This is a genomic window from Actinoplanes sp. NPDC026670 (assembly GCF_040638175.1).
In the GTDB taxonomy this organism is placed as follows: domain Bacteria; phylum Actinomycetota; class Actinomycetes; order Mycobacteriales; family Micromonosporaceae; genus Actinoplanes.
Map to the genome: position 1 here is coordinate 1 of NZ_JBEZXU010000015.1, position 57671 is coordinate 57671.

Consider the following 57671-nt stretch of genomic DNA (forward strand, 5'->3'; position numbering starts at 1 on the left):
CTACCCCTCCCTTTATTTATCCCGTGTCCCCCCGGGGGGGCCTTTTAACGGGCCGTCAATCTGCCGGCGGGGCGCCCGGCGCGCCCCCCCGCCTCGTGATGATCAGTTGCCGATGTTCGCCTGCGGGCCGGCGTAGGTGGCCAGCAGCGCCGGGACGTCGGACGCCGCGTCCAGGGTGTACGAGTAGAAGCTCGCCGGGTCGAAGGCCGAGCCGTTGGTCTGCTGCTTGCCCGACGAGTTCTTGACGATGCTGCCGCTCTGCTTGAGCTGGGCGGCCGACGTGTCGTTGTAGAACGGGTTCACGACGTTGTCGAAGTAGCTGTTCTCCAGAACCATCTTCGTGCTGCCGCGCGACAGGTTGCCGTACGACGTGATGTTCTGCAGGTAGTTGTTGTAGAGGTGGGCGTAGGCCACGTTGTCGGTGCTCGGGTTCCGCTGCACGGTGTTCTTGATCCAGTTGTGGTGGATCGTCATGCGCGAGGTGACGTTCTCGGTCCAGCCGATGCCGAACGCCTTGTTCCCGGTGTCCAGCACGTTCCAGGACACGGTCAGGTACGTGGTGTCCTTACGGCTGTCGATCATGCCGTCGTTCATCCGGGTGATCTTGTTGTGGTCGATCCAGATGTGGTCGGCGGTGTCCATCTGGATGCCGTCGTAGTCGTACGTCTTGTCGTCCGGGTCGTCCTCGGTCATCTGCGTGTCGCGGATGGTGAGGTTGCGGATGATGACGTTCTTGACGCCGGCGCCGAGGAAGAATCCACCGCCGACGATCTCGCCCGAGGTGCCGACGCCGACGATGGTCTTGTTGGACTGCACCTTGAGCTCGGTGCCCTTCGGCGTGATCGTGATGGCCTTGGCCACCTTGATCACGTAGGGCTCGGTCGCGGTGACGTACTTGGTCAGGTCGGCCAGCGTGGACACGGTGACCGTGGCGCCGGCCGCGCCACCTGTGGTGCCGCCGCCGGTCGAGGCGAAGCCGTCCGGGGTGGACGCCCAGGAGCGACCCGACACCGGGGTGAACGCCCACTGCTTGTTGCTGTTGGCGGTGCACGTCTCCTGGATGATCGCCGCGCCGTTCGCGGTCGAGGCGCCCTGGTCGGAGATGCACAGCCCGTTGCCGGCGTTGATGATCTGGAACGTGTCGGTGCCCGACGCCGCGAGCCGCCACTGCTGGTTGGTCTGCGAACCGACACAGGTGTACTGCTGCAACTGCGTGCCCGAGGTCGTCGACGCCGACGGCACGTCGATGCACTTGCCGCTGTTGACGTTCTGGATCAGGAAGTTGCTACCCGACGCGACCAGCTTGAACTGCTGCCACGTCGAATTCGCGGTACAACCCCACTGCTGAAGCAACGCGCTGTTCGCCGTCGACGCCGACGGCACATCGATGCACTTGCCGCTCTTCTTCACGACCAGCTGGTAGGTGGTGCCCACGGTGGGGGCGGTCGCCGCATTCGACGGCATGATCGACCAGCCGACGAACGCGGTCGGGACAGCCAGGATCGCGGCGGCCAGCAGGATGCGCTTCTTCTTCATGATCAACCCACCGGGTTCCAGGAGTCGGTGCCCGCGAGATACTTCTGCGGGGTGTAGTTCGCGGCCTGCGAGTCGCTCAGCTGCGGCCGGTTGCTGTTGGTGGTCGCGCCCGACCCGGTGTTCTTGTATTCCAGGAAACGCGCGTTCTGCCAGACATTCCCCGACATGTCGGTCCAGGGCTGCGCGGTCTTGATGGTCGCGCTCAGACTCGACTCGCGGAACAGCACCTGCGCATTCGGGCCCCACGGCCGGCCGAGCTGGGTGGTGTTGTTCGTCGCGCCGGTGATGGTGCTCTTGTAGATCAGGAAGCCGTAGGCGTTCGCCGCGTCGGTCCGGGCCGCCGTGATCGGGCCACCCGTGCTGCGCTTCTGGTAGATCTTGGTGCCGTTGAAGACCGCCGTGCCGGAGCCGAAGATGAAGTCGACGGTCCCCTCCACGTAACCGCCCTTGACGTAGGCCCGGCCGCTGTTGACCAGCAGGGTGTCCTGCGCGCCGAGGAACCGGACGTTGTCGAAGACCAGCCGGTCGGCGTTCAGGTTCGCGGCGACCGCCTGCGACCCTTCGCCGTAGTCGTTGGAGATCGTCAGGTTGACCGCGTTGAACTCCTTGCCGTTGGCGAAGAGCGTGGCGCTGCCCGAGGTGCCGTAACCGCCGGCGTTGCTGCGGTTGTTGACGATCACCACGTCGTCGTTGGAGTCACCGCCACCCTGGAGCGTGATGAACGGCTTGGTCGACGGGATCGTCACGATCTCCCGGTAGGTGCCGGGCTTGATGGTGATCGTCTTCTGGCTGGTGTTGCCGGTGCCGACCGCATCGATCGCGGCCTGCACGGTCTGGTAGGTCCCGGTGCCGTCGGCGGCCACGGTGAACGTGCCGGTCACGACCGCCGTGAACGCCCACTGCTTGTTCGAGTTGGCGGTACAGGTCTCCTGGATGATCGCCGCGCCGTTCGCGGTCGAGGCGCCCTGGTCGGAGATGCACAACCCGTTGCCCACGTTGATGATCTGGAACGTGTCGGTGCCCGACGCCGCGAGCTTCCACTGCTGGTTGGTCTGCGAACCGACACACGTGTACTGCTGCAACTGCGTGCCCGAGGTCGTCGACGCCGACGGCACGTCGATGCACTTGCCGCTGTTCACGTTCTGGATCAGGAAGTTGCTACCCGACGCCACCAGCTTGAACTGCTGCCACGTCGAATTCGCGGTACAACCCCACTGCTGAAGCAACGCGCTGTTCGCGGTCGACGCCGACGGCACATCGATGCACTTGCCACTCTTCTTCACGACCAGCTGATACGCCACGCCGGCGGTCGGAGTGGTCGCCGCATTCGACGGCATGATCGACCAGCCGATCAGGCCGGCCGGCACGATCATGGCGGCCGCGAGGCCGAACACCACCGATTTCTTCTTTGCCACTGCGGTCTTCCTCACGTGCGGGGATGACGGCCGCGGGGGACGGCCGGTGTTCCTGTGCACGTAGATGCCGCTTCAAGGCGAAGACAACAAGAAAATCAAAAAGATCTGGATGGGGTACGGCTAGGCGCTCTCACCCACGAGAGAGGCATCCACCCGGTCCCGCCTGTCACGAACAGCTCACCGCTGTCTCGAGCGCTCCGAGACAGCGGTGAGAGCCGGCCGTGGTTCAGCCCCGGGCCGCGGCGTACTGCTCGCGGATCGACGGGACGGCGTCCGCCTCGTACACCTCGGGGGTCTCGGCGGACCAGGTCGGCGGGACGTCGCCGCCCGCGGTGACCCACGCGGCCTGGCGGGCGGCGCCGTCGGCGACGTATTCACCGGGCGGCGGGACGACCACCGGCTTGCCGAAGAGCGCCGGCGCGATGCGGCGGACCGCCTCACTCCGTGCCCCACCACCGACCAGCACGATCCGGTCGGCGACCGCCCCGGACGCGGTGAGCGCGTCCAGCCCGTCGGCGAGCGCGCACAGCATGCCCTCGACGGCGGCCCGGGCCAGGTGCGCCGGGGTCGACGTGCGGAGGGTGAGCCCGTGGATCGAGCCGGTGGCGTCCGGCCGGTTCGGGGTCCGCTCCCCCTCCAGATACGGCACCAGAACCAGACCGTCGGCGCCGGCCTCCGTGCTGAGGGCCAGCTTCGACAACTCGTCGTGGCCGACGTTCAGCAGTTTCGCCGCCGCGTCGAGGACCCGGGCCGCGTTGAGCGTCACCACGATCGGCAGGAACCGGCCGGTGGTGTCGGCGAACCCGGCGACCGTGCCCGAGGGGTCGTTCGGCGAGACCTCCGACGAGGCGAACACCGTGCCGGACGTGCCGATCGAGACGATCACGTCACCCGGAACCGCGCCGGTGCCGAGAGCGGCCGCCGCGTTGTCCCCGGCGCCCGGGCCCAGCGGAGCACCGTTGCGAAGGTGACCGGCGATCCCGGTCGGGCCGAGCACCTCGGGCACGATCAGTGACCGGCCAAACCCGAGCTCCAGCAGATCGTGACGGTACTCGTTGGTCCTGGCCGACCAGTAGAGCGTGCCGCTGGCGTCGCTGCGGTCGGTCTTCAGATCGCTGAGCGACGTCGATCCGGACAGCTTCCAGGTCAGCCAGTCGTGTGGCAGGCAGACCGCGGCCACCTTCGCCGCGTTCTCCGGCTCGTGGCGGGCCAGCCAGCGCAGCTTGGTCAGGGTGAAGCTGGCGACCGGCACGATGCCGACCGCGTCCGCCCACGCCGCGCCGCCGCCCAGTTCGGCGATCAGGTCGGCGGCCGCGCCGGCGCTGCGGGTGTCGTTCCACAGCAGCGCCGGGCGGACCACCTCGCCGTTCTCGTCGAGCGCGACCATGCCGTGCTGCTGCCCGGCGATCGAGGCGGCGGCCACGTCGTCCAGGCCGCCGGCCTCCTCGATCGCCTGCTGGAGCGCGGCCCACCAGGCGTCCGGGTGGACCTCGGTGCCGTCCGGGTGGGCGGCCCGGCCCTGCCGGACCAGCTTCCCGGTCTCGGCATCGCGGATCACGACCTTGCACGACTGCGTCGAGCTGTCGATCCCGGCGACGAGCGCCATGATTACCGGGCCCCGATGAGGTGCTCGATGGCGAGCTGGTTGAGCTTGACGAAGTGGTAGCCCTGCGCGCCCGCGGCGTCGGCGTCGAAGTCCTCGAACGCGCTGCGGTCGGCGAGCAGGTCGCTGTAGCTCTCGCCCGGGTTCAGGGTGGGCACGCCCAGCTCGGCGACCTTCGCGGCGGCCAGCGCGGCCTGCACCTCGGGGTCGGCGCGGAACGCCTTGGCCCGCTCCTTGAGCAGCAGGTACATCTTGATGTTGGCGCGGGCCGACTCCCAGACGCCGTCGAAGTCCTCGGTACGCGACGGCTTGTAGTCGAAGTGCCGCGGGCCCTCGTAGGCCGGGGCGCCGTCGACGCCGCCGTTCTCCAGCAGGTCGACCAGGGAGAACGCGCTGAGCAGGTCACCGTGGCCGAAGACCAGGTCCTGGTCGTACTTCGGGCCGTGCTGGCCGTTCAGGTCGATGTGGAACAGCTTGCCGTGCCACAGCGCCTGGGCGATGCCCTGGGTGAAGTTGAGCCCGGCCATCTGCTCGTGACCGACCTCCGGGTTGATGCCGAACAGCTCGGGACGGTCGAGTTCCTGGGTGAACGCGATGGCGTGGCCGGCGGTCGGGAGCAGGATGTCGCCGCGGGGCTCGTTCGGCTTCGGCTCGATGGCGAAGCGGAAGCCGTAACCACGGTCCTCGGAGTACTGCGCGAGCAGGTTGAGGGCCTCCCGGTAGCGGTCGAGGGCGGCCTGCACGTCCTTGGCCGAGTCGTACTCGGCGCCCTCCCGGCCACCCCAGAGGACCAGGGTCTTGGCGCCCAGCTCGGCGCCGAGGTCCATCTGGCGCAGCACCTTGCGCAGCGCGTAGCGGCGGACGTTGCGGTCGTTGCTGGTGAAGCCGCCGTCCTTGAACACCGGGTGGGTGAACAGGTTGGTGGTCACCATCGGCACGATCAGGCCGGTCTCGTCGAGCGCCTTCTTGAAGCCGGCGACGATGCCGTCCCGGGTCTGCGCGTCGGTGCCGAACGGGACCAGGTCGTCGTCGTGGAACGTGATGCCGTAGGCGCCGACCTCGGCGAGCTTGTGGACGGCCTCGACCGGGTCGAGGGCCGGGCGGGTGGCGTCACCGAACGGGTCGCGGGCCTGCCAGCCGACGGTCCAGAGACCGAAGGAGAACTTGTCGTCGCGTGTGGGCTGGACGGACACGGGTAACCTCCCGGAAATTGTTTAGTGGTTGAATTATTTGACCGCGGTATGGCACTGTCAAGGGCGTGTTGGCCGCCTCCACAACTCCGGTGCGCCAGGCAAGCGTGCGCGCCCATAATCTCGCGCTGGTCCTGCACACCGCGGCAAACAGCACATATCCGCCCTCCCGCGCAGCCGTCGCGGCGGCCACCGGACTGACCCGCGCGACCGTTTCCGCCCTTGTCGACGACCTAGTGGCCGGCGGGCTGCTCGTCGAGGTCGATCCGCCGCCACGCACCGGCGCCGGGCGGCCCGCGGCAGGGCTCGCGCTCACCTCGGCCGGGCCGGCCGGGCTCGGCCTGGAGATCAACGTCGACTATCTGGCCGCGTGCGTCGTCGACCTGACCGGCGCCGTCCGCCACCGCCAGGTCGAACACGCCGACCAGCGGCCGGTCGAGCAGGCTCAGGCGCTCGCCACGCTCGGGCGGCTCGCCGCGGCCGCCCGGCTCGCCGCCGAGGCCGACGGGCTGATCGTCGCCGGCGCCACGCTGGCGGTGCCCGGCCTGGTCGCCGACGGCCTGGTCCGGGTGGCCCCCAACCTGGGCTGGCAGGACGTGGACGCGGCCGCCGCCCTGCTCGCCGTCCCGGAGCTGGCCGACCTCCCGATCACCGTCGACAACGAGGCGAACCTGGCCGCCCTCGGCGAACTCCGCGCCTCCTTCTCGCCTGGCGACGGGGCCCGGCATTCGTTTCTGTACGTCTCCGGGGAGATCGGCATCGGCGCGGGGCTGGTGATCGACGGCGAGCTCTACCGCGGCGTGCGGGGCTGGAGCGGCGAGATCGGGCACGTCACCGTCTATCCCGACGGGCGGCCGTGCCGGTGCGGCGCCCGGGGGTGCCTGGAGCAGTACGCCGGGCAGGAGGCGCTGGCCCGCGACGAACAACTGGCCGCCGCCGCACTCGGGATCGCACTGTCGGCTGTGGTCAACCTGCTCGACGTGCCGGTCATCGTGCTCGGTGGCGCCTACGCCCCGATCTTCGGCACGCTGCGCGAGGGCATCGAGGCGGAGCTACGGCGACGGGTCCTGACCGCGGGCCTCGCGCCGGTCGCGTTGCGCCCGGCGGCACTCGGGCCGGACGCGGCGATGCGGGGCGCGGCCGACACGATCATCCAGGCGGTACGCGACGACCCGGCCGCCTGGCTACGCCGCTTCACCTGACGTGGAGACGGACTGCTCGATCCGCGCCGCGGCTGGAACCGGCACGCGTGGTGACCTGTGGCTCGATCCGCGCCACGGATCGCCACGCTGAGGTTGGGCGGGCGGGTCGGCGTACCGCTGCGGGGTTTGAAAAACGGCGACCGCCGGCCCTCGGTGAGAGGGACGACGGCCGCCTTGGGTGTTGCTCCTGCCTAGATGACGCCCGTTCGCGAGCCGATGGCCTGCGCGAAGATGCTGGTGATCTTCGTGGGGTCGGGGGCCAGGAAGACACCGCTGTTGCTGTTCGGGAGGGCGTCCCGCAGCATCTTCAGCTCGTCCACGCTGACCTTGTCGCCTATGCCGATGAGCACGAGGCGGATCGGCCTCTTCGGGTCCTGGGCCTTCTTGAGCGCGGCGACGACCTGCTCCTTGGTGAGGCCGTCAGCGTTCTCGTTGGCGCCGTCGGTGAAGAGGATCACCGAGTTGATCTTCTGCGACGAGTAGTTCTTCTTCACGTGGTTGTACGCGTCGAGAACCGTGTCGTAGAGGCCGGTGCCGCCGTTCTGCTTCGGGTCGAGCTGCGCGATCGAGTTCTGCAGCTTCTCCCGGCCGGTGGTCAGCGAGGTGATCCCGACCAGCTGCCGCCAGGGCTTCGTGCCGTTCTCGTCGGTGGAGAACCGCCACACGCCGACCGACCACTTGTTACTGAAGAGAGAGAGGCCCACGCTGGCGGCCGCCTGGGTCACCTGCGCCCGGGTCTTGCCACCGGCGGTCGGCACCGTCTCGGCCATCGAGCCGGACGTGTCGAACACGGTGAGTGCCTGACCCGGCTTGGTGGTCGCGATCCAGCCACCGACCACCGCGCTCAGGTCGGCGCCGGTGAGAGCGGCCGACGCCGCGGTGCCCTCGGCCGACTTGGTGGCGGCGGGGGTGACCGCCGGGGACGCCTTGGGCGCGCCCATCGGGGCCGGGAAGTTCGCGCCGTAGCTGCCGTCGGGCGCCCGCAGACCGGCCGCGGCCAGCGCGTTCTTGGCGACGACGGACTGCAGCTGCTCGAGCAGGTCCTCGGCGGCGTTCTTCTTCTGCTCGTCCACCACCTGCGGCATGATCGTGTACGGGTAGTCCAGCGGCGCCGGGCTCGGCTCCATGTAGATGGCGCTGAGCGGGATGGCCGGGCGCTCGGCGTTGTAGGCGACCACGTCCTCCTCGGACAGTGGCGCCGCGCTCACCGTGTTGCTGCTGCCGATGTCGGCTTCCGACTTGGGGAACTTCGCGACCAGCTCCTCGCGCAGCACGGCCTTGTTGGTGTCCAGCGCGGTGAGCGCCCGCGACTTGGCCTTGAGGGCCTCGATCGGGTCGCCGCCGACAGCGCCGGAGGCCTGGCTGAGCGCCAGCAGGCTGGTCAGGCCGGACGCGTCCTGCGTCGGGTCCATGATGCCGACCTGGAGCGGCTCGGCGGTGGAGAAGTTCGTCAGCAGGTCGCCCCAGCCGATCGACTTCTTCGGCCAGCCGAAGGTCTTCGCGATCGGCTCCGGCATCGCCAGCACGAGCGGGCTCTGCGCGACCGACGTGGCGGTCCGCGGCAGGAAGCCGGCGGCTTCGGTCTGGATGCGGAGCAGCCAGGTGGAGGAGTCCGGAACCCACACGTCCGGAACCTGCTTGGCGTCGGGGGCCGGGTTGAGGCCGATGAGGGCGACCGAGTGGTCGCGGGTGACCGCGCTCGCGATCGTCGCCGGGAGTTCGTCGGTGACGTCGACCGCGATGCAGGTGCCGTCGACTGCGGCACCCGCCTTGGTCCACTGATCGGCGACCGACTTGATGGCGGGCACGATCTCGGGAGCTGCGGCTACGTTCAGTCGCACGGATCCGGAGCATCCGGAGGCGGCGAACTGCTGATAGCCCAGGTACGTCCCCGCAATTACGACGACTATCGCCATCGCACCTCCGACGACGCCCGCTCCCTTTGAGTTGAAGTTTCTACGATGGCGGCCAGACACGCGCTCTATAGTGCGCATGTCCGAAGCTGAATGCCATATACGTTCGGACGAAAATTACTCAGATTGGCGCTTCCCGATCTAGAAAACACCCACCGTGATGACGCCGTCTCGATGTGTATCAACTTTGACCTGCGACATGCCGGTTTTGAAGTATTTTCGCAACCGACACGCCGCAATGTCCGAACTTCCCTATGACCTGATCATCGGCGGATTCCACCGGAGCAGGCAGGTCGGAGTCGGTTCACCAGTCGGTTCACCTTGGAGTCCCGGAATTCCGGTCTCCGGGTCGATGCGGAAAACGGTCACGTTGTGTGAACGTTGATTGGTCACGTAGAGGTGATCGCCGAGCAGGACCATGTGCCTCGGCCACACCCCGCTCACCGGCACCTCGGCGATCAACGTGACGTCGTCACCGTCCCAGGCGAAGGTCGAGACGGTGTCCGGTCCACGGTTCGCCACATAGACGAACCGGCCGTCCCGGCCCATCGTGATCTCCGACGGATAGACCGGCCCGGCCGAGGTGCTGGTGGCGATCTCGCCGCGCGGCTCCAGCACCGGAGCGCCGGCCGGGCGGTGCCAGCTGAGCGTGCCGGTCAGCTCGCCGACCACCAGCAGTGCCCCGTCAGCCGACCGCACCAGGTGCCGGGGGCCGGTGCCCGGCTTCGCCTCCACCGCGGTCTCCGGCAGGCCCAGACGGCCCGTGTTCGAGTCCAGGCGGGCCCGCCACACCCGGTCCGACCCCAGGTCCGAGATCAGCACGTCGGCGCCGTCCGGGACCACCTGGTGCGCGTGCGGGCCGGTCTGACGTTCCGCGTCGGGGCCGGCGCCGGTCAGCGTCAGCGAGTCGCTGCGCTCCCCCGGCACACCGTCGCCGTCGAGCGGGTGCACCGACACCGAGCCGCTCGCGTAGTTGGCCACCACCAGATGCCGCCCGTCGCCGGTGACCGCCAGGTGGCACGGATCCGAGCCGCCGGTCGGCCGCGTCGTCAACGGGACCAGCGAGCAGTCCGGCCCCACCGCGAAGGCCGAGACCGTGCCCTGATCCAGCTCGTTCACCGCGTACAGGACGGGGAGGGTCGGGTGCTGCGCCAGGAAGGACGGCGAAGGGGTACGGGCGGCCAGCCCGAGCCGGGTCAGGTCCCCGGTCACCGGATCACGCCGCAACAGCGTGATGCCGTCCCCCTCACCTCCCTTGTCACCGGTGTAGCAGCCGACGAAGACGTACTCATGGCTCGAACCCATGCGTCGATCCCACCACAGAACGCCGGGAACGCACGGCAGGACACCGCCGCCGGCGGCGCGGACCCCCGTTGATCGCCCGCGCTGCCGGCAGCGGCGCCGCCGGTGCTCCCCGATCAGCCGTTCAGCAACTCGTAGGCGTCCGCCGTCGCGGCGACCGCGTCGGCGGGGGCCTGGATCGGGGACGCCTTGCCGTACTGGTCGTAGACGACCTCGTAGGTGACCGCCTTCGCCTTGCCGGCCGCCGGGATCTTCACGACGGCCCGGGTGACCCGGCCCGCACCGTCGAGGGTCACCTCCAGCGGTACGGCCTTCGCCTTCTCGCCGAGCGCCTTGAGAGTGTCCGCGTCGACGATCTCGGCCTCGGTCGACTTGGTCAGGTCGGTGGTGCCGGCGTACGTGCCCGTACCGGTCTCCTTGAGATCGGCGGCGGCGGTCAGCAGCGTGCTCACGTAACCCGGGTCGGTCTCACCGGCGTAGGTGAGGTCCTCGGCCGAGTCCTTGGAGAGCTTGCCCTGGTCGAGTTTCATCCACTTCTTCGGGAACTTCGGCAGCCCGGCGCCGGCCGGCGCGTTGTCGAAGGCGATCTTCGCCCACGCCTGCTTCTCGATGACCAGGAACTTCATCGTCAGGGTCATCTCGGAGTCCGGGATCTTCTCGAAGAAGTCACTGGTGACCGACTTGTGCGGGGCGTCCAGCACGCCGCTGAACGACTGCTGCCCGCCCTTGACCGAGTAGTGGAACGCCGGAGTGGTGCGGCCCGGCACGCCCTTCGCCAGGGTGGTGGCGGCCGAGACCTGCTCGACCGTCTCCTCGACTGTGTCCGCCACGCCGCACGCGCTCAACCCGGCGCCGGCGATCAGCAGGGCGCCGGCCAGTGCCAGGCGCTTGGTGAGAACGTTCATCGTCTTGTCTTTCCTCACGGGGTTCTCGGTGCGTTGATGGACACAGGCTCCTGGAGACGACTGCCGATGCGCTGCGGCTATGCTGCTGCCGGCTGCCGTTCCGCTGCCGTCGATGGAAACCGCAGGTCAGACAGGGGGTGCCGGTGACCGACCAGCCCGTGTCCGGCCCGCTGCGGTTCGAGGTGCTGGGTCCCGTCCGGGCCCTGCGGGACGGACTGCCGATCGACCTCGGCCCGGCGAAACAGCGTGCCGTCCTCGCCGTGCTCCTGCTGAGCCCCGGCCGGCCCGTGCCGACCCACCGCATCGTGGACGCCGTGTGGGGTGACGAGCCCCCGGAGAACGGCACCAACGTCGTCCAGAAGTACGTGGCCGGCCTACGGCGCGCGCTCGATCCCGACCGGTCCCCGCGCACCCCCGGCGAGCTGCTGACGCTGACCGACGGCGGCTACGTGCTCCAGGCCGGCGCCCTCGACGCCGAGGATTTCCGCAACCGGCTGGCCCGCGCCGACGCCGAACGCCGCGCCGGCCGTCTGGAGGAGGCGTCCCGGATCGCCCGCGGCGCCCTCGACCTGTGGCACGGCGAGGCCCTCGGCGGGCTGACCGGCCCGATCTTCGACTCCGCCCGGACCCGGCTGGTCGAGGAACGGGCCAGCGCCTGCGAGTTGTGGGCGGACATCGAGCTGTCCCGCGGCGGCTTCGCCGGACTCGTGTCTGAACTGTCCAGACTGGTGCAGGAGTTCCCGTTACGCGAAGGGTTGCGGGCGCAGCTGATGATCGCGCTGCACCGCAGTGGACGACAGGGCGAGGCGCTGGCCGTCTTCCGCGACGCCCGTGAGTACCTTCTGGACGAGCTCGGCGTCGAACCCGGCGAACGGCTCCAGGAGACGCACCGGCGGATCCTGCGCAACGAGCCGATCCCGGCCGCCGTGGTCCCGCCGCCGCGCCCGCCACTGCCTCAGGAGAGCACGGCGCTCGTCGCTCCGTACTCGCCGGCGCCCCCGCCGTACTCCCCGTTGCCGCACGCGATGATGCCCGGGCTGCCGTTCATGCCGCGCCGGTCGGGCATCCTGTGGGCCGAGGTGATCCTCGCCGCGGTGCTGCCGCTGGTGACCTGCTCGTTCGGCAGCTGGCTCTACTTCGCGTACGCGGCGGTCCAACGGCGGGCGGTCATCCACGTGCTCGTCGCCGCCGGTTACCTCGCGGCGGTCTTCGGGGTGCTCTTCCTGCAGTTCGTCGACCCGAGCGCGCCGGAAGCCGAGATGATCTCCGACGCCGAGGCGGGCGCCATCCTGCTGGCGCTCCTGGTCATCGCCGTCGCCTCGTTCCACGGCGCGGTCCTCGCCTGCTACCCGGGCGACACCCGGCGGGCCCGCCGGCAACGAGACCTGGCCCGGCAGTACGCGGCGTTCCACCCGGCCGCGGCCCGGCAGGCCGGCATCGGGCGGCCCGACCTGCTGCGGTCCTTCGACGACGGCGGGCTGGTGGACGTCAACCACGCGCCGGTGCAGGAGATCGCCCGGGTGCACGGGATCAACCCGATCGAGGCGCATCGGATCGCCGTCGACAGGTTCGAGAACGGGCCCTACCGCGACCCGGCCGAGCTGGTACAACGTGGCCTGTTGCGGCCGAAGACGCTGCGACGCGTCGCACCGTGGCTGATCTGCGTGCCGCCCGTGACCCCGGTCCGGGCCGACACGCCGGATCTGCCCTAGCGAGCCGCGGCGGCGGCCATCTGGCGGCGCGCCACGTACTCCACCAGCTCGATCAGCACGTTGCGGGCGGCGCCCTGGTCACGCGCGTCGAACAGCACGACCGGGACACCCGGGTCCAGGTCGAGCGCGCGGGCCACCGCCTCCGGCGCGTACTGGTGCTGGGTGTCGAAGCAGTTCACCGCCACCACGAAGGGCGTGCCGCGCTGCTCGAAGTAGTCGATCGATGGGAAACAGTCGGCGAGCCGGCGGGTGTCGGCCAGCACCACCGCGCCGAGCGCGCCCTGCGACAGCTCGTCCCACAGGAACCAGAACCGGTCCTGCCCCGGGGTGCCGAACAGGTAGAGCTGGAGATCCTCGGTGATGGTGATCCGGCCGAAGTCCATCGTCACCGTGGTGGTGGTCTTCGCCTCCACGCCGGAGACGTCATCGGCGCCCTCGGCTCCGGTGAGGATCTCCTCGGTCTGGAGCGGCCGGATCTCACTGACCGATCCGACCATCGTGGTCTTACCCGCCCCGAAACCGCCCGCGATGAGGATCTTGAGGGCGACGGGAATGCGCGACGATCCGCCGTTGCGGTCAGAGCGCACGGAGTCCATTGACAACCGCCTTGAGTACGTCGACGTCATGCGGCTGCGAGGCAGCCGGGGGTTCGTACAGCGAGATCAAACCCGCTGAGCGTAGATCACCGAGGAACACCCGGACCACGCCGACCGCCAGGTCGAGCTGAGAGGCCAGCTCGACCACGGAGATCGGCTCCCAGGCCGCTGCCACGATGGCGTGGTGCTCCGGCTGCAACTGCTGGCCGGAGGTGAGGTCGGGCACCGTCGCCACGACGAACGCGACCAGGTCGAAGTCGCAGTCCGCCGGCGCGACACGTCCCCCGGTCATCGCGTAGGGACGCACCACCGGGCCCGCGTCGTTGTCCAGCCAGTCGTGAGTCACACGCGGCTGCTCAGTAGACGTCGGACGGTGTGAGCACCGTACGCTCGGGGGCGGCCATGGTCTGGCCGACCCGGGTGACCAGCATCGCCATCTCGTAGGCGATCAGGCCCAGGTCGGCGTCGGCGGAGGCGAGCACGGCCAGGCACGCGCCCTGCCCGGCGGCCGTGACGAAGAGGAAGGCCTCCTCCATCTCCACCACCGTCTGACGGACCGGCCCGGCCTCGAAGTGCCGGCTCGCCCCCTTGGCCAGGCTCTGGAAACCGGCCGCCATCGCCGACAGGTGCTCCGCGTCCTCCTGGTTCATCGCCGCCGACGCGCCCAGCATCAGGCCGTCGGCCGAGAGCACCACCGCCTGCTGCGCGGTTGGCACCCGCTCGACCAGGTCGTCGAGGAGCCAGGTGAGATTCGCGCTCTGCTTCGTCTGTGCCACTTATGCGTCCTTCTCCAGCATGAGGTTCTCCCCGGGACCATCGGCGTGATCGCCGTTCACGCCGGCCTCCGGCCCGGATGGTGCTTTCTCCCCGGCTGCCGCGTGATCCGCGAGAGCCGGGAAACTGACGGTAGCCGCATCGGTGATCGTCACGTCGTCGGACTGCGCGGCGTGTTCATCGACCGTCGGCGGTTCGGTACGCGCCGCATCGGCGCGGCCACGTTTGGTGCCGGTCTGCAGGGCGCTCATCCGTGAACGTGCCTGCTCGGGGCTGACGGCCGGGCCGGTCGCCTCCGGCTCGACGACAGGCTTGCGCAGCTGCGGGGCCAGGTTCGCCTGCCGGACCCGGCGGGGCAGCCCGTCCTCGCCGATGATCTCCCCGGTGGTCTCGCCGGGAATCTCGGCGGTCTTCTCCTCGGCCGCCTTCTCTTCAGTGGCTTTCTCCTCGACGGCCGGTTCGAAAGCCGGCGCCGATCCGCGCGGCACCGCGCGGGGTGCCACCGGCAGGCCCGCGGCCAGCTCGTCGAGCACCGACAGGTCGATCGTCTTGTCCGCGTCGGCGGAACCGTTCACCGCCGGCGTCGGCAGCGTCGGCTTACGGGTCCGGCGGCGCTGCACCAGGCCCTCCGCGCTCAGCTCGGCCGCGACCGTGCTCGGCGCCGGGCCGGTGATCTCCGGGGCGGTCCGGTGGTGGCCGTTCAGCGACGGCGCCTCGACAGCCGGGGCGCCGGCGATGACCGGAACGTCGTCGGGTGCGGTCGAGCGTCCGCCGGTGATCTGCTGGAGCTCGCCGCCGCCGGGCCACTCCGGCAGCGACGGCACGTCACCGGACGGCACCTCGGCCGAGCCGCCGTAACCGGCCACCAGCTCGCTCGGGACCAGGACCACCGCGGTGACGCCGCCGTACGCCGAAGCGCGCAGCGAGACCCGGATGTTGTGCCGCTGGGCGAGCTGGGCGACCACGAACAGGCCGAGCCGGGCGCTGTCGGCCGGGTCGAAGTCGGGCGGTTCGACCAGGCGGCGGTTCGCCTCGAGGATCGCCTCCGGGGTCATACCCAGGCCACGGTCCTCGATCTCGACGGCGTAGCCGTTCGGCAGGACCTGGCCGGTCACCTGGACCCGGGTGTGTGGTGGGGAGTACGACGCGGCGTTCTCGATCAGCTCGGCGAGCAGGTGGATCACGTCACCGACGGACCGGCCGACCAGGGCGGAGGAGGCGATCGTACGGATGTCGACCCGCTTGTAGTCCTCCACCTCACTGATCGCGCCACGGACCACGTCGATCACCGGGACCGGGTTGCGCCAGCCCCGGCCGGGCGCGGCGCCGGCCAGGATGACCAGGTCCTCGGCGTGCCGCCGCATCCGGGTGGCGAGGTGGTCGACCCGGTACAGGTCCTCCAGCTCGCGCGGGTCGGTCTCCCGGCGCTCCATCTTGTCCAGCAGGGACAGCTGGCGGTGCAGCAGCGTCTGGCTGCGCCGGGCGATGTTGAGGAAGACCTCGTTGATGCCGCGCCGGACGTTCGCCTCCTCGACCGCGGACTGCACGGCGGTCCGCTGCACGTCGTTGAACGCGCGACCGAGCTGGCCGATCTCGTCCTGGCCGTACAGCAGCGGCGGCGTCTCGCCGTCGACGTCGACCATCTCGCCGCGCTGCAGGCGCCGCACCACCGAGGGCAGCCGCTCGGAGGCCAGCTCGATCGCGTCCCGCCGCAACCGGATCAGACGGCCGACCAGCGAACGGCCGAGCCGGACCGAGACGTAGACCGAAAGACCCAGGGCGACCAGGCCGAGCAGCGCGGCCAGGCCCAGCTTGCCGAGGATGTCGATGGCGAACGGGGTGGCGTCCTTGGCGACCTGCGAGATCGTGCGCTCGCCGAAGAGCCGCAGTTCCTGGGCGGCGTAGTCGTACGCGTGCTGCCAGTCGGTGCCGGTGACCGGCGGCGGGCCGCCCGCGTAGTTCTGCGCCAGCAGACTGTTCTGCAGGATGTCGAGGTCGATGAAGGTCGGGTGGATGATCAGCCGGGCGTAGTCGTCCTGCGAGCTCTCCGGCAGGTCGGCCACACCCGCGCTGAGCAGGTACCGCTCGACGCCGATGTACTCGATCAGGGTCTCGCGCGTCTTGTTGTCGATCCGGCCGCCCGCGTTGGCGCCGGCCAGCAGCGCGTCGATGCGGCTCAGATACTCCAGGCCACGGAAGGTGGCGATGACGCCACGGACCTCCCGGTCGACCCGCTCATGGAAGAACACCGCGGCGGTACGGGAGACGTCGAACCCGAGCGCGATGATCGAGTCGTACTTCTGCGCCAGGTAGAGGAAGCTGGTCTTCCGCTCGTCGACCTCCTGCCGGAGCGGGCCCAGCTCATCGATCTTGACGAGGAACTCGTCCACCTCGACCCGCAGGTCGTCGGTCATGTCGGTGTCGGCGGCGGCCAGCCGGAACTCGTCGATGATCTGGTCGGTGGTGTCGCGCTCGCGGCCCAGCTCGGTCTTGGCCGGCCGGGTGGTGGCCTGGTAGATGGCCGAGAAATGCCGTTCCCGCTGCAACTGGGCGATCAACCGCAGGCCGGGATCACCCAGTTTCTGCACCGCGTCACGTGCGTTGAGCAGCGTGAAGGCCGGGCCGGCAGTGACCACGGTCGCGAAGATCCAAATCGCGAGCAACGCGGACAGCGGCACCGCGACCATCGCGATGATCTTCGAACGGATCGACCAGTTGCGGCTTCTCATCAAGCTCCGCCAGAGGGGTTCGGCAGGGAACGATCAGCGGACCGCCCCGTGGCACCGGCCGTCGAGAACGGGGGGAACGTCCGGTACGCCCGTGGCGAGCGCTGGCAAAGAATACGTAATGACGTCCGTCTCAGCTAGCTCCCGACCCCGGCGGATCCCCGTCCTCTCTCCTGTTTGTCCAGCCAGAACGGCACGCGATCTTTTTCTCACCGATCGTCGGTCTTACGACACTGTGTGCCCGCGCACTGCCCGATTACGACCCTGGTGCGCGTTATTCGCGCGGACGGGATTGGCGCGTGGTGCCGGATGGGAATACAGGGGCGGAAGAAGGAGGAACCTGATGTCCGCCACCGCCACCATCGTCCTGATCGTCGTCGTCCTACTGGTGCTGGCCGCGATCGTGGTCGGTGTCCAGGCCGCACGCCGTCGCCGGCTCCGGCAGACCTTCGGCCCCGAGTACGACCGTGTGGTCGCCGACACCGGCAACCGCAGCGAAGCGGAGAAGGAGCTGCTCGAGCGCACCAAGCGGCACGCGCAGCTCGAGCTCAAGCCCCTCTCACCCGAGTCCCGCACGCGTTACTCGGCGGCCTGGGAAGAGGTCCAGATCCGGTTCGTCGACGACCCGCAGGAGGCGGTCTCGACCGCCGACGAGCTGGTCACCCGGCTGATCGCCGAGCGGGGATACCCGACCGGCGACTACGACGAGCGGCTCGCCGACCTGTCCGTGGAGCACGCCGCCACCCTGGAGCACTACCGCTCGGCGCACGACATCAGCCGGCGCAGCCGGGACGGCCAGGCCGAGACCGAGGACCTGCGCCAGGCGCTCGTGCACTACCGCGCCCTCTTCGCCGATCTGCTCGGCGAGAACCCGGTCGCGCACACCACCCCGGCGCCGCGGCCGGCCGCCGAGGACACCACCACCCGCCCCGACACCACCACCGAACCCAGCCGCTGAGGAGGCACCGACGATGCGCTTCTTCTCCAACGAGGCCCAGGACAACGTCGACGACAAGAAGGACCACCACGACGACCCCGACGCCACCGCGCCGGTCCCGCAGCAGCGGCCCGGTTCGCCCTGGCAGCACGACACCGCGACGAGCGCGTCCGCGGACGACCCGGACCGGACCGTGGCGTTCAGCGACGGCACCGACCCGGCGCCGAAGCACTCGCTGCCCGACGACACCGCCCCGAAGCACAAGCTCCCGGACTCCGACGACAAGATCAACTTCAAGGAGACCGACGATGGAGTACGGCCGGACGACGCCACAGTCGACTCGACGCCGGACGACCGCGACACCGTCGACGACCCGCACCTGAAGGACGCCGACCTCGACTCCAAGCTCGACTCCAAGAAGGACTCCGACTCCACGGAGGACGTGGAGTTCAAGGACGCCGACCCGGACACCGATGCCGATTTCAAGAAGACCGGCTCGGACCTGACGGACTCCGGCGCGGGCTTCGACCCGGCCGAGCCGGAGCCGGTGAAGGACAAGGCGGACACGATCGACGAGACCGACCCGACGCCGGATCCCGTGGTGGCATCGGCGGCCGAGCCCGCGGCGACGCCCGTGGTGGCGCCCGCAGAGACGCCGGCCGCGTCCGGCCCGCTGCCGTTCTTCCCGGCCGCCGACACCCAGCCGCTGCGCGACCGCTGGCGTGACGTGCAGCTCCGTTTCGTCGACGACCCGAAGGGCGCGACCGCCGACGCGGCCGGCCTGGTCGACGAGGCGGTGGACAAGCTGTCCTCCGCCGTGCGCGACCACAAGGGCTCGTTCGCGAAGGGCACCGACGACACCGAGGCCCTGCGGGTCGAGCTGCGCAGCTACCGCGACATCCTGGACCGCCTGCTCGGTCTCTGACGATCAGTGGCGAAGGGGGAGCCGGCGGCTCCCCCTTCGGTCATCCGCGATCCGGATCCGGGGCCACGGCCGACGCCGAGACCGACCCGCTGGGCTGCGCGGACGGCGACGCCGAGTCGCTCGTGGACGGTGAGCCGGACGGCTTCGCCGACGTCGAGGGCGAAGCCGACGGTGACGACGGGCGCGGCGGCGACGGCGGCACGGGCAGGACGGAGACGCTGGTGGCCACCGGCGACGGCTTGGCCGCGGACGGCGAGACGGCCGAGGTCAACGGGGTGTACGTGTACGTGTTCAGCGGCTCGTCGTCAGGCATCTCGCCCGCGCCGGCCCCGCCGAAGTCCATGTCCGCGCCGGGGAACTGCTCGTCGACCGGCGCCGGACGCTGACCCGGGGCGAGATTGACCGCGCCGAGCTGGGCGCCGAGCCACAGGGCCGGCCCGAGACCGACCGCGAGTATGGCTCCGAAGAGCGCCAACGGCCCTCGTTCCATGACGGCCCCTCCCCCGCATCGCCCGGCGATCGTCTCGCTCGGCCCGGGACTCTGCTACCCATTCCGGACACCCGTGAAGCGAACAACCGCTGAGGCCATTGTGACCCAAGGTGACAAAAGGGTTACTCCTTCGTCGCACACGCGACTGCGGTCACTTTCGGGTACGGAGATGGTCACCGAGGGGTTCAGCCGATCACCTCATCGGGTCCCGGCGAGGAACGTCACCGCCTCCTCCCAGGCCGCCCATCCGCCCGGAAGTTCATCGGTATCGATGGCGGATCGCAGGCTCAGCTCCCCACCGGCCCGCATGCCGAGCGTCCAGCCTTTGCGCCGACCGGACAATGTGGCGACTCCGACGACATCGGCGAACGGGACGAACCGTCCCCCACCGGGCAGCGCAAGGCCGTCACCCGCGGGAGGAGCAGCTGGCTCCCCTCCCGGTGCGGCCGGCGCGCTCGTCCCGTCGGCCGGCGCGGGCACTCCACCGGCCGGCGCCGGCGCCCCACCGGTCGATGTGGGCGCTCCACCGGTCGATGTGGGCGCTCCACCGGTCGATGTGGGCGCTGCACCGGCCGGCGCCGCCATCCCGCCGACCGGAACGCCGTCGGCCGCGATCCTGGTCAGCCGCCGTTTCGACTCCGGCCCGCGCCCCCGCGGCAGCCCCGGCACCAGGAGCAGCCCGAGGTCGGTGATCAGCACATCGGTACGCGCCCCGTCGGCCGACAGGTTGATCAGTCCACCGAGGACCTGGGCCCGCGCCGAGCCCGGCCGGGACGCCGCCGCCGCAAGGTCCACGCCCGCCTCGGTCAGGTAGGCCCGGACCGCCTCGGTGGTCTCCGGGTCGGCCGCCGCGGCCGCCAGCTCGGCCAGGTCGAGGTAGGTCCCGTCGGCGCCGGTCACCTCGGCCGCGCCGGTCCAGCTGTGCCGCCACCGGGCCACCCCGCTGCGCAGCGCGGCGAGGGCCAGCATCAGCCCGAGCAGCTCGACGATCCGGGACGAGGTCTCCTCCGGCGGCGCCTCCGGGAAGACCGCCTCGGCGGCCGCCCGGAGCCGCCCGTCGGCCGCGATCGTGAGCAGCTCACCGGCGTCCGGAACCGGGCTGCCGACGGCCCGGGAGATCGCCGCCAGGGCGGCCTCCGCTTCCCGTTCCATCTCGGACGTCCGTGCCACACTGAGGCATTCGTCCCAGCTCACCACGTTTCGTCCCCGAGGCGGGAAGGCGACGGCCTGCAACGCCCGTCCGAGCGCCGGCAGATCGGGCACCAGATCCTCAACCGGCTTCCGCTCAGCCGGACCCGCCCCGGCAACGGGCCCGGCGCCCGCCGGATCCGCCCCGGCAGGCGGCCCGGCGTCCGAGGAAGGCGAACCGGCGGCCGGCCCGGCAGCCGCGGAAGACGAACCGGCGCCCTCCGAAGCAGCCCCGGACACCCCGGCAGCCGCTGAAGGCAAACCAGCACCCTCCGCGAACACCTCTGACGCCGGAGTCGGCCCGGCCGTCCCGCCGCCGAAAGACGGGGCTGAAGCGGACCCGGAAGAGGCGGCGGAACCGGAGGAGGCCGCCGCGGCGGACGAAGCCGTGGCAGGGGCCGCAGCGGAGAGGGCGGCGATCCGCTCGGCCAGGGGTGGGTGGGTGTCCCACGGGCCGGTCGGCTCCGGGTCGCGGGCCCGCAGCATGGTCATCTCGGTGGTCCGGGCCGCCAGCACCCGCAGCAGCCCGCCGAACACGTCGTCGGGCACGAATCCGGCCTGCCATCCGGGCCCCACGTATTCGGCGTGGAACAGCCTCTGCATCCCGGCCAGCGCCGGCAGGTCACGCAGCGCCGCGATGGTCGCCGCGGTCCCGGCGTGAGCCGCCGCGATCCGGTCGGCGGCCAGCTCCTGGGCCCGGCTGAACGGCGCGTCCATCCGCCGGTAGAACCCGGCGTAGGCCCGCAGCACGATCGCGGCCGGCCCGCGCCTGGAGATCCGTGGCATGGCCCGGCCGACCGCGACCCGGCCGCGGTAGGCGAGCGGCGCCCACCGCCCGAGCGCCGTCGACCCGTGGGCCAGCTCGTGGGTGACGATCGCGGTGAGCCGGTCCGGTTCGAGCGCCTGGAGCAGCGGCAGTCCCAGGTAGAGGTCGCGGCGCCCGCCCAGGACACCGAGCAGCCGGGTGCGCTCGCCGAGGGCCACGGTGGCGTCGGCGACGACCGTCACCCCGGCCGGGGCGGTGACTCCGGCCGCTGCGGCGGCGCCGTCGATCAGCTCCCAGAGGCGGGGCGCCTGGTCACGGGCGACCGCCACGCCGGCGGGGGTGCGGTGCCGGCTGTGCAGGGCGCGCCAGGTCGCGTAGGCCAGGGTCCCGAAGGTGGCCAGGCTGAGCGGCACTCCGATCCGCACGGCGAGCACGCCGGGCAGCAGCGACAGCACCGCCCAGAGGGCGAGCAGCACGACGGCGAGCTGTGCTCCGGCGACGACGAGGAACCCGGCCAGCGCGGCGGCTGACCGCCCCGCCCCTGGTGCACCCTTGCTCAAGCCGCGCTCCTCCCGCCCGGTGGGCCACCCAGACTAGGGCCAAAACCGTGCGTAACCGTTTCGTGTCTGTCCTGTGGGTAATAGGACCGCTATGGCTGACCTCGATCAGACACTGGCCGTCGCCCTGAAGGGGTACGCGTGGCTGCCGGATCTCCGCCGCCGGGCGGGTGGCGGGCCGGTGCGGACCCGGGTGCTGGGGCAACCGGCGGTGGGCATCTGTGGCGCCGCCGCGACCCGGCTCTTCTACGCGGACGGGAATCTGGAACGGCACACGGCACTGCCCGGTCTCGTGGTACACACGCTGCTCGGCGCGGGCGCGGTGCACACCCTGGACGGCGCGGCTCACCGGCGGCGGAAGACCCTCTTCACGTCGCTGCTGACGGGCGACGGGGTCGACCGGCTCGCCAAGATCGCCGGGGAGGAGTTCGACGCGGCAGCGGACGTCTGGCGGGGCGGGCCGCCGGTGCGCCTGTTCGACCAGTCGGCGCGGATCATCGCGCGTGCGGTTTCGCGCTGGGTGGGCGTACCCCAGGAGGATCGTGAGATCTTGACCCTGGCCCGGGATTGCGTCGCGATGGTGGACGGTTTCGCGACGGCCGGTCCGCGCGCCGCGCGGGCCCTGGTGGCGAGGCAGGCGCAGGAGCGCCGGCTTTCAAAGATCATTTCGGCGGTACGCGCGAAGCCCCGCACCACGAGCCCGTTGTCGATCGTGGCGCACCACAGCGACGACGGACGGCTCCTGGATCCGCGGGTCGCCGCCGTCGAGCTGCTGAACATCCTGCGCCCGGCGATCGCCGTGTCCTGGTTCGTCGCGTTCGCGGCGCACGCCATGGACATGTGGCCGCGGCACCAGTCCCGGATGCGGGCCGGCGACGACGACTACACGCTGGCGTTCACGCACGAGGTGCGGCGGTTCTACCCGTTCGCGCCGTTCGTGGCCGGCCGGGCGACCCGGGACATGTTCTTCCGCGGCGAGCCGATCCCGGCCGGGGCGCTGGTGCTGCTCGACGTCTACGGGCAGAACCACGATCCGGAGCTGTGGACCGACCCGTACCGCTTCGACCCGGACCGGTTCCTGGGCCGGGAGATCGGCGAGTTCGACCTGATCCCGCAGGGTGGCGGCGATCCGCGGACCGGCCACCGCTGCCCGGGCGAGAAGATCACCGTCGCGCTGCTGGGCACCCTGTCCCGCCGGCTCGCCGAGCTGGACCACTACCTGCCACCGCAGGACACCACGATCGACCTGTCCCGGATCCCGGCGCTGCCGAGGGACCGGATCCGCCTGGTCGTGCCGGAGCGCCCGCGGATCTGGTCGCCGGAGGCCGCGGTCAGTGCCAGTCGATCTCCGGTGAGCGGTGGAAGCTGATCCCGGCCGCGGTCCAGCGAGGCCCGAAGGCGGCCAGCCGCTCCCGGAACGACGCCCAGTCCCGGCCGTCCCGCGGTGACCAGGCCACCTCGGCGATCGCGGGCAGCCGCGGGAAAGTGAGATAGCGCACGTCGTCGACGCTGCGCAGGGTCTCCGACCAGAGCGGCGCCTCGACGCCGAGGATGGCTTCCTCGCCGACTCCGGGCAGGCGTTCGGCCGGGTCCCAGTCGTAGGCGCGCTCGACGCTGAGGTGGCCGGCCCAGTCGAGCCCGAGCGGGGTGCCGGCGTCGTACTTCATGTCGAGGTAGGTGCGGTCGGCCGGGGACACGATCACCCGGCGGCCACCGGCGGCGGCGCGGGCCACGGCGTCGTCGGCAGCCTCGATCCGCCAGTACTGGACGACCGCGTCCTCGGGCAGGTCGACGGCGGCGATCTCGTGCCAGCCGATCACGCTCTTGCCGAACCGGCCCGGGATCGGCAGCACCCGGTCGAGGAACGTGCGGTAGTCACCGGGCGGCGTGGACAGGCACTCGTCGCCGCCGATGTGCAGGTAGGGGCCGGGGGTGACACCGGCGACCGTCTTGAGCACGGTCTCGACGAAGGCGTACGTCTCCTCCCGGCCCGCGACCAGCGAGGAGTACCCGACCTCGGCGTCGGTGCGCGGCGCGACCGGCTGCCCGTCGGCGGTGAGCTCCGGGTAGGCGACGTGCACCGCGTTGACGTGGCCGGGCATGTCGATCTCGGGGACGATCGTGACGAACCGCTCGGCCGCGTAGGTGACGACGTCGCTGTACTCGGCGAGGGTCAGGAAGCCGGGCCCGGCCCCGTCGACTCCGGTGCCGGCGCCGCCGCTGACCTCGGTGAGCCGGGGCCAGCCGGGGATCTCCAGCCGCCAGCCCTGGTCGTCGGTGAGGTGCAGGTGCAGGTAATTGATCTTGAACTGGACCAGCAGGTCGACGTGCGCCCTGATCTCGGCGGCGGTGAAGAAGTGCCGGGCCAGGTCGAGCATCGCGCCGCGGTAGGCGTAACGCGGCTGGTCCTCGATGACACCGCCGGGCAGCTCCGGGCCGAGCTGGCGCAGCGTCTGGACACCCCAGAAGACACCCGGCGCGGCGCCGCCGGTGAGGGTCACGCCAGTCGCGGTGATCTCCAGGCGGTACGCCTCGGCGGCGAGCGAATCGTCCAGCGCGAGAGTGATCGCGCCGTCGGCGGCCAGTGGCAGGTCCAGGTGCGCGGCGACCGCCTCCAGTGCGGGCGGCGCGCTCACCGCCGTACCCCCGGAAATGATCGTGAACGATGCGGCCGGGACCGGCCGCACCGAAGCCGGTCGAGGGATAACATCGCCGAGTCGCTGCATCCGATCGCTCACTCTGAAGATTGTAAACAGTAAGGCTATGACGACCATCACACGTCTTGCCCGCTCGGGTGACGAAGCGGCCCTGCACGACCTGGCCGCACGGACATTCGGCCTGGCCTGCCCGCCGGGGACCGAACAGGCCGACATCGACGCGTTCATCGCGACGAACCTGTCGGTCGCGAGTTTCGCCGGCTACCTCGCCGACCCGGCCCGCATCCTGGCGATCGTCTCCGTCGACGACCAGCCGACCGGCTACTCCATGCTGGTCAGTGACCCGATCGCCGACCCGGACGTGGCCGCCGTGGTCGACGAGGCCACCAGCATCGAGCTGAGCAAGTTCTATCTGGCGCCGGAGCGGCACGGCACCGGGGCGGCGGCCGCGCTGATGACCGCGACGCTGAGCTCCGCCGCCGGGACCGGGGCCGCGAGCTGCTGGCTCGGCGTCAACCAGCGCAACGAGCGGGCCGCGAGGTTCTACGCCAAGCACGGCTTCGAGATCGTCGGGGTGAAACGGTTCCTGGTCGGCTCCGAGTGGCACGACGACCACATCCGCCAGCGCGGCCTATCCTCGGCGAATGGCAGTGGTACGAGCGGCTCGTGACGAGGACGCCGCGGCGATCGTGGACATCTGCGCACGCGGCTATCGGCGGACCTATCCGGCCCTGCTGAGCAGCGAGTTCATCGAGCGGATGATCGCCGAGTTCTACCACCTGGAGCGGGTGTCCAAAGAGGTGCCGGCGGCGCTGCCGGGCTGGCTGGGCTACCAGGTCGTCGAGGAGGACGGGCGGGTCCTGGGCGCGGCCGGCGGCGGTCTCACCGCACCCGGCACGGGCGAGCTGTTCGTGCTCTACCTCGACCCGGACGAGCGTGGCCGCGGGCTGGGCACCCTGCTGCTGGACCGGATCACCGGGCAGTTGCGCGAGCTGGGCGCCACCGAGATGTGGGTGGCCGCGCTGGACGGCAACGAGCTGGGCATCCCGTTCTACGAGGCGCGCGGTTTCCGGAAGGTCGAGCGGCGCCGCACCTACGGCTCCACCGAGGCCGACAACGCCTGGTCCTGGCGTTTCTCCCGGCCGATCTGAGCTCTCGTGAACCGGATCGGCCGGTTCGGGCATCAACGGGTGTGAACGACCTACGCTCGCATCCGATGCACCTCGCCGACGATGTGCTGATCCGGGAGTCGATGCGGGAACCGGAACAGTTCGCGCCGCTCTTCGACCGGCACGCGGTGGCGATCCATCGCTACCTGGCCCGCCGGATCGGGACGCCCGCGGACGACCTGCTCGCCGAGACGTTCCTGATCGCCTTCCGCAGACGCGCCGCCTACCAGCCACAGGGCCTGGAGGTACGGCCCTGGCTGTTCGGCATCGCCACCAACGTCCTGCACCGGCACGTCCGGCAGGAGGAACGACGGTACCGGGCACTGGCCCGGGTCGCGCGGGAGCAGGCCGCCCCGCACGACGACGACCGGGCCGACGACCGGGTGGACGCCGCCGCACTGCGCGCCGACCTGGCCGCGGCGCTGGCGAAGCTCAAGCCGGGCGACCGCGACGCGCTGCTGCTCCTGGCCTATGCCCAGCTGTCGTACGCCGAGATCGCCGCGACCCTGGACATCCCGGTGGGCACCGTCCGCTCCCGCATCAACCGGGCCCGCAAGGTGACCCGCGCCGCCCTCGAACCCGCGATCACGTTCGACCCGTCCGCCGCGCCCGGCTCTCGTGCCGTGCCCGACCCACCGGAGGTGGGGAGATGAACGACCTGGAACTGCTCGACAGGTACGGCCCGGACGCCCCGCCCGTCCCGGACCCGGTGCTGGCCGCGGCGCGGGCCCGGCTGCTGGCGGCCATGGACCCCGCCACACCCGCCCCGCGCCGGCGACCGGCCCTGTTCCGCCGCGGCCCGATGCTGGCCGGGGTCGGCCTGGCCGCCGTGGTGGCCGTCGCCGTGGTGGCGGCCCCCCGCCCGGATGCCCGTCCCGACGCCCGCCCCGACGCCGGCCCGGATGTGGCGGCCAGCGCCGCCCCGACCGCCGTGCCCAGCGGGTCACCCACCGGCGCCCCGCCCACCGCGAGTGGAATCCGTCTGGTGGCGGCCACCGCGCCCGGTTTCCCGTACACGATTCCCGGCCTGGGTGAGGCGCGGTTCACCGCCGACCCGGACGGCCCGATCATCGCGATCTACCTGGCCGACGACTACAGCGACGTCTATCTCAGCCGGGCCACCGAGGCCGACTCCGTTCCCGGCCCCGGTGACGAGTCGACCGATGTCGAGATCGACGGACGTCCCGGCCGTCTGCTGCCGTTCCCGGGCACCGCCGACAACGGCAAGCCGCCGCTCACGCTGGTCTGGGAACACCGCGACGGGGTGTGGCTGCGGCTGACCGGCCAGGGACGTCATGGCACCCCGGAAGCTGTGCTCGGGCTGGCCGGAAAAGTCCAGGACAAACCGCAGCGGCTGCATTTCGAGGTGACCGTCGGCCTGATCCCGGACGGCTGGGAGCTGGCCGCCTTCAAGGACGAGAGCATCCTGATGTACCGCGATCCGGCCCGCCCGGAGATCGACTTCCAGGTGCAGTGGACGCCGAAATCGGAGCCGCTCTTCCGGGCCGCCGAGGTCGAGGGCCTGGAGAAGGCCTCGAAGGTCACCGTGCAGGGCCGCCGGGCCGACCTGTTCCAGTGCCGGGACTTCTGGATGGCGCAGGTGCGGCTCGCCGACCGCTCGAGCGTCCGGGTGATCACCCCGCGAACGTTCACCCCGGACCAGGTTCTGCAACTGACGGAATCCGTGCGCCGCGGCTGAGCGGACTTTTATATAAGCCTGCACTTAAACGTGACAGAAATTTGTCGTACCCCGTCAGTAGGTTCTTCCCTGCGGACCGGCGCCACGGGGGCGCCGGTCCGTCCAAACAGGCCTGGCCGAGCTCAAGCCGCGTGGCGGACCAGGTTCTCCCCCGCGCGCCGGGCCAGATCACGCAGCTCGCCGGGCGACTCCACGGTGAAAGGCGCGGCCAGCACCCCGAGCACCATCACCGGCCAGCCCAGGTCGTCGACGTTCATCCGCAGCCGGCAGCCGCCCTCCGGCAGGTCCTCGACCCAGCCCCAGTTGCCGACGAAACCGCGGACCGTCGCCCCGTCGGCCTGGATCACCACCGACACCTCGTATCGGTTCGGGATGGTCCGCATCCGGGAGCGCAGCCACTCGACCGGATCGCCGCCGGGCAGCTCCCGCGGGCGGAACCGGGCGCCGGTCGGCTGCGGGGCGGACAGCCGGTCGACCCGGAAACTGCGCCAGTCGCCACGCTCCAGATCCCAGGCCACCAGATACCAGCGGCGGCCGAGCGAGACCAGCCGGTGCGGCTCCACGTGCCGGCGCGCGGCCTCGCCCTCCCGGGGCGCGTAATCGAACCGCAGCCGCTCCTCGCCCCGGCAGGCCATCGCGAGGGTGGTCAGGGTGAGCGCGTCGAGCACCGGGCCACCGCCGAACACACCGGGGGTGGTGACCGCCTGGAGCGCGTCGATCCGGCGGCGCAACCGGGGCGGGAGCAGCTGGATCACCTTGGCGAGCGCCCGTACCGAGGTCTCCTCGAAGCCGGCGACCGCGCCCGCCGCGGCGCTGTGCAGGCCCACCGCGATGGCCACCGCCTCCTCGTCGTCGAGCAGCAGCGGCGGCATCGCCGCCCCGGCCTGCAACTGGTAGCCGCCCGCCACACCGCGGGCGGCGTCGACCGGGTAGCCCAGCTCACGGAGCCGGTCCACGTCACGCCGCAGCGTCCGGGCGCTGACCTCGAGACGGTCGGCGAGCTCGGAGCCCGGCCAGTAACGGTGGGTCTGGAGCAGCGACAGCAGCCGCAGCATCCGTGCACTCGTGTTCGCCATGGCTCCAGACTCTCTTTCATTGCGGTCAGAAAGTGGCCGCAGTGAATCGTAGCGTCGAAGCATGATTGAGACGCGAGAGCTGACGAAGCGGTTCAAGGACGTCCGCGCCGTCGACGGCATCGATCTGGCGGTGGCCCGGGGTGAGCTGGTGGCGCTGCTCGGGCCCAACGGCGCCGGCAAGTCGACCACGCTGCGGATGCTCACCACCCTCATCCCGCCGACCAGCGGCAGCGCCCGGGTGGCCGGCTTCGACGTGGCCCGGCAGCAGCGGGAGGTACGCCTGCGGATCGGCTACATCGGACAGGGCAACGGCGCCGGGCACAGTCAGCGCGGCCGGGACGAGCTGATCAGCCAGGGCCGGGCGTACGGGATGAAGGTCCCAGCCGCCCGCAAACGCGCCGACGAGCTGATCGACTCCCTCGGGCTGGGCGAGGTCGCGAACCGTACCGTCTCCACCCTCTCCGGCGGCCAGCGCCGCCGCCTGGACATCGCCATGGGCCTGATCCACGCGCCGGAGCTGCTCTTCCTCGACGAGCCGTCGACCGGGCTGGACCCGCAGAACCGGGCCAACCTCCAGGAGCACATCCTGCGGCTGCGCGCCGAGCACGGCACCACGATCGTGCTGACCACGCACTACCTCGACGAGGCCGACTCGATGGCCGAGCGGGTGGTGGTCATCGACCACGGGCGGATCATCGCCGACGACACCCCGCAGCAGCTGAAGGCCAAGCATGTCGGCGATCGGGTGATCCTGGGCTTCGAGTCCGCCGACCAGGCCGCGCTCGTGCCGGGCGGGACCGCGGACGGCGCTCTCGTCCGGATCACCACCGAGGACGGGCCGCGGCTCGCCGCCGAGCTGGCCTCCTTCCACCCGGTGTCGATCGAGGTCATCCGCCCGACCCTGGACGACGTCTTCCTCACCCTGACCGGGCGCAGTCTGCGCGAAGAAGCGAACACCCTCGTGGGGGCACGATCATGACCTCTCTCGTCACCGACACCCGGGTCGTCTTCAGCCGCGAGCTGCGGCCGGTGGTCCGCGACCCGTTCTCCGTGATCTTCTCGATGATCCAGCCGCTGTTCTTCCTCGGGCTGTTCGCGCCACTGCTGCCCGGTGACGAGTCGCTGCAGTGGTTCGTACCCGGGATCATCGTCATGTCCTGTCTCTTCGGCTCCTCGATGACGGGTTCCAACCTGCTCTACGAGATCCAGACCGGCTCGCACGAACGGATGCTGGTCACCCCGCTGCGCCGGCCCGCGCTGCTGATCGGCCGGGCGCTCAAGGAGATCGTCCCGATGCTGGCGCAGGCCGTCCTGATCGTGGTCGTCTGCATCCCGTTCGGCTTCGAGCTGCATCTCGGCGGGGCGTTGCTCGGGGTGGCGATCCTGGCCGGCTTCTGCATCGGGCTCGGCGCGCTGTCGTACACCCTGGCTCTGGCCTCGAAGAACAAGGAGTGGCTGTTCTGGACCGTGCAGCAGACGCTGCTGTTCCCGCTGCTCCTGCTGGCCGGGGTGCTGCTGCCGCTGGACAACGGGCCGGGCTGGCTCAAGACCCTTTCGAAGATCAACCCGATGACGTACGTGGTGGACGCCGAACGAGCGCTGTTCAACGGCGACGTGTGGACCCGGCAGACGCTGGCCGGACTGATCGCGGCGGCGCTGGTCGGCGCGCTGGGTCTGACCGTCGGCGTCCGGGCGATGCAGCGCTCCGACTGAGGCACCGGCCCGCTACCTTGTCCCTCGCAGCTCATGGCGAGGTGGAAGGTGGCGGGCCGATGCGACGCCGACTGATTCCCGGGGTGTTCCAGGAGTTCCTGGGCACCATCACCCGGCGGCCCGACGGTGGGGCGGCGCCGCGGCCCGGCAATCCGGACGCCATCGTCGACTGCGCGGTCTACGCCGGTGGGCTACGGCACGGCGGCGCGGCGCAGGTTCCGTTCGCCGACGCGGCCCGGCTGGCCCGGCGGCGCCGCGGCGCGTTCGTCTGGCTCGGCCTGCACGAGCCGGACCTGGCCACCATGCGCCCGGTAGCCGAAGTGTTCGGCCTGCACGACCTCCTGGTCGATCAGGCTGTCTCGGGCGGGCACCGGCCCGGGGTGCAGGCGCTGGGCGACGTGACGCGCCTGGTGCTGCGGACCGCCCGCTACGTCGAGCACGACCGCCTGACCGCCACCTCCGAGGTGGTGGAGACCGGGGACGTGACGGTGCTGATCGGCCCGTGGTTCGCGATCACCGTGCGGCACGGCCCGGTCGGCCCGCTCTGGGCGGTGCGCAACGAGCTGCAGAGCCGGCCCGAGGTGCTGCGCCAGGGCCCGTGGTCGGTGGCGTACGCGGTGGGCAGCCGGATGGTGGACAGCTACCTGGACGTGGCCGAGCACGTGGAACGGGATCTGGAACGCATCGAGGAGGAGACCTTCGCCTCCGTCCGCACCTCCGAGTTCGCCCACATCTACCAGCTCAAACGGGAGATGGTGGAGTTCAAGCGGGCGGTGCTGCCGCTGTCCGAGCCGCTGTCGGCGCTGATCAGGTCGCCGGAGCTGCCGGCCGGGCTGCGGCCGTATCTGGAGGACGTGCGCGGCCGGCTGGCGCGGGCCGTGGACCGGGTCGGCAGCTTCGACGACCTGCTCAACTCGATCCTCCAGGCCCGGCTCGCGCAGGTGTCGGTCGATCAGAACCACGACATGCGCAAGATCGCCTCGTGGGCGGCCATCGCCGCGGTGCCGACCGTCATCGCCGGGATCTTCGGGATGAACTTCGAGGAGATGCCGGGGCTGGACTCGCCGTACGGCTTCTATGCCTCGATCGCGGCGATGTCACTGATCGGCGGCGGCGTATATCACCGTCTGAAGAAGTCCGGCTGGCTCTAGTTACCCAGAGTCACTAGCCCAAAGTCCGCCGATTCGGTCGTTTTGCAGGCCAGACGGACGGCCGAAGCCACGCGTATCGCCCTACCAATGAACACGGCGAGTTACTAAGTTCCGTAACTGAGTCGATCATTGGGGGGATCAGCGTGACGGCAACCGAAGCCTTGCCACGGCACGCACGGCACGGAATGTTCACGGCTCTCAAGGGCCACGTCGACCTGTTCCTCAACGCCGGATCGCTGATGGCGACGACTCTCGTCACCTCCGCGTTCGGGTTCGCCTACTGGTGGGTCGCGGCCCACCTGGCCCCGCAGGCCGCGGTCGGCCAGGCGTCCGCCGCGGTGTCGGCGATGACGCTGATCGGCACGATCGGCATGTTCGGCATGGGCACCATGCTCATCTCCGAGCTGCCGGCCGTCGCCCGCGGCAAATGGGACCTGATCTCCACCTGCCTGCTGACCGCGGGAACCGCGGCCACCGCGGGCGGACTGTTCTACGTGCTGGCCGCGCACCTGTGGGCGCCGGGCCTCCAGGACGCCCTGGGCGGCAGTCTGGGCACCGTCCTGCTGGTGATCGGCATCGCTCTGAACGCGATGACGCTGGTTCTCGACGAGGCCATGGTCGGCCTCCTGCAAGGCCCGCTCCAGTTGATGCGCAACGCCTGGTTCTCGCTGATCAAACTGGTGCTGCTCGGCCTGGTGGCGGTCGTGCCCGGCCTGGCGCTGACCGGCACCGTGCTGCTGCTGACCTGGGTGGCCGGCATCGTCGCGTCGACGGCGATCCTGTTCCGGGTGCTGCGCCGCCGCGGCATGATCGACTCGCTGCGGCCCCGGCCGGCCCTGATGCGTGGCCGCGGCCGGGCCACCTTCGACCACAATCTGCTGAACCTGGCCACCTACCTGCCCCGGGCCGCGCTGCCGCTGATCGTCACGGCGACCCTGTCGGCCGAGGCCAACGCGGCGTTCTACACGGCGTTCATGGTGCTGTCGTTCATGGCGATGGTGCCGGGCAACGTGGCCCTGACGCTCTTCGCGGTGACCGCCGGCGACAAGAGCGCGCTGCGCGGCAAGGTCCGCGTCGGCCTGCTGATCTGCCTCGGTGGCGGCCTTCCGGCGTCGCTCCTGGTGTTCCTGCTGTCCGAGCAGATCATGGGCCTGTTCGGCGCGGGCTACGCGAAGTCGGCGGGCCAGGCGCTCGCCATCCTGTCGCTGACGTACGTCCCGTTCGTCTTCCACCACTTCTTCCTGGCCATCTCCCGGGTGCAGAACCGTCTGCGCGGCGCGGGGATCTTCTCGGTCTTCGCGGGCATCGCCGAGTTGCTGGCCGCCTGGTGGGCCGGCACCCACGGCGATCTGAACGACCTGGTCACCGCGGTGGCCGTCGTGATGGCCGTCGAGACGGTGCTGGTCGCCCCGACGGTGCTGAAGGTCGTCTTCGCGCCGGTCGCCGACATGTCCGCGGTAGCAGAGGGAGTCAACGTCATGTCCACCACCAGCCTGACCCTGCACGAACGCGCCTGGCTCCCGCTGGAGTACATCCGCACCGTCGGCCCGCTCACCGGTGTCGACGCGGCCCGGGTCCGCAACGCGCTGATCGGCCTGCACGCCGCCGACCCCACCCACCGCGCGGTGTCCCGGCTGGACCGGTCCGGCGCCCGCTGGCAGCACATGGACGCCGGATCGTTCGCCGGCTGGGTACGGGAGGCGGTCACCGATCTCGGCCCCGGCCCGGTCGACTTCGACGCGATGACCCGGGAGCTCCAGGCCGAGCCACGGGCCGACCACCCGGTACGGATCCTGGTCGGCGGCGGATACTTCGCGCTCAAGGTGTCGCACGCGTACGGCGACGCCGGCCCGGTAAACACGCTGGTCCACGAGCTGGTCCAGGCGGCGTACGAGGGTCGTGCGGCCCGGATCGCGCCGTCCAGGCGGCACCGGACCGCGCTGCCGAAGGCCTGGTGGAAGCAGTTCGGCAGGCAGCCCGCCCGGTGGAAGGAGGGGCTGAGCTTCGCCCGGCCGCCGCACACCGAGGAGGGCCCGTCCCGCCCGTGGCAGGCGAACCTGACCGTGACGACGGCCCGGTCCAGCCAGGTGCTCGGCCAGATGCGGACCTGGCGTGACCAGTACGCGCCGGGCGTCACCACCTCGGCCATCACCTTCGCGGCGTTCACCTCGGCGCTGATCGAACTCGGGCTCGACCCGGACCTGCGGGGCGGCACGTTCCTGGCTGACGCCCGCCGGTACCTGGGCGAGGGCGTCAGCATCGACAGCAACTTCTGCATGGGCCCGTACCTGACGCCGCCGAGCCTGACCGACCCGCTCGCCATCCACCAGACGCTGAAGGCGGAGCTGGCCACCGGCCGGATCCTGACCATGATGCTGCTGCGCGAGGGCAAGATCCTGCTGACCGGCGCGCCCGGCATGCCCGACCCGTTCCCGACCGAGATCGCGGCCGAGGCGCGGCCCCGGCTCACCTTCAGCAACCAGGGCCGGCACGACATGCTCGGTGACCTGCCGTGGGCGGTCGAGGCGGCCGGGCGGGTCAACCAGAGCGTGCCGACGCTCAACGGCCCGGAGGGGATCACACTGACCACCAGCGAGATGAACGGCGTCCTGCACCTGGAGGCGACGTTCCACGCCAGCACCTACCACCCGGCGCTCGTCGCCCGGGCGCTGGAACTGGTCTGCACCGACCCGGCCGGATTGATCATGGCGCGTCGCTGAAATGCATTAAAGATCGATCAGCGATCGTACGGCTACGTGAACTGACGCCCGATCAGGAATTCCTGATCGGGCGTCGGTCTTTGTCGGCACCCGGTCCACGGCGATCGATCACGTGGTCGCCGGGCGCGCCCTGGCCATCACCGGGGGGGTGTGCTGACCAGGACCGCCCTGCCCCGGGGCCGTGGGGCCCTGGCGGACCCTCCGGACCCGGCCCGGACCACCGTGCCCCCGGAACGCCGGAGCCGCCGTGGTTCGGGCCACCCGGCCGGCCGTGCCCGGGACCGCCCGGACCGTCCCGACCACCCGGGCGAGTCCGCCGGTCACCGTCGACCGGCTTAACAAAACGGACACTATGCCGAATTAGTCGATATCCCATTATTCTCGACGGCGTTTCGGTGTGAAAAAGATAATCCAGACAAATAGTTTGGATCACGCCGGGTCGACAAAGATGACGTCATCAGAACCGCCGACGGGGCGCTCACCGCTGTCTTGAGTAGTCCAAGACAGCGGTGAGCGCCCCACAAGTTCGAGCGCGCGCCCGGCGAAGCGGGCGATGGGCCGGATCAGCCGCGGCCCCAGCGGAGCAGGCAGGCGCCCAACGACATGCCGCCGCCGAACCCGGCCAGCAGCACCAGTTCGCCGTCACGCAGCGATCCGTTGTGGTTGGCGTCGTCCAGGGTGACCGGGAGCGAGGCGCTGCCCACGTTGCCGTACCAGGGCAGCGTCAGATGCGTGTGCGCGCCCTGGAGACCCGCCGACTCCACCAGTTCCTCGAGCATGATGCCGTTGGCCTGGTGCGGGACGAAGTGGTCGACGTCGTCGGCCTTGAACTCGTTGCGCCGCAGCAGCTCGTCGAGCGCCGGCGGCACCCCGGTGGCGACGAACTCGCGTACGCCACGGCCGTTCATCCGGAAGTAGTGGTCCCCGTCGGCCACGGTCTGCGCGGAGGCCGGGAGCCGGGAGCCGCCCGCCTTGACGTGGATCAGGTCGTTCGCGTCGCCGCGGGACGACAGTTCGAGGTCGATGATGCCGTAGCCGTCGGGCACCCGGCCGACGACCGCGGCGCCGGCCCCGTCGCCGAAGAGCACGGCGGTGCGCCGGTCGCCGAAGTCGAGGATCCGCGAGTACACGTCCGACGCGATCACCAGCACGAGCGCGTCCGGCTGGGCCTGGACCAGGCCGTTCGCCACGCCGAGAGCGAAGACGAACCCGGCGCAGACCGCATTGACGTCGAAGCAGGCCGCACCGGTGGCGCCGATCGTGTGCTGCACCAGGTTCGAGGTCGGCGGCTGCGGGGAGTCGCCGGTCGAGGTCGACACGATGATGTAGTCGATCTCGGCCGCCGCCACGCCCGCCCGCCGCAGCGCCGCCTGTGCCGCGCGAGCCGCCAGATCCGACGCCGCCTCGTCCGGGGCGGCGAACCTGCGGGCTTCGATCAGAGTCTTCCGGGACACCCATTCGGGGTCCGCATCGGGCACCAGAGCGAGCAGGTCCACGTTGGTCACCACTCGCTCGGGGAGGTACGACCCGGTACCGAGAATGCCTACCGCCATGCCTGTTCTCCCAGCTCTCCGCACGTTTTCACGTTTCACGCGACCGCCCTGCAAAGGTAGTTCTGCAGGGCGGTGACGTGCGGATCGATCAGCTGCCGGTTCGGCTGATCAAAAGGGAACAGTCGGCAGGCCGCCATCGGCCCGGGGTGGTGACTACTGGCGACCGCGGTCCCGGTACGTCCACGAGCCGTCACCGAGAGTGGTGCGGCCCGCGCGGCCCGGCGGCTGCTGCGGCTGCTGCTGGCTCGCCGGGTGGCCACCGAACGGCACCTGGGCCGGGGCCGGGGTCGCACCCTGGGAGTGCCGGTGATCGATGCGGGCCTTGAGGTACTCGGCCGCCGCCCGGTCCTCCTCGGTGGGCGCGGAGACCAGCGCGTACCCCATGCCGATGATCGCGAAGACGACCGCGGCGCCGACCGGCACCAGCAGGCCGGCCGCGGTGGCGCCCTCGACCGAGCCGAACTGGGCCTCCGGGACGACCGACATCGCCAGCATGCCGGTGAAGTGCATGCCGTTCACCGCGACACCCATGACCAGCGCGGACACGAAGATCGCGATCGGCTTGGTGACGACCAGGGTGAGCCAGAGCGCGACCGTCGCGGCGACCACGGCGATCGCGATCGAGGCGATCACCTCACGGCCGGCGTAGTGGATCTGGCCGCGCAGCTCCATGGCCGCCATGCCGGTGTAGTGCATCGCCGCGACGCCGAGGCCGGCCAGGACGCCACCGATCAGGATCCGCACCTTGGAGGCGGTCCGGCCGAGCAGTGCGATGGACAGGCCGACGCCCACCGACACCAGCGCGATGATCGCGCTGGCCACGGTCAGGCCGATGTCGTACCGAATCGGGGTGCCGTCGACGTCGAAGCCCATCATGGCGACGAAGTGCATGCTCCAGATGCCGGTCGCGCCGATCGCGACCGCGGCCAGGGTCAGCCACCAGAACCGCTCGCCGCCGGTCTTCGCAGACCGGAGCCGGACAGCGCTGGTGAGTCCGAGTAATGACCCGAGCACGGAAAGGATGTAGCTGACCGTGGGGGTCAGCGCCCCGTACTCGAAGTGATGGATCTGCGCCATCTCGCGCCGTTCCTCTCGTTCGCGATTCCGCCGGGCTGCATACTGCCCGCACCACCGCCATGGGCGTGACTGATTGTGACGCAGGTTTCGTTACGAGAGAACGTGCACAGCATCTCGATTTGGATCACGCCAAACGTGAGACGGAGCGGTTACCCGCACTTCCGGCGACATAAGCCCACAGACTGTCACACAGTCATCACTCGGGAAAGGTGTCGCTTAAGATAACTTTCGGTAACATCGGAGAAATACTCATAAAGGTATGGATCACCCGGCACGGGCCAGCAGGACCAATGCCTGCGCACGCTGTGAGTGCAGGATCTGCACGGTGTCCTCGGTGCAGGTCCCGGGTGTCTCGTCCATCACGCAGAGGGTCCCGACCACGTGTCCTTCGGCTGAGTTCAACGGCACACTCGCGTACGAACGCACCCCGCTGACCGAGAAGAGTGGCGAGTCAGCGTACTCCTCGTCGGCGGTGCTGTCGCTGATCAGCACCGGCACGTCCTCGGCCACCACGACGGTGTCCGGCGACCACTCGACAGGCACGCCACCGGATTCGCGCACCCAGCGCGGCATGCCGTGCGAACCGGCCACCACCACGCTGTCGTTCAGCACCAGCGTGATCGCCGCGGCCGGCGCCCCGGTCAGCTCGGTCAGCTTCTCGGCGAAGGCGTCCAGGGCCTCGGCGCGGGCCGGCCGGGTCAGGTAGTCGGAGACCGCGAGCAGGCGTTCCACGTCGACCAGCTGGTGGGCGGCGTCCTGCTGCTGCCCACCGGTGGCGGCCAGCAGCTCGTTGGTCGCCTCCACCACGTGTTTGGGGCGTACCGGTTTCGAGATCGTCACATCGCACAGCCCGCGGGCCGCGGCCGGCGCGGCGGCGGACAGCATGATCAGCGGGATGGTGGCGGTGGCCGCGTCGCCGCGCAGCCGGCCGGCCACGTCCAGACCGCTCATGCCGGGCATGTGGTGATCCAGGATGACCAGGTCCGGGCCGACCTCGTTGACCATGTCGAGCGCGGCGGCGCCGGACGGCGCGGTCCGCACCGTGTGCCCGGCATTGCTCAGCACCGTGGAGAGCAGCTGCGCGATGTCGGTGTCGTCCTCGGCGACCACGATCGACGCCATCGGTGTTCCCCCATCGCTCGTTCCGCGAGTCGCCCGACCATAACCCGGATCCCCCGCGCCATGGCCGTGAACAGGCAATACACGTAGGGTGTAGCAATGCCGGAACGTCTGACCAACTGGGCCGGGAACATCGAGTTCGGCGCACGGCGGCTGCACCGCCCGGGCACCCTCGACGAGTTGCGCGAGGTGGTCACCGGCTCGGAGCGCCTGCGGGTCCTCGGCAGCGGCCACTCGTTCAACCGGCTCGCCGACACCGACGGCGACCTGATCTCGCTCGCCGGCCTGCCACGCACCGTCGAGATCGCCGCCGATGCGGCCACTGTCAAGATCGACGGCGGCATGCGGTACGGCGAACTGGCCGCCCACCTGGCCGGCGCGGGTCTGGCCGTGCACAACATGGCCTCGCTCCCGCACATCTCGGTGGCCGGCGCGGTCGCCACCGCCACCCACGGCTCCGGCGTCCGTAACGGCAATCTGGCCACCGCCGTCGCCGGCCTGGAGATCCTGCGTGCCGACGGTTCGGTGACGACGCTGGACCGGTCCGATCCCGACCTCGCCGGCGCGGTCGTCGGCCTCGGGGCGCTCGGCGTGGTCACCGCCCTCACGCTGGACGTCATGCCCGCCTTCGAGTTGCGGCAGTACGTCTACGACGATCTCCCCGAGGCGGCCCTGCACGAGCACCTCGACGAGATCCTGTCGGCGGGTTACAGCGTCAGCCTGTTCACCCGCTGGTCCTCCCCCGGCATCGACCAGGTGTGGCTCAAGCGTGCCGAGCCGATGACGGGTGACTTCTTCGGCGCCCGCCCGGCCGACGGCCCACGGCACCCGGTGCCCGGCATGCCCACCGAGAACTGCACCGAGCAGGGCGGGACACCCGGCCCGTGGCACACCAGGCTGCCGCATTTCCGGATGGAGTTCACCCCGAGCAGTGGCGAGGAGCTCCAGTCCGAGTGGCATCTGCCACGTTCGGCGGCGCTCGCCGCGATCGAGGCGGTGTCCGGGCTCCGTGATCGGGTCGCCGCGGTCCTACAGGTGTGCGAGATCCGGACGATCGCCGCCGACGAGCTGTGGCTGAGCCCCAACCACGAGCGGGACAGCCTGGCCCTGCACTTCACCTGGATCGCCGACACGGGCGCAGTGCTCCCGGTGGTCGCCGATCTGGAGAAGGCGCTGACCCCGCTGGGCGCCCGTCCACATTGGGGCAAGATCTTCACGGCCGCCCCGTCCGAGTTGCGCGCCGCCTACCCCCGTTTCGCCGACTTCGCCGCCCTGACCACCCGTTTCGACCCCAAGGGCGCCTTCCGCAACCCTTGGCTCGACGCCCTGCTGGCCTGAGCCCGCCAGCCGTCGCCCACAACGCTTTCCAGGCCCCGAAAACCGCGCTCAGCGACGGCCCGGACCGCGAGCCGTCGCCCACAACGGTCACGGAGGGCCGATAAGCGCGGTCAGCGACGGCTCGGACCGCGAGCCGTCGCTCACGACGGTCACGGAAGGCCGATAAGCGCGGTCAGCGACGGCCCGGACCGCCAGCCGTCGCCCACAACGGTCACGGAAGGCCCGAAAACCGCGGTCAGCGACGGCCCGGACCGCGAGCCGTCGCTCACGACGGTCTCGGCGGGCCGATGACCGCGGTCAGCGACGGCTGGCGGTCTGTCAGCAGCCGCAAGTGGCGCCGACCGGGGCGGTCAGGTCGTCGGCCGGGCGGGACCACTCGCCCGTCAGGTCCTCGACCGGGAATCCCTCGCGGACCCAGTACTCGTACCCGCCGATCATCTCTTTGACCTGGTAGCCGAGCTTCGCGAACTCCAGGGCGGCCCGGGTGGCGCCGTTGCAGCCGGGCCCCCAGCAGTAGGTGACCACGGTGCTGCCGGCCGGTACGAGAGCGGCGGCGCCCGCGGCGATCGAACGGGTCGGCAGGTGGATCGCGCCGGGCAGGTGGCCCTGGTCCCAGGCTTCGACGCTGCGAGAGTCGACGACCACCAGCCCCGGGGTGGCGGCGTGCAGGTCGTGGTGGACGTCGCTGACGTCGGTCTCGAAACGGAGCCGGTTGCTGAAGTGTTCGATCGCGCTGGTCATGCCGTTGATCGTGCCGTCCGGCCGACCGCCGGCCCAGTGGCGCTCACGTCATCCACCGCTAAGATTCCGCCATGCTGCATCGTGTGGAACGCCGGGGCCCGAGCGTGACGGTGCTGGCCTACGAGGGGATGTCGGTCTTCGAGCTGGGCATCGTCACCGAGGTGTTCGGCCTGCCCCGGCCCGAGTTCGATCGCCCCTGGTATGAGCTGACCATCTGCGCGGAGACGCCCGGCCCGGTCCGGGTGGTCGGTGGGGCGGCCCTGCACACCGAGCACGGTCTGGACGTGTTCGCGAGCGGCCGGACGGTGATCGTCCCGGGTGTGCCGGATGTGCGGGCCGACCCGTCGCCGGCGCTGGCCGCGGCGATCAGGAGCGCGCACGACCGGGGCGCCCGGGTGATGTCGATCTGTTCGGGCGCGTTCGCGCTGGCCGGGGCGGGGCTGCTGGACGGGCGCCGGGCCACCACCCACTGGCGGTATGCGGAGGCCCTGCGCACCCGCTATCCGGCCGTCGAGGTGGACGCGGAGGTGCTTTACCTGGACGACGGGGACGTGCTGACCAGCGCCGGGAGCGCCGCCGGCCTGGACCTGTGCCTGCACGTGGTGCGCCTGGACCACGGCCCGGCGATCGCCAACGCGGTGGCCCGCCGCCTGGTCGTGCAGCCGCACCGGGACGGCGGCCAGGCCCAGTTCATCGAGGCGCCGATGCCCGAGGACCCGGCCGACGACAGGCTGTCACGCAGCATGGAGTGGGCGCTCGGCAACCTGTCCACACCGATCAGCGTCGAGGCGCTGGCCCGGCGGGCACACATGTCGGAGCGCACCTACCTGCGGCATTTCGCCCGCGCGACCGGGACCACGCCGATCCGCTGGCTGATCGGCCAGCGGGTGCACGCCAGCCTGGCGCTGCTGGAGACGACCGGGACGCCGATCGAGGAGGTGGCGTCCGCGGTCGGCTTCGAGAGCCCGGTCACCTTCCGGCACCATTTCACGCAGGCGATGCGCACGTCACCGTCGGCCTACCGAAGGGCCTTCCACCTCAGCTGACCGAGGACGAACTGCCCGAGGACGAACTGCCCGAGGACGAACTGACCGAGGACGAACTGACCGAGGACGAACTGACCGAGGACGAACTGACCGAGGAGGCCGGCTGAGGAACCGGCCGGATCCGGAACCCGCCCGGCGGCAGGAGGACGTCGCCCACGGTGGCCGGCTGTGTGCCGTGGTTGAAGAGGAACAGCAGGTCACCGCGACGCACCGCCTCCACTTCGGACGGCAGATCAGGCAGCACCGGCTCGACCCCGGCGAGGGCGGCCACCTCCTGCAGCAGCGCCTGGAGGGAGTCGTCGGTGAGGCCTGTCGAGATGTACCAGGCCGAGCCGGCGCCGTACCGGTTGCGGGTGATCGCCGGCGATCCGGCCAGTGGACCGTCGGCGTACAGGCTGATCGTCTCGGCCCCGGCGGTCTCGACCCGCTCGATCCAGCGCTCGGCGGTGCGACCGGCGGAGAGGTTGATCACGGTGCCCGGGGCCTGCGGATGCCATTCGACCACCCGTACCCCCAGAACCTCGCGGAACGCGCCCGGGTAACCGCCGAGCCGGATCCGGCTGTCGGGTTCGGCAATGCCGCTCAGGTAGGTGACCACGAGCGTCCCGCCCGCGGCGACGTAGTCACGGAAGGCCGCGGCCGCCTCGTCGGAGACCAGGTAGAGGTGCGGCACGACGATCATCCGGTAGTCGCCGAGGTCGGTGGAGACGCCCGGGAAGACGAAGCCGGCCTGGAGTTTGGCCCGATACAACGCCCGATGCGCCTGCCGGACCGCGCCCAGGTAGTCGATGTCGGCGGCCGGAAGACCGGGCCCTTGCAGGGCCCACCAGGAGGGCGCGTCCCAGGTCACCGCGACACTCGCGGCCGGTTGTGCGGTCTCGGTCAGTTCCAGATTCCGGAGGGTACGGCCAAGCGCGATCGCTTCCCGGAAGACCGGGGTGTCGGGTCCCGCGTGCGGAACCAGCGCCGAGTGGAACAGTTCGGCCCCACCGCGCGGCTGCCGCCACTGGAAGTACATCGCCCCGCCGGAGCCGCGGGCCACGTATCCGAGACTGTGCCGGGTGAGCCGTCCCGGTTCCTTCGAGTGCATCCGCCCGGACGTGTAGATCAGGTTCGGCCCGGTCTCCATGAGCAGCCAGGATCCGCCGCCCCAGCCGCGGGCCAGGTCGGCGGCGAACGCGGTCTGCTCCTCGGCGCCGGCGCCCGCGTCGTCCGGGTAGTGGTCGACGGCGACGATGTCGACCTCCTCGGCCCAGCGCGCGTGGTCGACGCTGACCCAGCCACCCTGCACGAAATTGGTGGTGACCGGCACGTCCGGGTTGGCCGCGCGCAGCAGGTCACGCTGCTCGATGAAACCGTCGAGCAGCTCGTCGGAGAGGAACCGGCGGAAGTCGAGCACGTGCGCCGGGTTCGGCATGTACTGGGTGGCGCGCGGCGGGGTGATCTGTGCCCAGTCGGAGTAGCGCTGGCTCCAGAACGACGTGGTCCACGCCTCGTTGAGGACGCTCAGGTCGCCGTGTTTCTTCTGCAGCCAGAGCCGGAACGCGGCGGCGGTGGCGTCGCAGCGGCAGTCGGTGCCGTACTCGTTGTGCACGTGCCACATGGCCAGCGCCGGGTGGTGGGCGTAGCGCTCGGCGAGCCGGCCGGCGATGGCCCGGGCGGCGGCGCGGTAGGCGGGCGCCGACACGCAGTAGGTGTCGCGGCTGCCGTGGGTGAGCCGCACCCCGTCGGCGGTGACCGGCAGCGCCTCCGGGTGGGCGAGGGTGAACCAGGGCGGCGGCGACGCGGTCGGAGTGGCCAGCGCGACCCGGATCCCGCCCTCGTGCAGCAGGTCGAACACCCGGTCGAGCCAGCCGAACTCGTAGCGGCCCGGCTCCGGCTCGAGGTCGGACCAGGCGAAGACGCCGACCGTGGCGATGTTCACCCCGGCCTGCCGCATCAGCGCGACATCCTCCGCCCACACCTCCTCCGGCCACTGCTCCGGGTTGTAGTCGCCGCCGAAGAAGAGCAATCAGACCACCTCTTGCTATTAGTTTGAACCCTAAACAAAATATGAGCCGTGCAGAGCAACGTCAATCCGTCGTTCCGGGACGCCGAGTCCACTGAGGACTGGGAGCGTGCGCTGATCAGCGGCAACGGCCGGCAGGGTGTGCTCTGTTACGGCTCGCCCGCCCGGCTGTCGTTCACCCTCGCCCACGAGGACCTGTTCCAGCCGGTCACCGAGCCCCTTCCGGCGCCGCTGACCGCCCCGGCGCTGCCGCGGCTGCGCGAGCTCCTCGACGCCGACCGGTTCCGCGACGCGGCTCGCGCGGTCTGCGACCTCGCGATTCAGGAGCATCCGGGGTACGAGCAGACGCGCTGGATAGATCCGCTGATCGGCGCCGGAACATTGACTTTCACTCCGGCGAACCCCGGGGACGGCTACCTGCGTGGCACCGACTTCAGCACCGGCGTGGTCCGGCAGGAGTGGGCCGGCGTGACAGTCGACGCGTTCGTGTCCCGGCCGGCGGATCTGCTGGTCATCCGGGTCACCGGCACGGACGGGACGGTCGGGGTCGAGCCGATCGACGGCACCCCGGAACGGCCGATCCACTACACCGTCGACGAACTCGGGGACGATCTCGTCCTGACCGGACGATTCGAGCAGCCGCTCTGGGCTGGGGCCCTGCCGGGATGGGCCTTGGCGGTACGCGTACGCCGTACCGAAGAAGGGGTTTTGATCTTTGCCCGAACCGTGACCGGAACGCCCGCGCCGGCCGACGCCCTCGCTGATCTGCCGTCCGGAGACTTCGACGAACTGCTGAAAGAGCACGCGGCCGAGCACGGCGACCTGTTCGGCCGGGTCGGTCTCGACCTCGGCGGACATCGCGCGCAGCAACTGTTCGACGCCGGCCGGTACACGATCATCAGCAGCACCGGCCGCCGCCCGCCGACGCTCCAGGGGGTGTGGAGCGGCACGTATTCGCCGCCGTGGCGCAGTGGCTGGACGATCGACGGCAACCTCCAGGCCGCGCTGCTCGCGGTGCTCCCGACCGGGACGCCGGAGCTGATGCCGCCGCTGTTCGACCTGCTCGACGAGCAACTCGACGACTTCCGGGAGAACGCGCGCCGCCTCTACGGTGTGCCCGGCCTGTTCGCGCCGGCGCATCTCGGCACGCACGGCCGGCAGAACCATTTCGGGCCGATCTGGTGCCTGACGTTCTGGACCGCCGGGGCCGCCTGGCTGGCCCGCCTCTACCTGGAACACTGGCAGCACACCGGTGACCTGGACTTCCTCCGGGAACGGGCGCTGCCGTTCCTGCGTGAGGCGGCCGAGTTCCACCTGCACTTCGCCACCGTGGCCGGCGGCCGCGCCCGGTTCAGCCCGTCCTACTCGCCCGAGAACGATCCGGGCGGCTCCGGTGATCAGGCGACCGCCGACGCGACCCTGGACGTCCAGGCGGTCGGTGCGCTGCTGCGCGGCCTCCTGACCGTCACGGAGGTGCTGGGGATCACCGATCCCGACGCGCTGCGCTGGCGGTCGCTGCTCGCGGCGCTGCCGCCGATGCGTGTCAACGACGCCGGTGAGCTGGCCGAATGGGTCGATCCGCGGTTCCCGGACAACCACGAGCACCGGCATTGCAGCCACTTCTACCCGCTCTACTACGGCGGGGATCCGGAGTTCGACGAGGATCCGGCGCTGCGCGCCGCGGCGGTGCGGGCGGTGCGGGCCCGGTTGCGGTGGTGGTTGAGCGAGGCTTCCGACGAGATGGGGTACGGCCTGGCGCTCCTCGGCGTCGCGGCGGCCCACCTCGGGCTGGCCGAGGAGGCGTACGCGGCCCTGACCCGGATCTCCGAGGCGTACTGGCGGCCCAACCTGGCCCCCACCCACAACCGGGACCACATGTTCAACGTGGACCTGGCCGGCGGCCTCCCGGCGCTGGTGGCGGCCATGCTGCTGCGCAGCCGTGACGTCTCCGCCGACGGCATCGCCCGGATCGACCTGCTCCCGGCCCTGCCCGCGGCCTGGCCCACCGGCTCGGTCCGGGGTCTGATCGCCCGGGGCCCGGTCACGGTGGATCTGACCTGGTCCCCGGACACGGTGCGGGCGGTCCTGACCTCCCCCGCCGATCGCACCGTGCACATCGGACTGCCGTCCGGCACGATCGAGACGGTCACCCTGCGGGCGAACGTCCCGTACCGGATCTAGCGCCTGTTTCGTAAGGGGGGCAGGAGCGAGGCGAGGTCCAGGTGTCGTCTGGGTGTGCGGCGCGGGCGCCCGGATACCGGGGTTGTATCCGGGTGTTCGCGCCGTGCGGCCAGGCGGCGGCTGGGCCACGCCGCAGCCCAGCCATCCCTTACGAAACAGGCGCTAGCCCTTCACCGCGCCGATGATCACGCCCTTGGTGAAGTGGCGCTGGACGAACGGGTAGATGATCAGCGCCGGGACGACCGTCACGACCACCACCGCCATCTTGATCGCCAGGCTCGGCGGAACGGTCGAGCCGAGACCCGGAATGGCGACCGCCGTGCCGGACGACGCCGGCGACTGCCCGGACAGGATGAACTGCTGGAGCACCCGCTGGACCGGCTGGAGGTCGTTCCGGTCGATGTAGAGGATCGCGTTGAAGAACGCGTTCCAGTAGCCGACCGCGTAGAACAGGCCGACCACCGCGGTCACCGCCTTGGAGAGCGGCAGCACGATCCGGGTCAGGATGCGCAGCTCACCGGCGCCGTCCATGCGGGCGCTGTCGTAGAGCTCGCCCGGAATGCTCATGAAGAACGCCCGCAGCACCACCAGGTTGAACGCACTGATCGCGGTCGGCAGGATCAGCGACAGCAGGTTGTCCTTCAGCCCCAGGCCGGTGACCACCAGGTAGCTCGGGATCATGCCGGGATAGATCAGGAACGTCAGCAGGAAGTAGAACAGGATCGGCTTGTGCCCGAGCGTGCCCGGACGGGACAGGCCGTAGGCGGCGAGCACCGTGACGACCAGGCTGAGAGCCGTTCCGGCGAGCGTGACGATCGTGCTCACCAGGATCGCGTCGGTGATCTGCCCACCCGAGAAGATCACCACGTACGCCGACGGGTTGAACTCGCGCGGGAGGAACACGTACCCCCCGGCGCTGTTGATCGTCTTCTCGGACGACAGGCTGGTCACCACGACCACCCAGAGCGGCACCACCACGACCGCCACCACCAGGGTGAGGATCGTGCCCTTGCCGAACTGGCCGAGCAGCGACGGCTGCTCCTCCCACACCGGCCGCGACGTGTTGCGGCGCGGCCGGACCACGGTGTCTGCGCTCATCTCTTCGAATAGATCCCTTGCTCGCCGAAACGGTGCGCCAGTTTGTTGGCTCCCACGATCAGCAGGATCCCGACCGCCGCCTTGAACAGGCCGGCCGCTGCGCCGACACCCCACTGCTGGACCGCGATGCCCTGGTAGTAGACGTAGGTGTCGACCACCTCGGCCGCCTCCCGGCCGACCATCTCCCGCTGCAGCACGAACTGCTCGAAGCCGACGTTGAGCGCGTCACCCAGCCGCAGGATCAGCAGCAGCACGATGACCGACCGCAGGCCGGGCAGGGTGATGTGCCACATCCGCCGCCACCGGCCGGCCCCGTCCGCGGCGGCCGCCTCGTACAGCGCCGGGTCGATGGCCGCGAGCGCCGCCAAGAAGACGATCATGCCCCAGCCGGCGTCCTTCCAGATCGCCTGCGAGGTGATCAGGAACATGAAGGTGTCCGGATTGGTCATGATCTCCGGCGGTGTGTGACCGGCCTGGCGCAGCGTCTGCGCGAGCAGGCCGGCGCCGCCGAGCATCATCTGGAACAGCGACACCACCAGCACCCAGCTGAAGAAGTGCGGCAGGTAGACAACGCTCTGCACCAGCGACCGGATCCGCGGCGACAGGATGCTGTTGAGCAGGACGGCCAGGGCGATCGGGATCGGGAAGTAGAAGACCAGCTGGAACGCGGTGATCGACAGCGTGGTGATCACCGAGTCCCAGAACGCCTGCGTCTTGAACAGGTACTCGAAGTTCCCGAACCCGATCCACTCGCTGTAGAGGAACGCCTCCAGGGGGTCGTCGCCGACGAACGGGTTGTAGTCCTGGAAGGCGATGATGTTGCCGAGCGCCGGAACGTAGTGGAACACCAGCAGCAGAGCCATCGCCGGGAAGCACATGAGCAGCAGCGGCCAGTCCCGCCGCAGCCGCTGCCCGAAGGACAGCTGCTGCCGCGAGACCGACTTGACCTTCTTCTTCGCCTTCACCGCAACTTGCGGCTCAGCGACGGGTGGGGCGGTCATGTCGCCACCTCCGCTTCGCTCCGGTGTCGACACGAGAGGACTGTGCCGATTGATTCGCTCGCGAGCTCGCTCATCGCCCGTTGTCAGCCAGGACCTTGGCGTAGAAGTCACGGCCCGCGTCGCCACCGGCGGCACGCCAGTCGGAGACCACCTTGTCGAACTCGCTGACCGGGGTGCGGCCCTTGAGGATGTCGGTGATCTTGTCCTCGGTGGGCTGCGCGATGGCCGCCATCTGGGTCGGCGTCTCGACCTTGATGCCGTCCCACGGGTTGACCTCGAGGTACTTCGAAGCGTCGTTGCCCCAGTTCACGAAGTCCGCGGCGTAGGTCGGGATGTCCGGGCCGCCGACGACGACAGGCGGACGGCCGCCGAGGAAGATGAACTGGTTGGCGAACTCCTTGACCCACAGGTCGTTGGTCACCGGCGCGCCACTCGCGTCCCGTTTGAAGTGCGTGCCCTCGACCCCGTAGTTCTGGAGCTCCCACTCCTTGGTACCGAACGGCGCCGCGGTGTAGTTCAGGACACGCAGCAGTTCCTGGGTGCGTTCCTGACCCAGACCCTTCTTGACGAACGTCCAGAGGATCGCCGGGCGGGTCCGCCAGCGAACCGGCGCCTGTCCCTTGTCCGCGCCGAACACCTTGACGGCCTGCATGTTGAACTTCGGATTGATCTGTACGGCCGGCCGCCACGTCTCCTTCCAGGAGCCGCCGCCGGTGCCGTACATGAAGAGCTTGCCGCCCTTGAACAGGGTCGTGACGTCGCCGCCCTTGCTGGCCGCGATCTCCGGGTGGACGAGCTTGTCGGCGTAGAGCTTGGCCATGAACTCGACGGCCCGCTTGTACTGCGGCAGCTCCATCCGGTGCACGATCTTGCCGTCGGCGGCCTTCATCCAGCCGTTCTCCGAGCCGCCCGCGCCGCAGATCTGCTGCACCTCGAGCCAGATGTCGCCGAAGGCCCACTCGCCCTTGTCGGCGTTGGTCATCTTCTTGCCGAACTCGTAGAGCTCGTCCAGCGTGGTCGGGTCGGCGACGCCGCGCTCCTGGGTGACGTCCTTTCGAACGAAGAGCACCGAGGGGTACGGCGCGTCGGTCGGGAACGGGACGCCCATCAGCTTGCCGCCCCACACCGAGTCCTGCCAGGCCGCCGTGTCCAGACCGGCGAGCAGCGGGTACGCGTTGACCTTGTCACCGGCCAGGTAGGGGGTGAGGTCCTCGAAGAGCGCGTGCACGCCCTCGGAGAACCGGGCCAGTTTGGCCACCTCCCAGCCCGGGATGCAGGTCAGGTCGGGCACGTCCCGGGCGCCGAGCATGGTGTTGAGCTTGTCGCCGTACGTGTTGCCGTCCTGGATGCTGAAGTTGATCGCACCGCCCAGGTCGGCGTTGACCGCCTCGTTGAGCGCGTTGCCGGCCGGCGGGGCCGGTCCCCACCACGGGGTGGTCGCGGTGACCGGCTTGCCGCTGGTGATCGCCTTGTCGCTGATGGCGTCGACGAGCGACGTCGGGTACTTCACGTAGCCGTCCGCCATCGGCCGGATGCCCTTGACGTCCGGCTGGACCAGGGTGGAGTCCTTGAACTGCGGAACCAGGCCGGCGGCCTGCTGGGCGTTGGTGGCCGAGCCCTGGGAGCTCGGGTCCTTGCTGCAACCGGCGAGAGCTCCGCCGCTGGCCAGGGAGGCGGCGCCGAGGCCGACCAGCCCGAGGAAGTTCCGCCTGTTCGTTGACGCGCCTTCCATCGCTCTCCGCACGGCGCACCACCCTTCCGTTATGGGTTTAGTTTGGTTAGCGTCTAAACTAAGTACATCGAAGACAAGCTAACTGACGTGGTGCCGAGCCGACAAGCATCGAATGGGAGCGCACCCACCGGCGGGCGCCGATCAGGGGAGACGACGAACCGCGGTGATGCGGCAAGATGACCAGGCGGACAGCACGCGTATGCGCCGAGAGCGGGGCTTGATGTGAAGACCACCCGGGCCGACCCACAACCGGCCGACTTCACCGACGTGCGCGCCACCAACCTGGCCGTGGTCCTGCGGCACCTGCGCGCCAACGGGCCCAGCTCACGCGCCTCGATCGCCGCGTCGACGGGCCTCAACAAAGCCACCGTGTCCAGCCTGACCGGCACCCTCATCGAGCAGCGGCTGCTGCGCGAGACCGGCCTGAGCGGCAACCGGATCGGGCGGCCCGGCACAGCGCTGGCCCTGGACGGTTCCGCCTACGCCGCGATCGGCCTGCAGATCGCCGCCGACCGTCTCACCGCCCTGGCCGTCGACTTCGCCGGCGACCAGCTGCTGCTGTGGCACCGCCAGTTCTCCACCGGTCCCGCCGATCCCACCGGAGCCGGCCCAGCCGATCCCACCGGAGCCGGCGCCGGCGATCCCACCGGGTCCGGCGTCGCCGATCTCACCGGGGCCGCAGCCGGCAGTGGCCGGGCCATCAGCGCGGTCGCCGCCCTGGCCCAGCGGGCCGCCACCCGGGTTCGCCAGCACGGCCGGCAGGTCCTCGGCCTCACCGTGGCCGTGCCCGGCCTGGTCTCCGACGGCGGCACGGTCAGCCTGTCGCCCGCGCTCGGCTGGACCGACGTCGACCTGCGCGCCCTGCTCACCGGCTCGCTGCGCCAGCCCGGCCTGGACGTCGCCGTCGCCAACCACGCGGGCCTCGCCGCGGTCGCCGAGCTGCGGCACGGCGGCCATCAGGCACAATCCGATCTGGCGTACGTCACAGGCGCCGCCGGAATCGAAGCCGGCATCGTCGCCGACGGCCGCCTCCTGCACGGCTCGCGTGGGCTGACCGGCCAGATCGGACGGTTCAGCCTCGGGCCGGCCGGCTCCCCGACCCTGGCCGACCTGGCCGGCATCGACAAGCTGGTCCGGCGCGCCCTGCCCGGTTTCGACCCGGCGGCACTGACCGACCTGACCCCCGCGGTGGAACAGGTCGCGACCGAAGCCCGATCCGGCGACCCGGCCGTGCTGGCCGCGCTGCGGGACACGGGTTGCCACCTCGGTCAGGGCTTGGCCCTGCTGACGAACCTGGTCAACCCCGAGGTGATCGTGCTCGGCGACCACTACGCCACGCTGGCCGAGTGGATCCTCCCGGCCGCCGAGGCCGAACTCTCCCGAAACACCCTGGCCCCGGCCGCCGGCGGCGCCCGCCTGGTCCCGTCCGCACTGGGCTTGCACGCCGCAGCCCTGGGCGGCGCAGTGGCCCACCTGGACCGGATCGACACCGGCGCCCTACCGGCCGCCCCCTGACCACCCACACCCCAGGCGTGCCGACCTGCGGTCCAATCCACACCACACATCACCACGCACACAGCCCACACTCCCAGCGTGGTGAACTGCGGCCCGATCCGCGCCACACATCACCACGCAACCGGACCGCATCCCTGGCGTGGTGAACTGCGGCCCGATCCGCGCCACACATCACCACGCAACCAGCCCCCACCCCTGGCGTGGTGAACTGCGGGCCGATCCGCGCCACACGTCACCACGCTGGCGGAGCGGGGGCCGTCGATGCAGTTCGGGCTCGGCGGTCCGGAGTGGAGCGTCGGAGCGCATGCGCGGGGATCAATGCGGGCGAAGTGGACGCCGACCAGCACGGGTCTGGCGGCGAGGCGGGTAACAATCGATGACCAAACATGGCCGCTGCTCCTTGACCGAGGCGTAACTGTGGTGCGAGCCTCAGGGAACTCCGTTCGAAACATTCGCGAAACCACTCGCGGAGGCTTCTTCCGCCGCGTTGTCGAAGCGCTTCGACAACGCAGCTTGGCCCGAAGGAAAACGTTGTGACCGAATCCCCCTCTCGCATCGTCTTTCGCGACCCGCATCAGAAGCTCGCCGCGCGGGTGTCCGACCTTCTGGGCCGGCTCGACCTGGCGGAGAAGATCGCCCTCCTGCATCAGCATCAGGCCGCCGTCCCACGTCTCGGAATCGGTTCGTTCCGCACCGGAACCGAAGCTCTGCACGGCGTCGCCTGGCTCGGAACGGCAAGCGCTTTCCCCCAGGCCGTCGGTCTCGCCTCCAGCTGGGACCCGGACCTGCTGCGCCGGGTCGGCACGGCGGTCGGCACCGAGGTGCGGGCCATGCACCACCGCGACCCGGAGAACGTCGGGCTCAACGTCTGGGCGCCCGTCGTCAACCTGCTGCGCGACCCGCGGTGGGGCCGCAACGAGGAGGGCTACGCCGAGGACCCGTGGCTGACCGGGGTGCTGAGCACGGCGTACTCGGAAGGACTGCGTGGCGACGATCCGCGCCGGCTGCGCACCGCGCCCACTCTCAAGCACTTCCTCGGCTACAACAACGAGACCGATCGTTGCCTGACGTCGAGCAACATGCCGCCGCGCGTGCTGCACGAATATGAACTGCCCGCGTTCCGCCCGGCCATCGCCGCCGGGGCCGCGGTCGCCGTGATGGCCTCCTACAACCTGATCAACGGGCGGCCCACCCACCTCAGCCCGCTGATCAACGAGGTGCTGCGGGGCTGGGCCGAGGACGACGTGATGGTCGTCGGCGACGCCTTCGCGGTGCAGAACCTCGCCGGTGACCAGCAGCTGTTCGACGATCATCCGGCCGGGTTCGCGGCGGCGCTGCGGGCCGGCATCGACTGTGTGACCGAACCGGGGCCGCTGTCCGAGGGGTCGTTCGTCACCGCGCTGGAGCGCGGGCTGATCACCGAGTCCGACGTGGATGCGGCGGTGCGGCACATTCTTTCGGTACGCGTACGGTTCGGCGAGTTCAATCCGGACGAGGACCCGTACCGAAGCATCGATTTTGACGTGATCGACTGCCCGGAACATCGCGCGCTGGCGCGGGAGGCGGCCCGTGCCTCGGTGGTGCTGCTCGGGAACGACGGCATCCTGCCGCTCGACCCGGCCGGTGCGGGCCGGGTGGCGGTGATCGGCCCGCTCGGCGACACCACGTTCGACGACTGGTACAGCGGCACCCCGCCGTACCGCCGGACGCTGCGGGCCGAACTCGCCGACCGGCTCGGCGCCGAGTCGGTGGTGTTCCACGAGGGTGTCGACCGGATCGCGTTGCGCTGCGCGTCCGGCCTGCTCGTAGCAGGTGACGGACCGCTGCGGGTACGGGCCGCCGACGAGATCCCGGACGCCGCCCTGTTCGACGTGTTCGACTGGGGCGAGGAGACGATCTCGCTGCGGTCGGTGATCGCCGGTTTCGTCGGGGCCGAGGAACACCTGCTGGTCAGCGACCGGCCGGGCCCGAACGGCTGGGAGGTCCGCGAGACGTTCCGCCTGGAACCGCGGGACGACGGTGTGGTGATCCGGCACGTGCAGACCGGCCGCCATCTGTCCGCCGGCGCGGACGGTCTGGTCCGGGTCGCCGACGAAGCGACCGTCTTCACCGTGGACCTGCTGGTCGACGGGGTGGCCGCGGCCGCCGCCGTGGCTGCCGGGGCCGACGTGGTGGTGCTGTCGCTGGGCAACCATCCGCTGGTGGCCGGCCGGGAGACCGCGGACCGCCGCGACCTGAACCTGCCCGGCACCCAGGACGCCCTGCTGCACGCCGTGCACGCCGCCAACCCGCGCACGATCCTGGCACTGAGCAGCAGTTACCCGTACGCGATCGGCTGGGCCGCGGACAATCTGCCGGCCGTGCTGTGGTCGGCGCACGGCGGTCAGGAGCACGGCGCCGGGCTCGCCGACGTGCTGCTCGGCTCGGACCGGACCGGCGCGCCCGTCGACCCGGCCGGCCGGCTCACCCAGACCTGGTACCACGACGCCGGCGATCTGCCCGATCTGCTCGACTACGACATCATCGCGAGCGACGCCACCTATCTCTACTTCCGGGGCGCGCCGCTGTTCCCGTTCGGGCACGGGCTGTCCTACACGCGGTTCGCCTACGAGAACCTGCGGCTCACCGCCGACACGATCGACCCCGACGGCGAGGTCACGGTCCGCGTCGACGTGGTGAACGTCGGCGACCGCCCCGGCACCGAGATCGTGCAGCTCTACACCCGCCAGCAGAGTTCCCGCGTGAAGCAGCCACTACGCCGGCTGCGCGGCCACCGGCACGTGCGTCTCGCGCCGGGCGGACGATCCACCGTGGAACTCCTGCTCCCCGCCGCCGAGCTGGCCTTCTGGGACGTCACCCGCTCCCGCTGGGTGATCGAGGACGCCACGCACACCATCGCCGTCGGCTCGTCCAGCGCCGATTGGCGCCGGACCGCGTCGCTGCGCGTCCGCGGCGAGAGGATTCCGGCCCGGTCACCGAGGTCCGTGCTCAAGATGATCGACAACGATGGGTACGCCCGAACGACCCCCGTGGCCATCTCGACGACACCAGGCGAAGCCCTCCGCAGCGACGACGACACCGCCTGGGTGGTCTTCGACGACCTCGACTTCACTCCGCCCGTCTCGACGGTGACCGCCTGTTTCGCCGCCCTGGCAGGCGAAGCGTCGATCACTCTCCGCCTGGACGACCCCCTGACCGGCCCGATCCTGGCCACCCTCTCCGCCGGCGCGGCTTCTGCCCCCATCCCCCGGGTGACCGGCAGGCACGCCCTGTTCGTCCTCTTCAACCAACCGCAAATCACGCTGACATCAGTGACGTTCACCTGACCCGACCCACAACCAGGCCGACCCTCATCGCTGCCTTGGAACGCGGCAAGACAGCGGCGGCGGCCAGCCGACGGGAGCGGGCTGGCTCTCGGGGTTGTCCCCGGCGGTGTGGGACAGCGCTGGGAGCCGGCCACCTCCGGCCGCGGGGTGGCCCGGGACGGCGGGAACGGGTGAGGATCGGGACATGAGCGATGTGGGACAGGCGCTGGCGTTCGCGGGTGTGATCGGGCTGGCGGCGGTGTCGCCGGGGCCGGACTTCGCCGTCGTGGTCCGGCGGTCGGTGGTGGCCGGCCGGATGCACGGGATGGTCGCGGCGGCCGGGGTGGCAGCCGGCGTGTTCGTCTGGTCGGTGGCGGCCGCTGTCGGGGTGGCCGCCCTGCTGGAGGCGTCGGCGGTGGCGTTCACCGTGGTCAAGTTGGCCGGTGCGGCGTACCTCATGTGGTTGGGGGTCAGCGCTCTGCTCGCCGCCCGGCGCGGCGGCCCGGGCCCGGACCAGCCGCTCGCCGGGCGTGCCGAGGCCCGTCTGTGGAGTTCGTTCCGTGACGGCCTGCTGACCAACGTGCTGAACCCGAAATGCGGCATCTTCTTCGTGGCCGTGCTGCCTCAGTTCGCGCCGGTGAACGGCGCCGCCGGTGACGTGCTGCTGCTCTCGCTGGTCGCGGTGGCGGTGACGATCGCGTGGTTCGTGGTGGTCGCCAACCTGGTGGCCGCGCTGCGCCGGGTGCTGTCCCGGCCGGCCGTGCGCCGCGCGCTGGACGCCGTGACCGGCGCGGTCCTGGTGGCCCTGGGCCTACGCCTGGCCACCACGTCCTAAACCCGTCAGCCGTCGCCCAGCGCGGTAAAGCCGGGCCCATTCCAGCGCTCAGCGACGGCCGGCGGTCTCCGGGACCGCCCAAAAACCGCCAGCCGTCGCCCAGCACGGTAAAACCGGACGCATTCCAGCGCTCAGCGACGGCCGGCGGTCTCCGGGACCGGCCTAAAACCGCCAGCCGTCGCCCAGCACGGTAAAACCGGACGCATTCCAGCGCTCAGCGACGGCCGGCGGTCTGGACCGGGCGGCGGAGACGGTGGCCCGACCGTCTCCGCCGCCCGGTGGCTTCAGGGGAGGGTTCCGGTCACCGACGTGCCGTTCCGGAGCACCTGGTAGCTGACCGTCGACCCGCTCCAGAAGATGAACGTCAGGGTGACCGGGGCGCCTTCGGTCACCTCGGCGAAGAACTCCGGGGTCAGCCTGATCGCGCCGGCCGGGTAGTCCGGGGCGAAGGCACGGTCGAACTCCTTGTACGGGGTCCAGTTGTGCGGCCCCGCGTTGGTCCCGTCGGCGTAGGTGGCGGTCATGGTGGCGAGCTGGTCACCGTTGAACGCGGTGGGCAGCGCAAACGCCGTGGTGGTCCCGGTGGCGGCGGACACGACAGGGGTGTCGAAGCTGATGACGTCGAGCCGCCACGGGACGCCCCGGGAGAACCGGAGTGTCAGGGAGGTTCTCTGGCCGTACCGCTGAAGCCGGGACAGCAACCCCGCGCTCAGGGTGAGTTGATCGCCGGACACCTGGTAGTCGGGGCCGCGGCGCAGCGTCGCGGCGCCGAGCCGGACGTGGGTGAAGCCGGTGCCGTTGGGGTTGAGGGTGATGGTCTGTGCGGTGACCGGCGCGCCGCGCCTGACGAACAGCAGGTCGCTGGCCGCGGTGCCGGAGCGGGTGTGCCAGCTGGACGCGATCTGTCCGAAGAGTTCGGTGTCGCGCCAGACCCCGGCGGTACGGTCGAAGTGCTGCCCGTTGTCCCAGAGCATCGTGGTGATCTTGCTGGTTCGGGCCTGGTGTCCGAAGAGCTCGAAGAACTTGAGTTTCTCGCCCTGTTCGATGGTGCCGGTGTGCCTGTCGAAGCCGAGCAGCCCGTATTCACCGAGAATAACCGGGATGCCCTTGTTTACGAATGACGTGCGCAGCCGTTCGAAGGTGCCGAGCAGATCGGCCTGCGCGGTGGCGTCGAACCGGTACCCACCGGCCACGTTGACACTGAACGGCCAGTAGCCGTAGTAGTGCACGGTCGCGATCAGGTTGGGGTCGTTCAGCGCGGCGAACTCGGCGGTCAACGCGTCGAGCCGGCCCTGATCGGCGTTGGTGTGCAGCGTGGGTAGTACCAGAAGTCGAGTCGCGTTGCCGCCGCCGGAGCCGCGCACGATCCGGTGGAAGGACGTGTTCAACTCGGCGAGCAGGGCGTAGTTCTCGGCGTCACCACTGCTGCCCCAGAACTGGGGCTCGTTGACGCTCTCCAGGACCAGACGGGGCGACACGTTCCGGAAGGCGGCGGCGACCTGGGTCCAGATGGCGTTGTAGCGGTTCAGGACGTTGTCGTGGTCGGTGGGCATGGTGGCGATCCACTGCCACGAGTCGTGATGAATATTGATCATCACGTAGAAACCCTCGTCGATCGCCCAGCCGACGACCTCCTGGACGCGGGCCAGGTAGGCCGGGTCGAGGACGAGATCCGGGCTCAGGTGCTGACCCCAGGTGACCGGGATGCGGATGCTGTTGAAGCCCTGGTCGCGGATGCCGGCGAGCAGTTCACGGGTGACCCGCGGGTTGCCCCACGACGTCTCGTCGTCGCCGGTGGCGTCGAAGGTGTTGCCGAGGTTCCAGCCGGGCTGCATGGCGGCGACGGCTTGGGCGGGGGTACGGGCAGACGCAACCGCCGGGTCGGCCGGGGACAGGCCGGTGACCAGCAGCGCAAGGACGAGCAATCTGCCGAGCAGGCGCGACATGACGCTCCTAGGAGGACAGTCGGGGAGGCTGACCTCGGCAGACTATGTATGGACGTCAAACTATGTCAATCGACGAAGAGAGATGGACGGAGATGAACGGGCCGCCCCGGCGAGAGGGGGATGCTCTCCTCGCCCGGTCGGCCCGTCCCGTGCGGCCGGCACCGATCACCCGCTGCGTCGTCGAAGGGTGATCCCTTGTCACGCGTCGACCATTCGGCAAAAAGGCGAACGCACGACGCTCAACACACGAAGGCTAGTCCTCGGTGCATTCCACTAAAAGGCTGACTCACCGAATCATGCGCTTCGAGTAAACCGATTAACCTGTCTCCGGCGAAAAGCTGCGACAAGGGTTCGAACGGGTGAGATGTGGCCGTCTACCTGCAACTACGCAAGTTGCATACTCGCTGTTTCGAACGGCGTACCTCCAATCAGGATTGGCACACAATTCCCGCGACTACCTATTGTCGCGGCGCCAAAACTGTTCGTACTCTAAAGCCCAACATCATCGATCGCCTTGAGTACGATGAAACGCGGGGAGCAGCCATGCTTGTCAAGATCATCGACCAGATCACCGACGATGAGATGCACAAGGCAGCCTGGGAACTCTATGAAGGCGCGTTCCGCGACCTCCGCTCCCTCGCCGTGCAACGTCACCTGATGTATCGGTCCGAGTTCGAAGAGGTGATGCGCGACCCGAGGGTCGACAAGTACCTCTGCCTCAATGACGACGGCAAGCTCTGCGGCCTGTCCACGTTCACCAACGACCTCTACGCGGTGCCACTGATCGCGCCCGAGTATTTCGAACGCCGATGGCCGGAGATGTACGCCGAGAAGCGCATCTGGTACGTCGGATTCGCCGCGGTCGGCACCGAGGCCCGTGACACCCGGGCCTTCTCCGAACTCGTGACGGCCATGCAGCAGACCGCCGCCGCCCGGAACGGGATGATCGGCATCGACTACTGCCGGTACAACGACGACGAACGCAATTTCGGCCGGGTGGTCCGGTTGATGTTGCGCCGGTTGTCGGGTGGCGCGATGCGCGCCGAGTGCCTGGACCAGCAGTCGTTCTGGATCTACGAGTTCCCGCCGGCCGCCGGCGCCGCCGGTCTCCAGGCCGCCGCGTGATCTCTAGCTGAGACCCATAGGCGCCCTCCACATCGCCCAGAGCGGCGGTCCGTCGGGTAGTTCGATCACGGACCGGACCCGGTATCCGTGCCGGAGGTAGAGATCGCGGTTGCGCGGGTCGTTCGCCTC

The 57671-nt window shown here is 70.4% G+C and carries 45 protein-coding genes (1 of these 45 running past the window's edge); 20 read left to right on the forward strand and 25 right to left on the reverse strand.

All coding sequences use genetic code 11. The features are described 5' to 3' along the window. Positions 1–102 precede the first annotated feature (102 nt). The 4 genes from AB0E94_RS16440 to xylA all read right to left on the reverse strand — a co-directional run bounded on the left by AB0E94_RS16440 (position 103) and on the right by xylA (position 5747). On the reverse strand, positions 103–1536 hold the full coding sequence (locus AB0E94_RS16440) for an RICIN domain-containing protein (protein WP_360326890.1): 1434 nt from the start codon (positions 1534–1536) through the stop codon (positions 103–105). Positions 1537–1538: 2 nt separating this feature from the next. Further along, complete coding sequence (locus tag AB0E94_RS16445) at positions 1539–2951, reverse strand: pectinesterase family protein (protein WP_360326892.1); 1413 nt, start codon at positions 2949–2951, stop codon at positions 1539–1541. Between the two features lie 226 nt (positions 2952–3177). Then, positions 3178–4557, reverse strand: a complete 1380-nt coding sequence (gene xylB / locus AB0E94_RS16450) for a xylulokinase (RefSeq protein ID WP_360326893.1) — start codon at positions 4555–4557, stop codon at positions 3178–3180. A gap of 2 nt (positions 4558–4559) precedes the next feature. Then, positions 4560–5747, reverse strand: coding sequence for a xylose isomerase (gene xylA / locus AB0E94_RS16455; RefSeq protein WP_360326895.1), 1188 nt, complete (start codon positions 5745–5747; stop codon positions 4560–4562). A gap of 104 nt (positions 5748–5851) precedes the next feature. On the opposite strand from xylA, the gene AB0E94_RS16460 reads away from it, so the two are divergent. Continuing rightward, on the forward strand, positions 5852–6946 hold the full coding sequence (locus AB0E94_RS16460; RefSeq protein ID WP_360326896.1) for an ROK family protein: 1095 nt from the start codon (positions 5852–5854) through the stop codon (positions 6944–6946). A 191-nt stretch (positions 6947–7137) separates the two neighbouring features. Here the strand turns inward: AB0E94_RS16460 and AB0E94_RS16465 are convergent, their stop codons facing one another. From AB0E94_RS16465 to AB0E94_RS16475, 3 genes are all read right to left on the reverse strand, one after another. Continuing rightward, on the reverse strand, positions 7138–8787 hold the full coding sequence (locus tag AB0E94_RS16465) for a substrate-binding and VWA domain-containing protein (RefSeq protein ID WP_360326898.1): 1650 nt from the start codon (positions 8785–8787) through the stop codon (positions 7138–7140). A 324-nt stretch (positions 8788–9111) separates the two neighbouring features. Next, positions 9112–10164, reverse strand: coding sequence for a lactonase family protein (locus AB0E94_RS16470; RefSeq protein ID WP_360326900.1), 1053 nt, complete (start codon positions 10162–10164; stop codon positions 9112–9114). A 113-nt stretch (positions 10165–10277) separates the two neighbouring features. Beyond that, complete coding sequence (locus AB0E94_RS16475) at positions 10278–11066, reverse strand: hypothetical protein (protein ID WP_360326902.1); 789 nt, start codon at positions 11064–11066, stop codon at positions 10278–10280. Positions 11067–11209: 143 nt separating this feature from the next. Between AB0E94_RS16475 and AB0E94_RS16480 the strand changes: the two genes are divergently transcribed. Continuing rightward, positions 11210–12778, forward strand: coding sequence for a BTAD domain-containing putative transcriptional regulator (locus AB0E94_RS16480; protein ID WP_360326903.1), 1569 nt, complete (start codon positions 11210–11212; stop codon positions 12776–12778). Here the strand turns inward: AB0E94_RS16480 and AB0E94_RS16485 are convergent. The 4 genes from AB0E94_RS16485 to AB0E94_RS16500 form a co-directional block, all read right to left on the reverse strand. Continuing rightward, the gene (locus tag AB0E94_RS16485; RefSeq protein WP_360326905.1) at positions 12775–13374 is read right to left on the reverse strand and encodes an ATP/GTP-binding protein; all 600 of its coding nucleotides are present in this window, start codon (positions 13372–13374) and stop codon (positions 12775–12777) included. The genes AB0E94_RS16480 and AB0E94_RS16485 overlap by 4 nt on opposite strands. Continuing rightward, on the reverse strand, positions 13355–13666 hold the full coding sequence (locus AB0E94_RS16490; protein ID WP_317797234.1) for a DUF742 domain-containing protein: 312 nt from the start codon (positions 13664–13666) through the stop codon (positions 13355–13357). Before AB0E94_RS16490 ends, AB0E94_RS16485 begins: the two co-directional genes overlap by 20 nt. A 64-nt stretch (positions 13667–13730) precedes the next feature. After that, on the reverse strand, positions 13731–14150 hold the full coding sequence (locus tag AB0E94_RS16495; RefSeq protein WP_093620339.1) for a roadblock/LC7 domain-containing protein: 420 nt from the start codon (positions 14148–14150) through the stop codon (positions 13731–13733). Next, entirely contained in the window at positions 14151–16877 is a 2727-nt protein-coding gene (locus tag AB0E94_RS16500) for a nitrate- and nitrite sensing domain-containing protein (RefSeq protein WP_360326907.1), read from the reverse strand. It abuts the gene before it with no gap. A gap of 340 nt (positions 16878–17217) precedes the next feature. On the opposite strand from AB0E94_RS16500, the gene AB0E94_RS16505 reads away from it, so the two are divergent. Further along, on the forward strand, positions 17218–17832 hold the full coding sequence (locus AB0E94_RS16505; RefSeq protein ID WP_360326909.1) for a hypothetical protein: 615 nt from the start codon (positions 17218–17220) through the stop codon (positions 17830–17832). A 13-nt stretch (positions 17833–17845) separates the two neighbouring features. Continuing rightward, complete coding sequence (locus AB0E94_RS16510) at positions 17846–18736, forward strand: hypothetical protein (protein WP_360326910.1); 891 nt, start codon at positions 17846–17848, stop codon at positions 18734–18736. Between the two features lie 40 nt (positions 18737–18776). Here the strand turns inward: AB0E94_RS16510 and AB0E94_RS16515 are convergent, their stop codons facing one another. Both AB0E94_RS16515 and AB0E94_RS16520 read right to left on the reverse strand, forming a co-directional pair. Beyond that, on the reverse strand, positions 18777–19211 hold the full coding sequence (locus AB0E94_RS16515) for a hypothetical protein (RefSeq protein WP_360326911.1): 435 nt from the start codon (positions 19209–19211) through the stop codon (positions 18777–18779). 213 nt (positions 19212–19424) lie between these two features. After that, entirely contained in the window at positions 19425–21740 is a 2316-nt protein-coding gene (locus AB0E94_RS16520) for a M48 family metalloprotease (RefSeq protein WP_360326913.1), read from the reverse strand. Between the two features lie 91 nt (positions 21741–21831). Here AB0E94_RS16520 and AB0E94_RS16525 point away from each other — a divergent pair, with 91 nt between their 5' ends. Continuing rightward, entirely contained in the window at positions 21832–23106 is a 1275-nt protein-coding gene (locus AB0E94_RS16525; RefSeq protein WP_360326915.1) for a cytochrome P450, read from the forward strand. Here AB0E94_RS16525 and AB0E94_RS16530 read toward each other — a convergent pair. After that, positions 23069–24475 (reverse strand): family 20 glycosylhydrolase, encoded by a 1407-nt coding sequence (locus tag AB0E94_RS16530; protein ID WP_360326916.1) that lies wholly within the window; start codon positions 24473–24475, stop codon positions 23069–23071. The two genes, AB0E94_RS16525 and AB0E94_RS16530, sit on opposite strands and share 38 nt — an antisense overlap. Positions 24476–24500: 25 nt before the next feature. Between AB0E94_RS16530 and AB0E94_RS16535 the strand changes: the two genes are divergently transcribed. The 4 genes from AB0E94_RS16535 (at position 24501) to AB0E94_RS16550 (ending at position 27262) form a co-directional block, all read left to right on the forward strand. Continuing rightward, positions 24501–25064: a GNAT family N-acetyltransferase gene (locus tag AB0E94_RS16535; RefSeq protein ID WP_360326917.1), complete on the forward strand. Its 564-nt coding sequence runs from the start codon at positions 24501–24503 to the stop codon at positions 25062–25064. Next, complete coding sequence (locus AB0E94_RS16540; RefSeq protein ID WP_360326919.1) at positions 25039–25545, forward strand: GNAT family N-acetyltransferase; 507 nt, start codon at positions 25039–25041, stop codon at positions 25543–25545. Before AB0E94_RS16535 ends, AB0E94_RS16540 begins: the two co-directional genes overlap by 26 nt. A 65-nt stretch (positions 25546–25610) precedes the next feature. Continuing rightward, on the forward strand, positions 25611–26216 hold the full coding sequence (locus AB0E94_RS16545) for an RNA polymerase sigma factor (RefSeq protein ID WP_360326921.1): 606 nt from the start codon (positions 25611–25613) through the stop codon (positions 26214–26216). After that, positions 26213–27262 carry a hypothetical protein gene (locus AB0E94_RS16550; RefSeq protein WP_360326922.1) on the forward strand — a complete coding sequence of 350 codons (1050 nt, stop codon included), beginning with the start codon at positions 26213–26215 and terminating at the stop codon, positions 27260–27262. Before AB0E94_RS16545 ends, AB0E94_RS16550 begins: the two co-directional genes overlap by 4 nt. Positions 27263–27384: 122 nt before the next feature. On the opposite strand, the gene AB0E94_RS16555 is transcribed toward AB0E94_RS16550, so the two are convergent. Beyond that, complete coding sequence (locus tag AB0E94_RS16555) at positions 27385–28338, reverse strand: YafY family protein (RefSeq protein ID WP_360326924.1); 954 nt, start codon at positions 28336–28338, stop codon at positions 27385–27387. A gap of 61 nt (positions 28339–28399) precedes the next feature. On the opposite strand from AB0E94_RS16555, the gene AB0E94_RS16560 reads away from it, so the two are divergent. The 4 genes from AB0E94_RS16560 (at position 28400) to AB0E94_RS16575 (ending at position 33922) form a co-directional block, all read left to right on the forward strand. Further along, positions 28400–29317, forward strand: coding sequence for an ATP-binding cassette domain-containing protein (locus AB0E94_RS16560; RefSeq protein ID WP_360326926.1), 918 nt, complete (start codon positions 28400–28402; stop codon positions 29315–29317). Further along, a complete protein-coding gene (locus AB0E94_RS16565) occupies positions 29314–30051 on the forward strand; it encodes an ABC transporter permease (RefSeq protein WP_360326928.1) in 738 nt (245 codons plus the stop codon). Before AB0E94_RS16560 ends, AB0E94_RS16565 begins: the two co-directional genes overlap by 4 nt. A gap of 59 nt (positions 30052–30110) precedes the next feature. Further along, positions 30111–31202: a magnesium and cobalt transport protein CorA gene (locus AB0E94_RS16570; RefSeq protein WP_360326929.1), complete on the forward strand. Its 1092-nt coding sequence runs from the start codon at positions 30111–30113 to the stop codon at positions 31200–31202. A 185-nt stretch (positions 31203–31387) separates the two neighbouring features. Beyond that, complete coding sequence (locus tag AB0E94_RS16575) at positions 31388–33922, forward strand: lipopolysaccharide biosynthesis protein (RefSeq protein WP_360326931.1); 2535 nt, start codon at positions 31388–31390, stop codon at positions 33920–33922. Positions 33923–34485: 563 nt separating this feature from the next. Here the strand turns inward: AB0E94_RS16575 and AB0E94_RS16580 are convergent. From AB0E94_RS16580 to AB0E94_RS16590, 3 genes are all read right to left on the reverse strand, one after another. Further along, positions 34486–35475, reverse strand: a complete 990-nt coding sequence (locus AB0E94_RS16580; protein WP_360326932.1) for a ketoacyl-ACP synthase III — start codon at positions 35473–35475, stop codon at positions 34486–34488. A 153-nt stretch (positions 35476–35628) separates the two neighbouring features. Continuing rightward, on the reverse strand, positions 35629–36552 hold the full coding sequence (locus tag AB0E94_RS16585; protein ID WP_360326934.1) for an MHYT domain-containing protein: 924 nt from the start codon (positions 36550–36552) through the stop codon (positions 35629–35631). Between the two features lie 264 nt (positions 36553–36816). Then, positions 36817–37674: a response regulator gene (locus AB0E94_RS16590; RefSeq protein ID WP_360326936.1), complete on the reverse strand. Its 858-nt coding sequence runs from the start codon at positions 37672–37674 to the stop codon at positions 36817–36819. A gap of 96 nt (positions 37675–37770) precedes the next feature. Here AB0E94_RS16590 and AB0E94_RS16595 point away from each other — a divergent pair, with 96 nt between their 5' ends. Then, positions 37771–39009, forward strand: coding sequence for a D-arabinono-1,4-lactone oxidase (locus tag AB0E94_RS16595; RefSeq protein ID WP_360326938.1), 1239 nt, complete (start codon positions 37771–37773; stop codon positions 39007–39009). 318 nt (positions 39010–39327) lie between these two features. Here AB0E94_RS16595 and AB0E94_RS16600 read toward each other — a convergent pair whose 3' ends face one another. Further along, positions 39328–39750: a rhodanese-like domain-containing protein gene (locus AB0E94_RS16600; protein WP_360326940.1), complete on the reverse strand. Its 423-nt coding sequence runs from the start codon at positions 39748–39750 to the stop codon at positions 39328–39330. 71 nt (positions 39751–39821) lie between these two features. On the opposite strand from AB0E94_RS16600, the gene ftrA reads away from it, so the two are divergent. After that, positions 39822–40796 (forward strand): transcriptional regulator FtrA, encoded by a 975-nt coding sequence (gene ftrA, locus AB0E94_RS16605; RefSeq protein WP_360326941.1) that lies wholly within the window; start codon positions 39822–39824, stop codon positions 40794–40796. Here the strand turns inward: ftrA and AB0E94_RS16610 are convergent. Beyond that, a complete protein-coding gene (locus tag AB0E94_RS16610; RefSeq protein WP_360326943.1) occupies positions 40789–42807 on the reverse strand; it encodes a beta-galactosidase in 2019 nt (672 codons plus the stop codon). The genes ftrA and AB0E94_RS16610 overlap by 8 nt on opposite strands. A gap of 48 nt (positions 42808–42855) precedes the next feature. On the opposite strand from AB0E94_RS16610, the gene AB0E94_RS16615 reads away from it, so the two are divergent. Continuing rightward, positions 42856–44985, forward strand: coding sequence for a glycoside hydrolase N-terminal domain-containing protein (locus AB0E94_RS16615; RefSeq protein ID WP_360326945.1), 2130 nt, complete (start codon positions 42856–42858; stop codon positions 44983–44985). A 162-nt stretch (positions 44986–45147) separates the two neighbouring features. Here the strand turns inward: AB0E94_RS16615 and AB0E94_RS16620 are convergent, their stop codons facing one another. The 3 genes from AB0E94_RS16620 to AB0E94_RS16630 all read right to left on the reverse strand — a co-directional run bounded on the left by AB0E94_RS16620 (position 45148) and on the right by AB0E94_RS16630 (position 48828). Next, complete coding sequence (locus AB0E94_RS16620) at positions 45148–46083, reverse strand: carbohydrate ABC transporter permease (protein WP_360326946.1); 936 nt, start codon at positions 46081–46083, stop codon at positions 45148–45150. After that, positions 46080–46961, reverse strand: coding sequence for an ABC transporter permease subunit (locus AB0E94_RS16625; protein WP_360327139.1), 882 nt, complete (start codon positions 46959–46961; stop codon positions 46080–46082). The genes AB0E94_RS16620 and AB0E94_RS16625 overlap by 4 nt, the downstream gene beginning before the upstream one ends. Before the next feature lie 193 nt (positions 46962–47154). After that, positions 47155–48828, reverse strand: coding sequence for an extracellular solute-binding protein (locus tag AB0E94_RS16630; RefSeq protein ID WP_360326947.1), 1674 nt, complete (start codon positions 48826–48828; stop codon positions 47155–47157). 210 nt (positions 48829–49038) lie between these two features. On the opposite strand from AB0E94_RS16630, the gene AB0E94_RS16635 reads away from it, so the two are divergent. The 3 genes from AB0E94_RS16635 (at position 49039) to AB0E94_RS16645 (ending at position 54471) form a co-directional block, all read left to right on the forward strand. Then, positions 49039–50331, forward strand: coding sequence for an ROK family protein (locus AB0E94_RS16635; protein WP_360326948.1), 1293 nt, complete (start codon positions 49039–49041; stop codon positions 50329–50331). Between the two features lie 533 nt (positions 50332–50864). Next, a complete protein-coding gene (locus AB0E94_RS16640; RefSeq protein WP_360326950.1) occupies positions 50865–53657 on the forward strand; it encodes a glycoside hydrolase family 3 C-terminal domain-containing protein in 2793 nt (930 codons plus the stop codon). Positions 53658–53841: 184 nt separating this feature from the next. After that, the gene (locus AB0E94_RS16645) at positions 53842–54471 is read left to right on the forward strand and encodes a LysE family translocator (RefSeq protein WP_360326952.1); all 630 of its coding nucleotides are present in this window, start codon (positions 53842–53844) and stop codon (positions 54469–54471) included. A 284-nt stretch (positions 54472–54755) separates the two neighbouring features. Here AB0E94_RS16645 and AB0E94_RS16650 read toward each other — a convergent pair whose 3' ends face one another. After that, positions 54756–56417: a cellulase family glycosylhydrolase gene (locus AB0E94_RS16650; protein ID WP_360326953.1), complete on the reverse strand. Its 1662-nt coding sequence runs from the start codon at positions 56415–56417 to the stop codon at positions 54756–54758. Between the two features lie 543 nt (positions 56418–56960). On the opposite strand from AB0E94_RS16650, the gene AB0E94_RS16655 reads away from it, so the two are divergent. Then, positions 56961–57542 carry a hypothetical protein gene (locus tag AB0E94_RS16655; RefSeq protein WP_360326955.1) on the forward strand — a complete coding sequence of 194 codons (582 nt, stop codon included), beginning with the start codon at positions 56961–56963 and terminating at the stop codon, positions 57540–57542. A 3-nt stretch (positions 57543–57545) separates the two neighbouring features. Here the strand turns inward: AB0E94_RS16655 and AB0E94_RS16660 are convergent, their stop codons facing one another. Next, positions 57546–57671, reverse strand: partial view of a GNAT family N-acetyltransferase gene (locus AB0E94_RS16660; RefSeq protein WP_360326957.1) — the final stretch only. Its footprint extends 495 nt past the window's final position; 126 of the gene's 621 nt are visible here — the last part of the coding sequence; the start codon falls outside the window, past its right edge — the gene reads right to left on this strand; it ends in the stop codon at positions 57546–57548.

What these genes read in the sequence shown, in the direction of transcription:
- AB0E94_RS16505 (WP_360326909.1), top strand. Translation starts at nt 17,218, where the DNA reads ATGTCCGCCACCGCCACCATCGTCCTGATCGTCGTCGTCCTACTGGTG.
- AB0E94_RS16525 (WP_360326915.1), top strand. Translation starts at nt 21,832, where the DNA reads ATGGCTGACCTCGATCAGACACTGGCCGTCGCCCTGAAGGGGTACGCG.
- AB0E94_RS16575 (WP_360326931.1), top strand. Translation starts at nt 31,388, where the DNA reads ATGTTCACGGCTCTCAAGGGCCACGTCGACCTGTTCCTCAACGCCGGA.
- AB0E94_RS16550 (WP_360326922.1), top strand. Translation starts at nt 26,213, where the DNA reads ATGAACGACCTGGAACTGCTCGACAGGTACGGCCCGGACGCCCCGCCC.
- AB0E94_RS16475 (WP_360326902.1), bottom strand. Translation starts at nt 11,066, where the DNA reads ATGAACGTTCTCACCAAGCGCCTGGCACTGGCCGGCGCCCTGCTGATC.
- AB0E94_RS16620 (WP_360326946.1), bottom strand. Translation starts at nt 46,083, where the DNA reads ATGAGCGCAGACACCGTGGTCCGGCCGCGCCGCAACACGTCGCGGCCG.
- AB0E94_RS16595 (WP_360326938.1), top strand. Translation starts at nt 37,771, where the DNA reads ATGCCGGAACGTCTGACCAACTGGGCCGGGAACATCGAGTTCGGCGCA.
- AB0E94_RS16600 (WP_360326940.1), bottom strand. Translation starts at nt 39,750, where the DNA reads ATGACCAGCGCGATCGAACACTTCAGCAACCGGCTCCGTTTCGAGACC.
- AB0E94_RS16535 (WP_360326917.1), top strand. Translation starts at nt 24,501, where the DNA reads ATGACGACCATCACACGTCTTGCCCGCTCGGGTGACGAAGCGGCCCTG.
- AB0E94_RS16510 (WP_360326910.1), top strand. Translation starts at nt 17,846, where the DNA reads ATGCGCTTCTTCTCCAACGAGGCCCAGGACAACGTCGACGACAAGAAG.
- xylB (WP_360326893.1), bottom strand. Translation starts at nt 4,557, where the DNA reads ATGGCGCTCGTCGCCGGGATCGACAGCTCGACGCAGTCGTGCAAGGTC.
- AB0E94_RS16560 (WP_360326926.1), top strand. Translation starts at nt 28,400, where the DNA reads ATGATTGAGACGCGAGAGCTGACGAAGCGGTTCAAGGACGTCCGCGCC.
- AB0E94_RS16440 (WP_360326890.1), bottom strand. Translation starts at nt 1,536, where the DNA reads ATGAAGAAGAAGCGCATCCTGCTGGCCGCCGCGATCCTGGCTGTCCCG.
- AB0E94_RS16555 (WP_360326924.1), bottom strand. Translation starts at nt 28,338, where the DNA reads ATGGCGAACACGAGTGCACGGATGCTGCGGCTGCTGTCGCTGCTCCAG.
- AB0E94_RS16470 (WP_360326900.1), bottom strand. Translation starts at nt 10,164, where the DNA reads ATGGGTTCGAGCCATGAGTACGTCTTCGTCGGCTGCTACACCGGTGAC.
- AB0E94_RS16645 (WP_360326952.1), top strand. Translation starts at nt 53,842, where the DNA reads ATGAGCGATGTGGGACAGGCGCTGGCGTTCGCGGGTGTGATCGGGCTG.
- AB0E94_RS16540 (WP_360326919.1), top strand. Translation starts at nt 25,039, where the DNA reads ATGGCAGTGGTACGAGCGGCTCGTGACGAGGACGCCGCGGCGATCGTG.
- AB0E94_RS16500 (WP_360326907.1), bottom strand. Translation starts at nt 16,877, where the DNA reads ATGAGAAGCCGCAACTGGTCGATCCGTTCGAAGATCATCGCGATGGTC.
- AB0E94_RS16650 (WP_360326953.1), bottom strand. Translation starts at nt 56,417, where the DNA reads ATGTCGCGCCTGCTCGGCAGATTGCTCGTCCTTGCGCTGCTGGTCACC.
- AB0E94_RS16625 (WP_360327139.1), bottom strand. Translation starts at nt 46,961, where the DNA reads ATGTGCTTCCCGGCGATGGCTCTGCTGCTGGTGTTCCACTACGTTCCG.
- AB0E94_RS16565 (WP_360326928.1), top strand. Translation starts at nt 29,314, where the DNA reads ATGACCTCTCTCGTCACCGACACCCGGGTCGTCTTCAGCCGCGAGCTG.
- AB0E94_RS16590 (WP_360326936.1), bottom strand. Translation starts at nt 37,674, where the DNA reads ATGGCGTCGATCGTGGTCGCCGAGGACGACACCGACATCGCGCAGCTG.
- AB0E94_RS16585 (WP_360326934.1), bottom strand. Translation starts at nt 36,552, where the DNA reads ATGGCGCAGATCCATCACTTCGAGTACGGGGCGCTGACCCCCACGGTC.
- AB0E94_RS16545 (WP_360326921.1), top strand. Translation starts at nt 25,611, where the DNA reads ATGCACCTCGCCGACGATGTGCTGATCCGGGAGTCGATGCGGGAACCG.
- AB0E94_RS16580 (WP_360326932.1), bottom strand. Translation starts at nt 35,475, where the DNA reads ATGGCGGTAGGCATTCTCGGTACCGGGTCGTACCTCCCCGAGCGAGTG.
- AB0E94_RS16490 (WP_317797234.1), bottom strand. Translation starts at nt 13,666, where the DNA reads ATGACCGGGGGACGTGTCGCGCCGGCGGACTGCGACTTCGACCTGGTC.
- ftrA (WP_360326941.1), top strand. Translation starts at nt 39,822, where the DNA reads ATGCTGCATCGTGTGGAACGCCGGGGCCCGAGCGTGACGGTGCTGGCC.
- AB0E94_RS16655 (WP_360326955.1), top strand. Translation starts at nt 56,961, where the DNA reads ATGCTTGTCAAGATCATCGACCAGATCACCGACGATGAGATGCACAAG.
- AB0E94_RS16570 (WP_360326929.1), top strand. Translation starts at nt 30,111, where the DNA reads ATGCGACGCCGACTGATTCCCGGGGTGTTCCAGGAGTTCCTGGGCACC.
- AB0E94_RS16485 (WP_360326905.1), bottom strand. Translation starts at nt 13,374, where the DNA reads ATGGACTCCGTGCGCTCTGACCGCAACGGCGGATCGTCGCGCATTCCC.